Here is a 56,335-nt window from a genome sequence, read left to right as displayed (position 1 = left end):
ACGGGAGCACAGAAAAGGGGAGTGAGGACCGTCGACAGGACGGCCCTCACTCCGCTTCATGGCGCGTGGCACTCGGCTTCTACGCCGCGTATCGCTGAGCTCAGATCTTCACACCCACGCCGCGCAGGAACGCAGCCGGGTCGATGGCCGAGCCGTAGTTCGCGGTGTTGCGGATCTCGAAGTGCAGGTGCGGGCCGCTGGAGTTACCGGTGTTGCCGGAGCGGGCTATGTTCTGGCCGTTGGCGACCTTCTGCCCGGCCTTCACGTCGATCCGGGACAGGTGCGCGTACTGCGAGAACTTGCCGTCGGCGTGCTTGACCACGATGGCGTTGCCGTACGCGGGACCGTCACCGGCACCGTTACCGCCGGCCTTGACGACCGTGCCGGCGTGCGCGGCCTTGACCTGGGTACCGACCGGGACGGCGAAGTCCTGGCCGGAGTGCTTGCTGGCCCACATCGAGCCGCCCTTGCCGAAGGTGGAGGACAGCGTGTACTTCGCGACCGGCTGCGACCAGCCGTTGGCCTTCTTGGCGGCCGCCTGCTTGGCGTCGCTCTGGGCCTTCGCCTTCGCGGCGGCCTTCTTGCCCTGGGCCGCAGCCTGCGCCTCGATGGACGCGACCGTCGAGGCCTGACCGGCCTGCGGAGCGTCGCCCGCGGCGGCCACCGACACTCCGGCGCCCAGCAGCGTCGAAACGCCGAGCCCGGCGGCCAGTACGGCGGCACGGGTGCGGAGCACGGACGAGCCGGAACGGTGAGTGGTGGTGCGCAGCGACATCTCGGATGACCTCCGGGGTGGGGGAAAGACGGTGCCGTTCACGAACGCTCTTCGCCGTGGCGGCCTCACCTTGGTAACCCGCGCCCCCATCGCCCCACAAAACCCCCATCTACTACCTGTCTTCGTTTGATTGCCGGGTAAAAAAGACTTCTTGACGTTGAAACCAACCAGAACGTTGATTCCGAGCAAATCGGACGTATGGGGCGGTTTACTCCCTCGTCAGCGGCCTGCCATCGGGGCCGCACGCCTGGGAACCGAAGGGCTGAGGGCGTCGGGACCAAGGTCCCGGCCGTAGAGAGTCGACGGTCCCGAGCGCCATGTGGGAGCAATCCACTATTCCGCGTAGTAAGGGACAAAACGCCTGTGCGTCATGTCACCGGAGCGCAAGATCCAACCGTCCGCGGATGTGACCGGGGCTACGCTCCCGGACCATGGATCCCGCTGTCCTCGGCACCCGTCTGGCATCGAGCGCGATCGCCCCCGCGTTACGGAAGCTGCTCGTCCAGGAAGGCCCGGGGGCGGGCCTCACCAGCAAGCCGGTGCGGCTGTCCGGCCTGGTCTCGTTCCGCGGCGAGAAGCGCACCCTCACGGAGCGGGACGTACGACGGATCGCCGCCGGCCTGGTCGACGCGGCCCTCTCGGGGCCGGGCGAATCCCCGTTCCCGCCCGACGAGGAGACCGCGGTCACCGACGCCCTCGCCGCCCGCCTGCTCGCCCTCGGCGACCTGACCATGGACGACGTCCAGGCCGTGCGGCTCGGCCACGAGCGGCTGGCCCGCCGGCTGCGGGACGCCGCGCCCGCCGAGCCTCCCCTGTCGGCGGACGCGCAGTACTTCCTCGACTCCGCCACCGGCTGGGCCTGTCTGCACCTGCTGCAGTTCTTCACCCAGCGGTCGAGCTTTGTAGCCCGCACGCTGGTCCAGCAGAGCCGGGACCAGGCCGAACTGCTGGCCAGGGTCGACGAGTTGATCGCCCGCACACCACGCCCGGACGCACCCGACAGCGCCTTCGAGGCCCGCTACCGCACCCACCTCGCCCACCGCCACAGCCGTTTGACGATCTTCGGGCTCGATCTGCGGGACGCCCCGGACGCCTGGCCGCTCGACGTCGCGTATCTGAGCCTGGAGATCACCCGCGAGGACCCGCCCGACCCGTCCGTCCGTACCGCCGACAGGACCGGAAGCGCCACGACCACCGTGCGCGAACGGGCCGAGGACCTGTTCGCCGCCCACGAACGCATTCTGCTGCGCGGCGAGGCCGGCTCCGGCAAGACGACCCTGCTGCAGTGGCTCGCCACCACCACCGATGACCGCATCCCCTACGTACTGCCGCTGCGGACCCTGATCCGTGCCGACCGGCTGCCCGCTCCCGAGGCCTTCCTGCACTCCGCCGACTGTCCGCACACGCCGCCCGAGGGCTGGGCCGAGCGCGTGCTCGGCGCCGCCCGCGGCCTCGTCCTCGTCGACGGCCTCGACGAGGTCCCCTCCGCGGACCGCACCCGGGTACGCGACTGGCTGCTCGCCCTGGTCCGCGCCTTCCCCGGCAACCGCTGGCTGCTCACCGCCCGCCCCACCGCCGTACGCCCCGACTGGCTGGCCGACGACGGCTTCGCCGAGGTCGCGCTCGCGCGCATGGACCGCACGAGGGTCACCGCCTTCGTGCACCGCTGGCACGCGGCCGCCGGGGCGCCCGAGCACGAGGAGCCGCTGCTCGACGCCCTGCGCACCAAGCCCGACCTGTCCCGCCTGGCCACCAACCCGCTGATGTGCGGCCTCCTGTGCGCCCTGCACCGCGCCCGTCGCGGCTACCTCCCGCCCCGCCGCAAGGCCCTCTACGACGCCGCGCTCCAGATGATCCTCACCGAACGCGACCGGCAGCGCGGCATGGGCGGACTCGACGGCATCGAACTGGACACCGAGGACCAGATCGAGCTGCTGCAACGCCTCGCGTACGCGCTGATCCTGGCGGGCCGCTCGGAGATGGACGAGTCGACGGCGCTGGCCGTGCTCGAACGCGCCCTGCCGTCCGTGCCCGGCGCCGGCGGACAGGGCGACGCCCCGGCGATCCTGCGCCATCTGCTGCTCCGCAGCGGGGTGTTGCGCAGTCCGGGGCCACAGGTGGTCGACTTCGCGCACCGCACGTTCCTCGACCACCTCGGCGCACGCTGCGCGGTCGAGGAGGGGCACCTGGACGTGCTTCTGAGCCACGCAGAGGACACTCAGTGGGAGGACGCGATCCGGATGGCCGTCGCGCACGCCCGCCCGCGGGAGCGGACGTCGCTCCTCCGCGGTCTGCTGGCCCTCGACGGGCCCCGCTCGACCCTCCTCGCCCTGGCCTGCCTCCAGGACGCGTCCTCGGTCGACCAGGACGTCCTCGCGGAGGTGAAGGGCCGGGCGGCCCGGCTCGTACCGCCGAGCACGGTGGACGAGGCGAGAGAACTCGCGCTCGCGGGCCGGTTCGTACTGGAGCTCCTGCCCGGACCCGACGGGCTGAGCGACGAGCAGGCCTACGCCGTGGTGACAACGGCGTCACTCCTCGACGAGGACGGCTCCCTGCCGGTCCTGAAGCGTTTCCGCACCCACCCCGCGTCGGGCGTCCGCCGCCAACTGGTCGGCACCTGGTACCGGTTCGAGGCGGAGGAGTACGCACGGGAGGTGCTGGCGCAGCTTGCCTGGGACGGACTCGACCTCACGGTCTCGAACGTCGAGCAGCGCAGGGCGATGCGGCTGCTGCCCCCGATCAGGCGCCTCGACCTCAGCGGGGACCATTCGGTCGGCGAGATATTGGCGGCCGTTCCGGCGGACACCGCACAGCGCCTGACCCTGCGCCGGAACTCCCTCGTCGGCGACCTCGGGGAACTTCACCCGCTGCGGCCACTGGAGTTCCTGTCCCTGATGTACTGCCCGGCGATACGCGACCTCGCGCCGCTCGCCCACCTCGGTCTGCGACACCTGTCCGTCATCGAACTGCCCGGCCTCTCCGCGCTCCAGGGCCTGCGCGAGCTGACGGGACTCACCTCGCTGAGCGTCGTCCAAGCGGTCTCCGCGCCCCCGCTCGCCGACCTGCTGCCGGCTGACGCTCCGCTCGAGGAACTCATTGTGAACGGCGCCGCGATCGGCTCCGCCGGGCTGACGTTCCTGGACGCCTTTCCGCAATTGAAAGAGTTGATGCTGGTGGACGGGGCGACGGCCCTCGACCGGGACGACTGGGCCCGGATAGCGGAACTTCCGCAACTCACCAGACTCAGCCTGGACGGCGGTTTCCTGGCGGACGGCCCCGAACCCGGCACGGAATTTCCCGGCGTAGCCGAACTCGCGCTCAGCATGCCGCGGAGCAGCACGGATATCTCCCGTATCGCCTTCGCCTTCCCCTCGGTACGCACCGTCACCTGCTTACGAGAACGCACGGCCCCGTCCGGCGCGGAAGCCGAGTACCGCTCCTTCTTCCCGCACGCGGAAATCACGGTGCACCGCCAACAGTCCTGATCACGACACATCACCACGCGGAAACGGCGCAGCCGCGGCGCGGAAACGGCAGGAACGGCAGGAACGGCAAAAAAGGGGAGTGCCCCGGAACCGAGTTCCGGGGCACTCCCCTTTGCGATGACCGGCTACGCCGACCGAAGAACGACTACGCGTCCTTGGTCAGGTTCGGGCCCGAACCACCCGCGGCCGACTCGATCGGCGGGACGTCCGGCAGCGCCGACTTCTCCTCACCGCGGAAGGTGAAGGTCGCGTTCTCACCCTCGCCCTCCGTGTCGACGACCACGATGTGCCCGGGCCGCAGCTCGCCGAAGAGGATCTTCTCCGACAGGCTGTCCTCGACCTCGCGCTGGATCGTGCGACGCAGCGGCCGCGCACCCAGGACCGGGTCGTAACCCCGCTGGGCGAGCAGCTCCTTCGCGGCCTGGGAGAGCTCGATGCCCATGTCCCGGTCCTTCAGGCGCTCGTCCACCTTCTCGACCATCAGGTCGACGATCCGGAGGATGTCCTCGCGGCTGAGCTGCGGGAAGACGACGACGTCGTCCACACGGTTGAGGAACTCGGGACGGAAGTGCTGCTTGAGCTCGTCCGAGACCTTGTTCTTCATCCGCTCGTAGTTGGACTTGTTGTCGCCCTGGGCGGCGAAGCCCAGGTTGAAGCCCTTGGAGATGTCCCGGGTGCCGAGGTTGGTCGTCATGATGATGACCGTGTTCTTGAAGTCCACGACCCGGCCCTGGGAGTCGGTCAGGCGACCGTCCTCCAGGATCTGCAGCAGCGAGTTGAAGATGTCCGGGTGGGCCTTCTCGACCTCGTCGAAGAGGACCACGGAGAACGGCTTGCGCCGCACCTTCTCGGTGAGCTGACCGCCCTCCTCGTACCCGACGTAGCCGGGGGGCGAGCCGAAGAGCCGCGAGACGGTGTGCTTCTCGCTGAACTCCGACATGTCGAGGGAGATCATCGCCTCTTCGTCGCCGAACAGGAACTCCGCGAGGGCCTTGGACAGCTCCGTCTTACCGACACCGGACGGGCCGGCGAAGATGAACGAACCGCCGGGACGCTTGGGGTCCTTCAGACCCGCTCGCGTACGCCGGATCGCCCTGGAGAGCGCCTTGACGGCGTCCTTCTGGCCGATGACCCGCTTGTGGAGCTCGTCCTCCATGCGCAGCAGACGCGAGGACTCCTCCTCGGTCAGCTTGAAGACCGGGATGCCGGTGGCGGTGGCGAGGACCTCGGCGATCAGATCGCCGTCGACCTCGGCCACGACGTCCATGTCGCCGGCCTTCCACTCCTTCTCGCGCTTGGCCTTCGCGGCGAGGAGCTGCTTCTCCTTGTCGCGCAGGGACGCGGCCTTCTCGAAGTCCTGCGAGTCGATCGCGGACTCCTTGTCGCGGCGGACGCCGGCGATCTTCTCGTCGAACTCGCGGAGGTCCGGCGGCGCGGTCATCCGGCGGATACGCATCCGGGAACCGGCCTCGTCGATCAGGTCGATCGCCTTGTCCGGCAGGAAGCGGTCCGAGATGTACCGGTCGGCCAGGGTCGCGGCCGATACGAGCGCCTCGTCGGTGATCGAGACGCGGTGGTGCGCCTCGTACCGGTCGCGCAGGCCCTTGAGGATCTCGATGGTGTGCGGCAGCGACGGCTCCGCGACCTGGATCGGCTGGAAGCGGCGCTCGAGCGCCGCGTCCTTCTCCAGGTACTTGCGGTACTCGTCGAGCGTCGTGGCACCGATCGTCTGGAGCTCACCGCGGGCCAGCATCGGCTTGAGGATGCTGGCGGCGTCGATCGCGCCCTCGGCGGCGCCCGCACCCACCAGGGTGTGGAGCTCGTCGATGAACAGGATGATGTCGCCGCGGGTGCGGATCTCCTTGAGGACCTTCTTCAGGCGCTCCTCGAAGTCACCGCGGTAGCGGGAGCCGGCGACGAGCGCACCGAGGTCGAGGGTGTAGAGGTGCTTGTCCTTGAGGGTCTCGGGCACCTCGCCCTTGACGATGGCCTGGGCGAGGCCCTCGACGACGGCGGTCTTACCGACGCCGGGCTCACCGATCAGGACCGGGTTGTTCTTCGTACGGCGGGAGAGCACCTGCATGACCCGCTCGATCTCCTTCTCGCGCCCGATGACCGGGTCGAGCTTGGACTCACGAGCGGCCTGGGTGAGGTTCCGGCCGAACTGGTCCAGGACGAGGGAGGTCGAGGGCGTGCCCTCGGCCGGGCCACCCGCGGTGGCCGTCTCCTTGCCCTGGTAACCGGAGAGCAGCTGGATGACCTGCTGCCGCACCCGGTTGAGGTCTGCGCCCAGCTTGACCAGGACCTGGGCAGCGACGCCCTCGCCCTCACGGATCAGGCCGAGCAGGATGTGCTCCGTGCCGATGTAGTTGTGGCCCAGCTGAAGGGCCTCGCGGAGCGAAAGCTCCAGGACCTTCTTGGCACGGGGGGTGAAGGGGATGTGGCCGGACGGGGCCTGCTGGCCCTGACCGATGATCTCCTCCACCTGCTGGCGGACCGCCTCGAGCGAAATCCCGAGGCTCTCCAGGGCCTTAGCGGCGACACCCTCGCCCTCATGGATCAAGCCCAGGAGGATGTGCTCGGTGCCGATGTAGTTGTGGTTGAGCATCCGGGCTTCTTCCTGAGCCAGGACGACAACCCGCCGCGCGCGGTCGGTGAACCTCTCGAACATCGTTAATCGCTCCTCAGAGCGGTCAGGCAGTAAAGGGGTCGGTCCCCTCCCTGTCCTTCCGCAGCTTAGTCCCGCAAGCGGGGACCGCTCATTCCAACTGCCGACACTCGGACTCCATCTCGGAGGTTCTGCTGACCCCGAACGCCGACAACTGCTCCAACCCGATGGTGCGAGACGATGTTCCCGCAGGCCAGGCAGATACCCTCACCACGAGTACGCCGATGGCGAACGTGAGACGGCCAAACCTGCGTGTCGCCCCTTCCCACTAGGAATGTCTTACCCGTAAGGACTGACACTCCATGCGGCGCGCACCGGTTCCCTCCGCTACGGGCGAACACCTTTGCGCCGCCGAAGACGGGATTCCGCTTCCGCGACCTCCACATAGCGCCACGTCACGCGCACCCTGCGTAACCATCGGGACATTCCGAAGTTGCTCCGGACATGGCCGCCATCATTCCACTCCCCCGCAATCCGCTGCAGGCTCCGCGTCCGGATCCACTGCCGCAGGACTCGTCGGCGGACACGCTCGGAGGCGATCCGGTGGCCCGCTGGTACGCGCACGCGCTCGGCTGGGCAACGACATCGGCGGTGTGCGGGCCGCCTGCAGGGCCGTCGGTGCCGCGTCAGGGGTGTGCGGATCAGACGCCGCAGACACGTGAGCGATGGCCGCAGCTGCTCACCGGGCTGCGCTTCGACGTGCTCGAACTGCCCGCGGAGGCCGGCTGCGCCGTGCTGCGCAGGCTCCCGGACCGGGCGCCGACGGGCCCGGTGTCCGTCGGGGGCGGCACGATGCGGCTGTTCGTCGCCGCGGGGAGCGCGGAGGAGCTGCCCGGCCTGCTCGACTGGCTGGAATGGGGGCGCCTGCCCGCGGATCTGACGGCCGCCGGTGCCGGCGGGTCCATCCCCGCACCGCTGCCCCCGGGGTGGTCAGGCCCCCGGGGCGGCGCCGTCTGGCTGCGGCCCCCCGAGCCGGGCCGCGATACGGAACCGACGCTGCCGGCCCTCGCCGGCCTCGGCTCGCGACGGGCGGTACCCGGCGACGATCACACCGAGGGGCCCGATCTCGTACGACTCGTGGACTTGGCGGCGACCGAGTGTCACCGGCTCCGGCTGCACCGCGGAAGCGGTCAGCCGTTGGCCTTCTCGTACGCCTCGCGGATCGAGGCGGGGACGCGGCCGCGGTCGTTGACCTCGTAGCCGTTGTCCTTCGCCCAGGCGCGGATCTGCGCCGTGTTCTCACTGGAGCCCGCAGAGGCGGCGCGCGCCTTGCCGCGACCACCCGAGGCGCGGCCGCCGGTACGCCGGCCACCCTTCACATAGGCGTCGAGCAGCCCGCGGAGCTTGTCCGCATTCGCCGTGGTGAGGTCAATCTCGTAAGTCTTGCCGTCCAGCGCGAACGTCACGGTCTCGTCCGCGTCGCCGCCGTCGAGGTCGTCGACAAGAAGGACCTGAACCTTCTGTGCCACCGGATTTCCTTTCATCGATAACTTCGGGCCCCGGTGCCGACGGCGCGCACGCCGATGATTCACCGGCCCCGGTTATATGGAGTACGTCGGAAAGCAAACCGCTTTTCCCTGGAAAACACAAACCCCTGTCGAGAGGATCAGGTCGCAACGCCCCTTGAAACACACGCGATTCGGACATAGCCACCCCATGCGTGAGGGCTTGTAATACACCCGGTGATCACAGGTGCAGAAGCATCCGGCTGTTGCCCAAGGTGTTCGGTTTCACTCGTTCGAGACCGAGGAACTCCGCAACGCCTTCGTCATAGGAACGAAGGAGCTCGCTGTAGACCTCGGATCCGACCGGTGTCTCACCGATCTCGACGAAGCCGTGCTTCGCGAAGAAGTCCACTTCGAAGGTGAGACAGAAAACTCTGCGTACGCCGAGCCAGCGTGCGGTCTGCAGCAACTTCCCCAGGAGTTGATGGCCCACTCCGCCGCCCTTCAGGCCCTCATCCACGGCAAGAGTCCGCACTTCAGCAAGGTCTTCCCAGATCACATGGAGTGCACCGCATCCGACGACCTGTGCGTTGTCGTCGCGTTCGGCCACCCAGAACTCCTGGATGTCCTCGTAAAGCGTGACGGTTGCTTTGTCGAGCAGGATGCCGCGGCGAACGTAGGAGTCGAGGAGTCCGCGTACTGCTGCCACATCACTGGTCCGCGCCCTGCGGACGGTGAGGGCTTTTGCCGGTACATCGGGATACGTGGGGAGCTCTGCGGCCATGACCGGACGCTATCGCCCCGAGTCGGACCGGGGCGCCGCGGGGCTGTCGGGTGCTTCCGGGTTCCCCGGCGCCGATGCGTTGTCCGAGGAGTTGTCCCGCGGCGGGGAGTTGTCGGATGCGGCGGAGTTGTCGTCCGCGGGATCGACATCGATGCTTACGATCCGGCCGGCGTCCCTGAGTGCCGCGCGCTGCTCCGGCGACATCATCCCGAAGAAGGCGACGAGTGCGGCCGCCGGGTTGTCGCTGCGCGACCACGCCTCATTCATCAGGGCCGCCGCATAGGCGGCTCGGGTGGAGACGGCCTCATATCGATAGGCCCGGCCCTCGGCCTCTCTGCGGACCCAGCCCTTCTGATGGAGATTGTCCAGGACGGTCATCACCGTCGTGTAAGCGATGGAGCGTTCCTGCTGGAGGTCTTCAAGGACTTCCCGCACGGTGACCGGGCGGTTCCACTCCCACACCCGCGTCATCACCGCGTCTTCGAGTTCTCCCAAGGGGCGAGGCACACCTGAACCCTAGAGCGTGCGGCCGTTCACGGCCTGCCGGACATGGCATCGGCGCAAGGGCGATATCCACGGAAAGATCCGCGGTCGACCGCACGCAAAAAAGGCGCAGGGATCACGGTGCGAGGCTTCGCACCGGGAGAGTCCTTGCGCCCCGTTCCGGCTTGCGCCGGGGTCAGTTGTCGCTGCCGCCCGGCGCCTGGCGGGCTGCCTCCGCGCGCGCGACGGCGGCGTCCACCGCGGCGTCCTCCTTGGCCTTGTTGTCGCCGCCCTGGGACTTGACGATCGTCACGATCAGGGCGATGAAGAACACGGCCATCACAACGGGCGGCACGAGCGCGGAGACGTAGTCCATGCCTCAAGCGTAGCTACGGCCCGCCCGCGGGATCGCCCGGGGCGGGCCGTAGCCGCTCGGTTCTCAGACCGCGGCGAGCTTCTGCGGCGGCTCGGGCGGAGCCGGACGCCGCTTGGGCGGGAACACCTCGGCCGGTGTCGGCACCGGACGGGGCGGCGGGGCCGGGCGCTTGTCCGGGGCCGGACGCTCGGGACCGTCCGCGGCGAGGCCCCCGGGCAGGGCGAGCAGCCGTGCGCGGGGTACGGGGACGGGCCGGCCTGCGAGTCTCGCCCGTACGGTGTCCTCCGCCAGGCGCTGGCAGCGCTCAAGGAGCGCCGCGGCGGCCGGGTTCCCGCGCAGGGCCCGCAGGGCGGCGAGGTCGTCCGGGCCGGGCGCGTAGCCGGCCGCGAGGGCTTCGGTGAGGAGCTCCAGATAGCCGGAGGCCGTACCGGGCAGAGCGGCCCGGTAGCGGGCGAGGTCGGCGAAGAGGAAGGCGCGGAGCCGGGCGCCCTCGCTGACCGCTTCGTCGAGCGAGTCGGCGAGCCGGAGACAGTCCTTGGCGGCGCTCTCGTCGAAGGCGCCTGCGGGGTCGGGATGGAGGGCGAGGGCGAGAACGCGGCGGAGCACACGCAGCTCGTCCGCGCTGAACGCCATGCCGCCTCGTGATCCGTATGGCGTGGGCATGGGCCGACGATACGGTCTAATCAGACAAAATCCGCTTAACTCTCTTTTGCGGCGCGCCCGTACCGCCTCGCCGTACGGAGCGGGCTCAGTCCCCGAGGCGGCGGCCGCGGTTGCGGTCGCGGAGCTTGCGGACCAGGACGCCGGTGCCGAAGAGGGCGCCGAGCAGCAGGACCGTCACGAACGCCGAGCCCGCCTGGCTTCCCTCGGCCGCGCTGCGCACCCCTTCGCCGGCGTACGTCGTCCACGTCATGTGGCTGCCTTCCTCGTGGTGTCGGTGCGTATCGGCACTATCGGCACTATCGGCATCGTCAGGTCCGCGCGATGTTGCGCTCGTAGACCAGTCGCAGGCCGATCAGGGTGAGCCACGGCTCGTGCTCGTCGATGGCCGACGACTCACCGAGCACCATGGGCGCGAGGCCTCCGGTGGCGATCACGGTGACGTCCTCGGGGTCGTCGGCGAGCTCCTTGGACATCCGGCCGACGACACCGTCCACCTGGCCGGCGAAGCCGTAGAGGATGCCGGACTGCATGGCCTCGACGGTGTTCTTGCCGATCACGCTGCGCGGGCGGGCGAGCTCGATCTTGCGCAGCTGCGCACCGCGCACGCCGAGGGCGTCGACCGAGATCTCGATGCCGGGGGCGATGGCGCCGCCCGCGTACTCGCCGCGCGCGCTGACCGCGTCGAAGGTCGTCGCGGTGCCGAAGTCGACCACGATCGCGGGGCCGCCGTAGAGCTCGACGGCCGCGACCGCGTTGATGATGCGGTCGGCTCCGACCTCCTTGGGGTTGTCCATCAGGATCGGGACGCCGGTCTTGATGCCCGGTTCGACGAGTACGGCCGGGACGTCGCCGTAGTAGCGGCGGGTGACCTCGCGCAGTTCGTGCAGGACGGAGGGCACCGTGGCGCAGATCGCGATGCCGTGGATGCCGTCGCCGAGTTCCGAGCCGAGCAGCGGGTGGGTGCCCATCAGGCCGTTGAGGAGAACGGCCAGTTCGTCGGCGGTGCGGCGGGCGTCCGTGGAGATGCGCCAGTGCTCGACGATCTCCTCGCCGTCGAACAGGCCGAGCACGGTGTGGGTGTTGCCCACGTCGATGGTCAGCAGCACGCGGTCACACCGTCCCGTCGGCGGCGGAACCGTCCGCGGCGGCCGGCGCCTCGCGCAGGTCGAGGCCGATGTCCAGGATCGGGGAGGAGTGCGTGAGACCGCCCACGGCCAGGTAGTCGACGCCGGTGCGGGCATACGCCCGGGCGTTCTGCACGGTGAGGCGGCCGGAGGACTCGAGCAGGGCCCGGCCCGCCGTGAGGGCCACCGCCTCCTCGGTCTCCTCCGGGGTGAAGTTGTCCAGGAGGATCAGGTCGGCGCCCGCGTCGACGACCTCGCGGAGCTGGTGCAGGGTGTCGACCTCGACCTCGATGGGCAGTTCCGGGAACCGCTCGCGTACGGCCTGGAAGGCCTCGGCGACGCCGCCTGCCGCCACCACGTGGTTGTCCTTGACCAGGGCCGCGTCCGAGAGGGCCATGCGGTGGTTGACACCGCCGCCGCAGCGCACCGCGAACTTCTCCAGGGCGCGCAGGCCCGGAGTGGTCTTGCGGGTGTCGCGGACCTCGGCCTTCGTGCCCTCCAGTGCGTCCGCCCACGCGCGCGTGGCCGTCGCGATGCCGGAGAGGCGGCACAGCAGGTTCAGGGCGCTGCGCTCGCCGGTGAGCAGGTCGCGGGTACGGGTCGTGACGGACAGCAGGGGCTGTCCTGCCGCCACCCGGTCGCCGTCCTCGACGTGCCGCTCGACCTCGAACTCTTCCTCGCAGACCACGGACAGGACCGCCTCGGCGACCCGCAGGCCGGCCACCACGCCCGCCTCCCGGGCGGTGAAGTCGCCGGTGGCGACGGCGGCCTCGGGGATCGTCGCCACGGACGTCACGTCCACGCCGCCGTCGAGGTCCTCCGCGATCGCCATGTGCGCGATGTCCTCGACGAGTACGGGATCCAGGCCCGCATCGGCGATCAGCTGGGCGAGGGCGGGGTCGAGGCCGCACACCATGGCGTCGTCCGCCGGGGAGTCGCCGGCGCAGCCGCAGGCGTCGCCACAGCCCTCCTCGTCGACGAGGGGAAGGTCGGGGGTGCTGCTCACTTCGGTCACTGCTCCTGAGGACGGGGGACGGCTCCCGGGCCGGCGACGGTCGGGGGGAAGTCTGCGGATTCGGTGGCGTGGACGGCGAGCGTGCGGTCCGGGTTGAGGCGGACGACCAGGTGACGGCGCCACCCGGCGTCGTCCCGGTCGGGATGGTCCTCGCGCCAGTGGCAGCCGCGGGTCTCCTCGCGGCGCAGGGCGGCGGCGACGAATACCCGCGCGACGCACAGCAGGTTGGTGGCTTCCCAGGTGTCGGTGCCCGGCTCGGCCGTCTTGCCGTTCTCCGCGAGTGCGGTACGGGCCTCCGCGTGGATCTGCTCGAGGGCGCCCGCGGCCCGCGCGAGGGACTGCTTGCTGCGCAGCACCCCGGCGCCCTCGGTCATCACCCGCTGCAGCGCGAAACGGGCCTCGGGGGGCAGCAGCGGGTGCGCGGGCGGCGGCTGTCCTGCTGCGGTGGGGTCCCGTTCCGCCTCGGCGTCGGCCTCCACGCGCGCGTGGAGGGACGGTACGGGGGCGGTGTCGGGTGCCGGGTGCGCGGTGATGTCGGCGGCGATGCGCTCCGCGTAGACCAGGCCCTCCAGAAGGGAGTTGGAGGCAAGGCGGTTCGCGCCGTGGACGCCGGTGCAGGCGGTCTCGCCGCAGGCGTACAGGCCGGGCACGGTGGTGCGGCCCCGCAGGTCCGTGCGGACGCCGCCGGAGGCGTAGTGGGCCGCAGGGGCGACCGGGATCGGTGCGGTCACCGGGTCGATGCCGTGCGCGCGGCAGGCGGCGAGGATCGTCGGGAAGCGGGTGGCCCACATATCGGCGCCGAAGTGCCGGGCGTCCAGGTACATGTGCTCGGCGCCCTGCTCCAGCATGCGCCGCGTGATGGCCTTCGCCACCACGTCGCGGGGTGCGAGCTCGGCCAGTTCGTGCTGCCCGGTCATGAACCGCACGCCGTCGGCGTCGACCAGGTGGGCGCCCTCGCCGCGGACCGCCTCGGACACCAGCGGCTGCTGGCCCTCGGCGTCCGGGCCGAGGAACAGGACCGTCGGGTGGAACTGGACGAACTCCAGGTCGGAGAGCTCCGCACCGGCCCGCAGCGCGAGCGCGACGCCGTCCCCGGTGGACACAGGCGGGTTGGTGGTCGCCGAGAAGACCTGGCCCATGCCGCCGGTGGCGAGCACCACCGCGCGCGCGTGCACGGCGCCGACGCCGTCGTGCTGCCCCTCGCCCAGGACGTGCAGGGTGACGCCGGCGGTGCGGCCCTCGTCGTCGGTGAGGAGGTCGAGCACCAGGGCGTTCTCGATGGTGCGGATGCCGCTCGCGCGTACCGCCTCGACGAGGGCACGGGAGATCTCGGCTCCGGTCGCGTCACCGCCCGCGTGCGCGATACGGCGACGGTGGTGGCCGCCCTCCCGGGTCAGGGCGATGGCGCCGGAGTCCGGTGCGGTGTCGAAGTGGGCGCCGGTGTCGATCAGTCGGCGCACCGCGTCCGGGCCTTCGGTGACCAGGATGCGTACGGCCTCCTCGTCGCACAGGCCGGCGCCCGCGACGAGGGTGTCGTCGAGGTGCTGCTCCGGGGTGTCGCCGTCTCCGAGCGCGGCCGCGATCCCGCCCTGGGCCCAGCGCGTGGAACCGTCGTCGAGGCGGGCCTTGGTGACCACGACCGGGCTCAGGCCGGCGGCCGCGCAGCGCAGGGCGCAGGTCAGACCGGCCACTCCGGAGCCGACGACCACCACGTCGGCGTCGCTCGCCCAGCCGGGGGCGGGCGCGTGCAGGCGTATGCCGGTGGCGCCCCTCGCGTTGGTGGTCATCGGGCGGCTCCGAACGGTCCGAAGGTGAGCGGCAGGTTGTCGATCAGGCGGGTGCTGCCGACGCGGGCGGCGACCGCGAGGACGGCCTCGCCCGTGTAGTCGTTCGCCACCTCGGTGAAGTCCGACGGGTCGACCAGGGCCAAGTAGTCCAGGCTCAGCGGTGGTTGGGCGTGGTCCGCCTCGTCGAGCACGGCGCGCGCCGCGGCTCTGACGGCGGCGGGGCCGCCGCCCGCGGACTGCGCCACGGCATTCAGATCGGCGGCCGCGCGGGCCTCGCCGAGTGCCGTCAGGGCGTCGGCACGCGCGCGTGGTGCCGGCGCGGCCTGGGCGCGCGCGTGCAGGGCGGTCTGGGCGGTGAGCCGGTCTCGGCCCGCGTACAGGGCGCGGGACAGGGCAAGGGCGGTGTGCCGCTCGCCGAGGGAGAGATAGCGGTTACGACTGGACAGGGCCAGGCCGTCGGTGTCGCGGACCGTCGGCACCGCGCGGACGTCGACCGGGAAGTTGAGGTCGCGGACCATGCGGCGGATGAGCGCCAGCTGCTGCGCGTCCTTCTGGCCGTAGAGCGCGATGTCGGGGTCCGTGAGGTGCAGCAGCTTGGCCACGACGGTGAGCATGCCGTCGAAGTGGCCCGGGCGTACGGCCCCTTCGAGGCGCTCGCCCATGGGGCCCGCGGAGATCCGCACCTGGGGATCGCCGCCCGGGTAGACCTCGTCCGCGTCCGGAGCGAACACGACGTCGGCTCCGGCCTGTCCGGCGACCCGTACGTCGGAGTCCAGGGTGCGCGGGTAGCGGTCGAGGTCCTCGCCGGCGCCGAACTGCAGAGGATTGACGAAGACGGTGACCACGACCTGGTCGGCGACCTCCCGGGCGGCCCGGATCAGGCCCGCGTGGCCGTCGTGGAGGGCGCCCATGGTCATCACGACCGCGCGGCGGCCGGTGCCGGGGCGGCCCAGTGCGCGCAGCTCGGCGGCGGTGTGCAGCAGCACGGTCATCGGGGGTCGCCTCCGGCGCTGCCGGTGGTGCCGGAGCCGGCGGCTCCATCGGCACCGTGCGCCAGTACGCCGAGCAGGTCCTCGGCGAGCTCCGGCTTCAACAGGCCGTACGCCAGGGCGCGGTCGGCGGTGGCACGGGCCATGGCGAGGTAGCCGGGGACGGTGCCGGGTGCGTGGGTGCGGAGCTCGGCGACGTGCGCCGCGACCGTACCGGCGTCACCGCGCGCGACGGGGCCGGTCAGTGCGCCGTCTCCGGACCGCAGGGCGTTGTCCAGGGCTGCGCCGAGCAGCGGGCCGAGCATCCGGTCGGGCGCCTCGACGCCGGCCGCGCGGAGCAGGTCCATGGCCTCGGCGACCAGGGTGACCAGGTGGTTCGCGCCGAGCGCGAGGGCCGCGTGATACAGCGGCCTGGCATGTTCCTCGATCCACTCCGGTTCGCCGCCCATCTCGATCACGAGGGCCTGGGCCGCGAGCCGCAGCTCGTCGGGAGCGGTCACGCCGAACGAACAGCCGGCCAGCCGCTGCACGTCCACGGAGGTGCCGGTGAACGTCATCGCGGGGTGCAGCGCGAGCGGCAGACCGCCGGCCCGCAGCACCGGCTCGAGGACGCCGACCCCGTGGCGTCCCGAGGTGTGCACGACCAGCTGGCCGGGCCGTACCGCGCCGGTCTCCGCGAGGCCTTCGACGAGGCCCGGCAGAGCGTCGTCGGGGACGGTCAGCAGGACGAGGTCCGCGCGCGCGAGCACCTCGGCGGGTGACACCAGGGGGACGTCAGGCAGCAGGGTCGCGGCCCGTCGCACCGAGGTCTCCGAGACTCCGGAGGCGGCGACCGGCCGGTGCCCGGCGAGCTTGAGCGCGGCGGCGAGCGCGGGGCCGACACGGCCCGCGCCGACGACGCCGACGGTGAGCCTGGCCGGGCGGTCTCTCGGGTCGGGCTGTTGTGGTTGGTTCACGCGACGACGGCCTTCCGTTCCAGTCCGCATGGGGTACCGGACGTTTCTCGTCATGCTAACGCGAGCCCTCGGGCGGGTACCGGGCCTTCCACAGGCCGTTGCCGGGTGGCCGAAGTTGTCCACAGGCTGTGGGTCATCGTACGCGCGTACGACGCGGCCTGTGGACGGTTACCTCCACGCGGGAGGCGGCTCGACGGACAGTGCGGACAAGCCGGGCGGAAGGGCGCGTGCGGCGCCGGCCACGCGCGCGTGATCGCCGATGCGCTGCCGCAGGACCGCGCGGAGGACGGGCTTCACGGGCGCGTGTAGCCCGAGCCGGTCCGTTCGGGCCGCTCAAGCACGGCCGGAGCGGGCTTCATGCGCGCGTGTAGCCCGAGGCTTGGAGCACGCGGTGTGCGATGCCGCGTCGGTTCCCGGTTCTCACGCGTCGGTTCCCGGTGCTCACGCGTCAGTTCCCGGTTCTCACGAGTCAGTTCCCGGTGCTTACGGGGCATCCGGTGGCCGAGTGGAACGCAACGGCGGACGACGTCCACGCCTCGGTCGTGGACGTCGTCCGCCGGATGCCCCGCAGGGCTCGCGCGAGAGGACCGGTACACGGCCCCCGGACACGGGAGCTCACGCGACGCGACGGCGGAGCAGCCGGGCGAGCAGTCCCGGGCGATGCGCCGGCCTGGCCGCCCTGCGCGCGTCCCGCAGTTCCGCGATGACGCGCCAGTCGTCCCGGCCCGGAGCCGGCGGGATGGCCTCGCCGCGCTGCACGGCGCGGTAGACGTCGAGTGCGTGGGTCGAAGTGATGCTCATGGTGATGCCTCCGGTGCTGGTCACGAGCGGTGAACGGCCTCCGGGGACCGTCGGCCCCCGGACATCACCGACACTGCGCCCGCCCGTCCCGTCCGGTCACGTCGATTGACCGGAGCCGTCAATCGACGAGGCGTTGTCGTACCCACACGGCACCATGGGGGTGTGAGCGTGAGCATCGACATCAGCGGACTGCGGACCGAGCGGATCACCTGCGCGGTCTCACCCCTGGCCGAGCTGGGCATGGCCCTGCACGCGCTGGGCGAACCGGGCCATCACCCGTCCCTGCGCGGCTGGTCGGCCGGCGTCTCGTCGTGCCTCGACCCGTGCCTCGCGGACCGCATCTCCGAGGCGGACTTCCTGTGGCGTACGACGTTCTCCGACGTCTTCCTGCCGTTCGCCGGGCTGCCCGGCCGGGAGGCCGCGCCCGGCGGGACGCTCGCCGAGGAACTCGACCAGTTGGACAAGCTCACCGACCGCCAGTTCGTGGACGCCGCCCTGGAGTTCACCTGCGGCTACCCGGACTCGCATCCCGGCCCCGACGTGCTGAGCGACCCCGCGGCCCGGCGTCGCGCCCTGGACCTGGCGGCCGCCCGCGGACCCCACCAGGTCGCCTTCACGCACCGCCTGCTCGACGAACCGCCCGCCGTACGCGGCTGGCTGCGGCGGCTCCTCGAGGAGTGCGACGAGGCGTTCTTCGCGGACGTCTGGGCCCGGCTGCGTCCCGAGCTGGCGGCGGACGTCCGCCACAAGAAGGAGTTGCTCAAGCACCGCGGACTGGCCGACGCCCTGGCCTCGGTGTCCCGCGCGGTCGACCTCGACGAGCAGGGCACCCGGATCACCGTCGACAAGTTCGCCGACGGACACACGACGACGGGCTCCGGCGGCCTCGCCATGGTGCCGACCAGCCTCGGCCGCCCGCACCTGATGGTGCTGCACCGCTACGGCTGGCAGCCCGTGCTGCACTACCCGGTCGCCGCGGAAGCCCTCACCACGCGCGCGTCGGTCGATCAGCTGACCCGGCGCATGGAGGCGCTCGCCCACCCCGTACGCATCCGGCTCTGCCGCTACCTGGCCCGCGGCGCGTACACGACGGGCGAGCTGGCCGACTCGCACGGCATGACGGCGCCGGAGATATCCAGGCACCTGACGGTGCTCAAGAAGGCCGGTCTACTGACCACGCAACGGCGCGGGCGGTACGTGCTGCACCAGCTCGACCTGACGACGGTGGCCAGGCTCGGCGGCGACTTCATCGAGAACGTCCTGCGGTGAGCGAGGCGGAACCCGTCGCATCCGCCATCCCGCGCGCGGGACAGCACCCCGGAAAACGCCCCGGACAGCGCCAGGGAGCGCGTCAGCCGGCTCCGCCGCCCGCCCGCACGAGCCCCGTCTCGTAGGCCAGCACCACCACCTGCACCCGGTCGCGCAGGCCGAGCTTGGTGAGGATCCGCCCCACGTGGGTCTTGACCGTGGCCTCGGAGAGCACCAGACGGGCAGCGATCTCGCCGTTCGAGAGGCCCTGGGCGACCAGGACCATGACCTCGCGCTCGCGGTCGGTGAGCCGCTCCAGCTCCTTGTGCTGCGGCCCCGCCCCGGTGTGCGGCAGCATCGGCGAGAAGCGGTCGAGCAGCCGGCGCGTGGTGGACGGTGCGACGACCGCGTCACCGCTGTGCACGGCGCGGATGGCGGCGAGCAGCTCACCGGGCGGCACGTCCTTGAGCATGAAGCCCGAGGCACCGGCCTTGAGCCCGGAGAAGGCGTACTCGTCGAGGTCGAAGGTGGTCAGGATGAGCACCTTCGGGCCGTGCTTCTCCGCATCGGTGCGGCCGGCCGCCGCCGCGGCCTTGGCGGGCGCGCAGATCCGGGTCGTCGCCTCGACGCCGTCGAGGCGCGGCATCCGGACGTCCATCAGGACCACGTCCACCGCCGTGGAACGCAGAACCTCCAGCGCCTCAGCACCGTCGCCCGCCTCGGCGACCACCTCCATGTCCGGCTGCGCGGCGAGCACCATACGGAAACCGGTGCGCAGCAGCACCTGGTCGTCGACGAGCATCACGCGGATCGGCTGGCTGTCCAAGGCGGGTCCCTCCAGGGGGTCGTCGGCGGGGCGCCGGCGACGGCTACGGTCAGTGGGCGGGCTTGAGGGGCAGCAGGGCACTGATCCGGAACCCACCGCCGGGCCGCGGCCCCGCGTCCAGGGTCCCGCCGACCATACCGACGCGCTCCCGCATGCCGATCAGCCCGTGGCCGCTGCCGTCCGCGCCGCCGTCCTCGTACATCTCGTGCGGCGCGCCCTTGCCGTCGTCCTCGATCAGCAGGCCGAGACCGTCGTCGAAGTAGACGATGCGGACGCTGGCACCGGCGTTGTCGCCGCCGTGCTTGCGGGTGTTGGTGAGCGCCTCCTGCACGATGCGGTACGCGGTGAGCTCCACGCCGCTCGGCAAGGGCCGCGGGGTGCCCTCGATCTTGAAGTCGACGGTCAGACCCGACTCGCGGCACTGCTCGACGAGCTCGTCGATCTGCTCGACGTCGGGCTGTGGCACGTACTCGCCGGTCTCGCGCTGCTCACCGGTACGCAGCACGCCGAGCAGCCGGCGCATCTCCGCGAGGGCCTGGCGGCCGGTGCCCGAGATGGTCTCCAGGGCCTTGCGCGCTTGGTCGGGGGCGGCATCCATGACGTACGCCGCCCCGTCCGCCTGGACCACCATCACCGAGACGTTGTGCGCGACGACGTCGTGCAGCTCGCGGGCGATCCGGGCGCGCTCGGCGGCGACAGCGACCTTGGACTGCGCCTCGCGCTCCTTCTCCAGACGGTTGGCCCGCTCCTCGAGCTGCGCGAAGTAGGCCCGCCGGGTGCGTATCGAGTCGCCGAGCACCCAGGCGAGCACGAAAGGCACCATCAGGAAGGCGGTGAACAGGACGTTCCCGGCGGCGCTGACGTTTTCCTCGGGCCAGCGCAGCTGGGCGACGGGCGCCGCGAGCAGTCCGCCCACGAGCCCGAACCGGCGTGACCACGGGGCCCCTTCGGCCGCCGTCGAATAGATGATCACGAGCATGGCGAAGTTGGCCGGCAGCACCTGGACATCGGTGACCACCTGGATCACACCGGTCGCCGCGGCGAGGAGCAGCATCCGCTCCGGAAGCCTGCGCCGGAGCGCCACCACCAGGGACAGCAGAAGCGTGACCGCGACGGCCACGGCCTCCGGGCCCCTGCCGGGGCTCTCACCGTTCACATCCACGTTGGACGCGACGCTGACCACACTCACCAGCAACAGGACGACAGCCCAGAAACTGTCGACACCTGTCGGATGTCTGCGGAGGAAGTCGTAGAAGCGCTGCACGTAACCCAGCGTAGGTACGGCACGCACGGGCCGGGGTCAACCGCAGGGCCGATCCCTGCGTCCTCCTCGTACTCCCCAAGGTGGAGGCTCCCGGTCCAGTAGCGCGACCTAACCTCGTTGTCGTGACCACGGATGAGGCGAGCGGCGGGCAGGACAACGGGCCGGGCGACCGGGCGGACGACGGCGTGAGTGCCCGTCCGCACAGCGGGTCGACCGGCTGGCGGGAGGCCGCCGAGGCGGCGCTGTACGGGCCGGGCGGCTTCTACCTGCGGGCGGAGGGACCGGGCCGGCACTTCCGCACCTCGGTGCACGCCTCACCGCTGTTCGCGGCCGCTGTCGCCCGGCTGCTCCACCGGGTCGACGAGGCGCTCGGGCACCCGGACGAACTGGCTTTTGTGGATCTGGGCGCAGGCCACGGCGAGTTGACCGCAGGCGTGCTCGCCGCACTGCCGGCACCGGTGGCGTCCCGCACGCGCGCGTGGGCGGTGGAACGCGCGGCCCGCCCGGCCGGTCTGGACGACCCCCGCATCGAGTGGACCGCCACGCCTCCCGAGGACGTCACCGGCCTGCTCTTCGCCAACGAATGGCTCGACAACGTGCCCCTGGACATCGTCGAGAACGACCGCGACGGCCACCCGCGCCTCGTCCACGTCACCCCCGACGGCACCGAGTCCCTCTCCGGCCCACCCCCCGCCGCCGACGCCCGCTGGCTGGAACGCTGGTGGCCGCCGGCCGACGAGCCCGGTCTGCGCGCCGAGTCGGGCCGTACCCGCGACGAGGCCTGGGCCGCCGCGGTGGGCACGCTCGCGGCCGGCCTCGCGGTCGCCGTGGACTACAGCCACGCGCGCGTGGACCGTCCCGCCTTCGGAACCCTGACCGGCTTCCGCGACGGCCGCGAGTGCCGGCCCGTACCCGACGGCTCCTGCGACCTCACCGCGCACGTGGCCCTCGACGCGTGCGCGGCAGCCGGTGCGCTCACCGCCGGCGGCGCGGAGCCGGTCCTGACCACCCAGCGGGCCGCACTCGCCGCCCTCGGCATCTCGGGCGTCCGTCCACCGCTGTCCCTCGCGTCCACCGATCCGACGGCCTACGTGCGGGCCCTCGCGTCCGCGGGCGAGGCGGCCGAACTCACCGCCCTCGGCGGCCTCGGCGACTTCGGGTGGCTGGCGCAGCCCGTCGGCGTGGCGACCGGGCTGCTGCGAGGCCTACTTGTCGATGTCCCCGACGACGAAGAACAGTGACCCCAGGATCGCCACCATGTCCGAGACCAGCGTCCCGGGCAGCAGCTCCGCCAGCGCCTGGATGTTGTTGTACGAGGCGGACCGCAGCTTGAGCCGGTACGGGGTCTTCTCGCCCTTGGACACCAGGTAGTAGCCGTTGATCCCGAGCGGGTTCTCGGTCCAGGCGTAGGTGTGGCCCTCGGGGGCCTTGAGGACCTTCGGCAGTCGCTGGTTGACCGGGCCAGGCGGCAGGTCGGCGAGGCGGTCGAGGCAGGCGTCGGCGAGGTCGAGCGCGTTGTGGCTCTGCTCGAGCAGGCACTCGAAGCGAGCCAGGCAGTCGCCCTCCTGCCGGGTGACCACCTTGAGCACGGACTGCAGCTCCCCGTAAGCCAGGTACGGCTCGTCGCGCCTGAGGTCGAAGTCGACACCGGAGGCGCGGGCGATCGGGCCGCTCACCCCGTAGGAGTGCGCGGCCTCCGGGGTCAGTGCGCCCACTCCCCTGGTGCGGCCGCGGAAGATCTCGTTGCCGAGCACCAGACGGTCGTAGACGTCCATCCGCGAGCGGACCGAGGCAACCGCCTGGCGGGCCCGCGACGTCCACCCGAGCGGAAGGTCCTCCTTGAGGCCGCCGACCCGGTTGAACATGAAGTGCATCCGGCCGCCGGAGACCTCCTCGAGGGCCGCCTGGAGCTCCTCGCGTTCCCGGAAGGCGTGGAACATCGGGGTGATTCCGCCCAGTTCGAGCGGGTACGAGCCGAGGAACATCAAGTGATTGAGTACGCGGTTGAGCTCGGCGAGCAGGGTGCGCAGCCAGACGGCCCGCTCCGGGACCTCCATCCCGAGCATCCGCTCGACGGCGAGGACCACGCCGAGTTCGTTGGAGAACGCGGACAGCCAGTCGTGGCGGTTCGCGAGCATGATGATCTGCCGGTAGTCGCGCGCCTCGAAGAGCTTCTCCGCCCCTCGGTGCATATAGCCGATGACCGGCTCCGCCTGCAGGATCCGCTCACCGTCGAGGACGAGGCGCAGTCGCAGCACGCCATGGGTGGACGGATGCTGGGGGCCGATGTTCAGCACCATGTCGGTGCTCTCCGCGGCGCCGCCGATCCCGACCATGGTCTCCGTCTTGGGACTCATGGCGAACAGTCTCTCGTACATAGGGTGGACACATGGATACGGGGATGACGGACGCCGCTGACGGACAGGACGAGCCGGTCGGGCGGGACGAGCCGGTCGAGCCGGTCCGGCAGGACGAGCCGGTGGAGTCCGTCCGGCAGGACGAGCCGGTCTGGACAGGGTTGCCGCACGCGATGCTGCGGATGCGTCGGCTGCTGCTCGCGCTGTGGATGGTGCCGCTCGCGGTGGCGACGGGCGTGCTGCTCGGGATCTTCGCCGGGCCCCCGTGGGCGACGTTCGCCCTGGTCCCGATCGGGTTCCTGGCCTGGGGCTGGCCGCTGCTCGGACGGAACTGGCGCTCCTGGCGGTACGCCGAGCGGGCGGACGATCTGCTCATCCAGCGCGGCGTTCTGTGGCACGAGCAGACCGTGGTGCCGTACGGGCGGATGCAGCTGGTGGAGGTCGAATCGGGGCCGTTCCAGCGGAAGTTCGGACTGGCGAGCCTGCAGTTGCACACGGCCGCGGCGGCGACCGACGCGACGATCCCGGGACTCGAGCCGGCCGAGGCGGAACGTCTGCGGGACCGGCTCACGGAGCTGGGCGAGGCCCGTTCGGCGGGGCTGTGACCAGCGAGAAGGGGGCCGCGGAGAGCACGGGCGGCGGTGCGGCCGAGGAAGACGCCCCCGGCCGCCCCAGCGGCACGGAACGCCGCCTGCACCCCGTCACACCACTGCGCCGCGCCTGGGCTCCGGTCGCCGTGCTCGTCGGCTGGGCGGTGCACGACTTCGACCAGGCACAGCGCCGGCTCTCCGACCTCACCGGCACGCACCTGCTGATCGGCCTGGGCGTCCTCCTGCCGGCCGCGGCCCTGTACGGCTTCCTCAGCTGGTGGTTCATGCATTTCTCGGTCACCGACACCGAGCTGCGCATCCGGACCGGCCTGGTCTTCCGGCGTACCGCCCACATCCGGCTCGACCGGCTGCAGGCCGTCGACATCAACCAGCCCCTGCTCGCCCGCTTCCTCGGCGTGAGCAAGCTCAAGATGGACGTCATCGGCACCGACTCCAAGGACGAGTTGGCCTTCCTCTCGGACACGGACGCACGGGCCCTGCGCGCCGAACTGCTCGCCCGGGCCGCCGGTTTCGCCCCCGAGACGGCCAACGATGTCGGCGAGGCCCCGTCCGAACAGCTGCTGCACGTCCCCCCGCGGACCCTGTTCATCGCACTGCTGCTCTCCGGCTCCAGCTGGCTGCTCCTGCTCGGAGCGCTCGCCGGACCGCCCTTCCTGTGGTTCACCACGCACAGCATCGGCCTGCTCATCGGCACCGGCATCCCCCTGCTCGGCGCCGCCTTCGCCAGCACGGTGGGCCGTTACGTGAAGGAGTACGACTGGACCGTGGGCGATTCGCCGGACGGCCTGCGGATCGACCACGGGCTGCTCGACAAGGCCCACGAGACGGTGCCGCCCGGCCGCGTACAGGCCGTGCGGATCGTCGAGCCGCCCCTGTGGCGGCGGCGCGGCTGGGTCCGCGTCGAACTGGACGTGGCGGGCTCCGCCAACGACCTGCTCGTGCCGGTCGCCCCCCGCGAGATCGCCCAGGAGCTGATCGCCCGGATCCTGCCCGGGGTGACCGTGCCGACGGAGCTCTCCGCGCCGCCGGCCCGCGCCGCCTGGTGCGTGCCGGTGTGGTGGCGAGGGCACGGACTCGCCGTGACGGACACGGTGTTCGCGTCCCGGCACGGACGGCTCACGCGCACCCTGGCCCTGGTGCCGCACGCGAAGGTGCAGAGTGTGCGACTGCTCCAGGGGCCGTGGATGCGCCGCAAGGGCGTGGCGGACATCCACGTGGAGACCGGGGCCAATACGAGTGTCGCGGCGCGGATGCGGGACGAGGAGGAGGCGGCGAAGCTGCTGCACTCCCAGGCGGACCGCTCCCGCACGGGCCGCCGCACGGCGCGGCCGGACCGGTGGATGGCTTGAGCCGCGGCCCAGAAGTCCCGCACGGCGCACGGCCTGCGGGGACACCACCCAGGTGTGCCCCGAATGCACTGACCCGAAGGCTCTGCCGCGCCAACTGACCGCCATACACGAATCGTCCGGCCCACAGGGACCGGACGATTCGGATGGATCTCGGACGACGGGAACGCCGTCCGGTGGCACGCCTCCCTCAGGAGATCGCCGACCGCAGCTCCGCCACATCGAGCTGTTCGGTCTCGTCGTGCGCCGTGAGGTCGATGACCTGGCCCACCGCTCGCTCCCCGTCACCCGGAGCACGGAACTCCGCCTCGGACTCGGCCTTGTGGATCGCCAGCGCCTCGGCGCCGACCACGTCCGCCAGATCCTCGTTCTGCACGTCGTCGGCAGCCACGCGGGGCTCCTCCGCCGCGTCCGACCCGTCCGTTCCGTCGGCCGGGTCCGCCTTCGTACCGAAGAAGTCGAAGCCGCCCATCGCCCTCACGCGTCGGGGGCGGTGCGGGACGACGGCCGCGGCGGCGGACACCGCGCTCTGCTGCCCGGAGAGAGCGCGCTGCTCCGTGGCCGGCGTCTCGGTCTCGGCGGTGGAGCGCTCGTGGGAGGCGGCGCCGGTGACGGGCTCCCCCGGCGAAGGCTCGGCCGGGGCCGCGTCGCCGCCGGAGGCCGCGGCGGCCGAACCCGTCCGGCGCGCCGATCCGTTCGCCTGGTCCGCGCCGTTGCGCGTGAGGTTGTCGAGGGCCACTCCGGCCCGCAGGTACAGCGACGGGCTGAGGCCGCCGGTCGTGGTGCCGCGCGGGCCGCCCTTGTCCGGGCCACTGCCGGCGGGCGGCAGCGCCTTCGCCGGTGCGGCCGCCTCTATCGCGAGCCGCCTGCGGCCCTCGAGTGCGCTCGCCCGCTCGGTCTCCGCCGTCGCGTACCGACGCAGCAGTGCCGCGTGCTCGCCGCGCAGTGCCGCGAGTTCGCCCCGCTTGGAACGGAGCTTGTTCTCGAGGCGGGTACGCAGCTCGCGCGACTCCTCGACGTCCGACTCCAGTTCGGCCACCAGTTCCTCGTGACGCCACTCGTCGCCGGCCCGCGCGCGCGTCAGCTCGGCCACCCGCTTGCCCGCCGTACGGTCCCAGCGGCGCATCACCACGGCGGCGACCACCGCGGCCGCGGCTGCGCCCGCGGCGAGCGAACGCAGCACCACGGGTTCCGCGAACAGCCAGGCGCCGGACGCGCACAGAACGGACACGCCCGCGATCGTCGAGGGAGGCAGCAGCCTGTGCAGGGGTGGGGAATGGCGGTGACGTCCTCGTGGCATGGCCAGAAACTTACCGCGCGTACGCGGCCTGTGAAGCCCCGCCCGCCAATCTGTTCCCTTGCGGTTACGTAAAGAGGCGCGTGTTTCCGGTACTTACCGGTCGACTTCCGGTACTCGCCCGCCGACCGGCCTCAGCACGCACCGCGCGACTCGCCCTCACCGGTCGGCCGGCCCCCCGTTGCCGGCCGACCGCTCACGCGACCGGCAGGTGCCGCTACTTGCCGGTCAGGCCCTTGGACTCGAGGTACTCCTTGGCCGCGTCGGCCTCCTTCACGCGCTCCGCGTCCACCTTCCGGTTCAGCTGGACCAGGTCGTCCGTGGTGAGCGTTTCGGTCAGTTTTCCGAGAGCGGCGGCAATCTCCTTGTCGCCCGCGTCCTTGGCGTTGACCACCGGCAGGATGTTGTCCGCGTTCTGCAGCTTCTTGTCGTCGTCGAGCAGGACGAGGTCGAAGTTCTCCAGAGTCGCGTCCGTGGTGGTGGTCAGCACCAGTTGATCGGTGCCGTCCTTGACCGCCTGCTTCGCCTGCGGAGTTCCGACGCCCTTCGGGTCGATTCCGGTGACGTCGATTCCGTACGTCTTCTTCAGACCGGGGGCGCAGAACGGGCGGACCTCGCATTCGTCACCGGCCGCGACCTTGACCTTCAGATCCGTCTTACCGAGATCCGAGAGGGTTTTGAGGTCGTTCTTCTCGGCGTATTTCTTGGTGACCGCGAAGGCGTTCTGATCGACGGCCTTGCCCGGGGGGAGCACCTTCAGCCCGAGCGGTTCGGCGAGCTTCTCCAGAGCGGCCACGGTGTCGTCGACATCGCTGGAGGCGACCGGCTTCGCGTCGGGTCCGTTCTTCTCCGTATTGAGGAACTCGGCGAGCGTCGCCGCGTATTCCGGTACGACGTCGATCTGGCCCTTCTCCAGGGAGGGTTCGTAGAGTTCGCGGTTCTCGACGGTCTTGATGGACGTCTTGTAACCGGCGTCCGCGAGTATCTGGCTGTAGAGCTCGGCCATCACCTTGGACTCGGTGAATCCGGCGGAACCGACGACGATCGTGCCCTTGCCCGAACCGCCGCCCTTGCCGGAACCCTTCTCGCCCGAGTCGTCGCCCTCCAGGCTGTCACCGCCGCAGGCGGCGAGGCCTGCCGTCAGGGCGAGTACGGCGACCGCTGCCGAGGCCGCGCGGGTACCGCGCCGGTACTTGTACATCAGGAACCACCGTTCAAAGAGAGAGATTGAGTGCGGCGGCGCATCGGGTCGAACAGCCGCCCGCCCGCCACCAGTACGGCCTCGACGAGCAGTGCGAGCACCGCGACCAGGAACGCACCGGCCACCACCTGCGGGGTGTTGCGCAGGTTGAACCCGGCCGTGATGATCCGGCCGAGGCCGCCCTCACCCGCCATCGCGGCCAGCGTCGCCGTGGCGACCACCTGCACGGCCGCCGAGCGCAGCCCGGTCATGATCAGCGGGTAGGCCAGCGGGAGTTCGACCCGTACGAAGAGCTGCCGGCCGCTCATGCCCATGCCGCGCGCCGCCTCCACCACCGAACGGTCGACCTCGCGCATGCCGAGGTAGGCGTTGGTCAGCAGTGGCGGTACCGCGAAAAGCACCAGGGCGATCAGGGTGGGCGCGTCCCCGTACGTGCCGAGCGGCGTGAGCGACAGCAGGACGAGCACCGCGAGGGTCGGGACGGCCCGGCCCACGTTCGAGATGTTGACGGCGAGTGCGCCGCCCTTGCCGATGTGCCCCAGGTACAGGGCGATCGGGAGCGCGATGAGGCAGGCGATGACCAGGCAGGTGGCGCTGAAGTAGAGATGCTCGCCCAGGCGGTTCCACACGCCGCCCTCGCCCTGCCAGTGGTCACTGGAACCGAGCCAGTCGATCGCGCCCGATATCGCGTTCATGCTGCTTGTGCCACCTTCTCCACCGGGGTGCGGCGAGGGCGGCCGCGCCGTATTCGGGTCCAGGGCGTGAGCCACCGCTGCAGGCCGAGGAGCAGCAGGTCGGCCACCACCGCGAGCAGTACGCAGAGCACGGACGCGGTGAGCACCTGCGCCTTGAAGTCGGTCCGCAGACCGGACATGATCAGGCCGCCCAGACCGCCGTAGTCCACGATGGCGCCGACCGTGGTCATGGCCACCGTCGACACTGTGGCGATCCGGACTCCGGCCATCAACGCGGGCAGCGCGAGCGGCAGTTCGACCTCCCACAGCAGGCGCCCCGGCCCGTAGCCCAGACCGCGCGCCGCCTCTCGGGCGTCTTCGGGCACGGCCTCCAGGCCCGCCAGGATGTTCCGCACCAGGACGGTGAGCGAGTACAGCACGAGGCCGGTGACGACGAGGGCGGCCGAGAGACCGAACACGGGCAGCAGCAGCGAGAACATCGCGAGCGACGGCACCGAGTAGAGCGCGGTCGTCAGTCCGAGGACCGGGCCGGCGAAACGGCGTCCGGCGCGTGCGAGCAGCGCGAGCGGAAGCGCCACCGCGAGGCCGATGAGGACGGAGACGACCGTGATCCCGATGTGCTCGACCGTGGCGTCGATCAACTCCTGGCTGCGAGAGCTGACGTACTCGCCGCACACCCAGTCGTTCGCCACCAGACAGCTCTGTCCGGCCATTCCCCCCACCTCCCCGAACTGGTGTCCTCGATACGTCTGGTGACCCTAAACCCGACCACCGACAATCGCCGAGCCTCGTCCACAGCCGTTGTATTGCAGCAACATTGCTGTCACACAACACCCACCACAATGGGGAGCCATGATCCGGTTCGAGCACGTCACCAAGCGCTATGCCGACGGCACCTCAGCCGTCGACGACCTGTCCTTCGAGGTCGCCGAGGGTGAGTTGGTCACGCTCGTCGGCCCGTCCGGCTGCGGGAAAACCACCACCATGAAGATGGTGAACCGGCTCATAGAACCGACGTCGGGCCACATCTTCCTCGAGGACGAGGACATAGCCGACATCGACGCCGTCGAGCTCAGGCGCCGTATCGGCTACGTCATCCAGCAGGTCGGCCTCTTCCCGCACAAGACGGTCCTGGAGAACACCGCGACCGTCCCCCACCTGCTCGGCTGGAAGCGTTCCAAGGGCCGCGACCGCGCCGCCGAACTCCTGGACCTGGTGGGTCTCGACCCGTCCGTGTACGGCGACCGCTACCCCGACCAGCTCTCCGGCGGCCAGCGCCAGCGCGTGGGCGTGGCCCGCGCTCTCGCCGCGGACCCGCCGGTGCTGCTCATGGACGAACCGTTCGGCGCGGTCGACCCGGTGGTCCGCGAGCACCTGCAGAACGAATTCCTCAGACTTCAGGCCTCCGTACGCAAGACCGTCCTGTTCGTCACGCACGACATCGAGGAGGCCGTCCGCCTCGGCGACCGCATCGCCGTCTACGGACAGGGCCGCATCGAGCAGTACGACGCCCCCGCCGCCGTCCTCGGCACCCCCGCCACCGATTACGTCGCCGATTTCGTCGGCGCCGACCGCGGCCTCAAGCGGCTCTCGGTCACCCCGATCGAGCCCGGTGACCTCGAACAGCCGCCGGTGGTACGCCTCGACGACTCGCTCGAACGCGCCGCACAGCAACTGCGCACGGACGACGCGCGCTGGGCCGTGGTCCTGGACGCCGACGACCAGTTGCACGGCTGGCTGTCCGCCGATCAGATCACGGCGGACGTACGGGGCGCCGGAAAGTCCCGCACGGTCCGCGAGCACGCCCGCCGGATGGAGGCCTGGCTTCCGGTCGGCGCCTCGCTCAAGCAGGCGTTCGCCACGATGCTGCAGCACGACGCGGGCTGGATCGCCGTGATCGACGAGGAGTCGGTGGGCCACTTCCTGGGCGTGCTCACCCCGGCGACGCTGCACGAGGCGCTGCGCCGGTCGACTGCGGCGGACGCGCGTGACGTCCCGCGCGCGGAGGTGGAACTCGAGACGGTCAGGGGCAGTTGATCCGGCGCTCACCGCAGCACGCGCCGCCACGCGCGCCGGACCGCACACCTCAGCGCAGCCGCCCGCTCAACCACTCCAGGGCGGCGGGAATCTCGCGCCGCCAGGTGTTGAAGTTGTGCCCGCCGCTGCCCAGCGTGATCGAGGAGACCCGCGCGGGCGCCCGCACCTTGCCGATGAAGCGCTGGGTGGCGCGGTAGTTGCCCTCCCCGTGCCTGCTGCTGGCGACCAGCAGCGAGACGGGCGGCGGGGGCTCGTGGTCGAGGAACCAGAGCAGGTCCGCGCGCTGCTCCAGGCGCCGGTCACCGTGGAAGAGGTCCCCGGTGGTCGGATCCGACGGCGCCCGGTACTCGGCGGAGAGCCCGGCTCCGGCGCCGAACCGGGCGGGATGGTGCAGGGCGAACTTCAGCGCGCAGTAACCGCCGGTGGAGTTCCCGATCACGCCCCACTGCCCGCGACCGGTGCCGACCCGATAGTGCCCGGCCACCGCCTCCGGCACGTCCGAGGAGAGAAACGTCTCGCTCCGCGGCCCGCCGGGCACATCGACGCACTCGGTGTCCCGGGGCGGCGCGACCGTGGGCCGCATCATCACCAGGAGCATCGGCTGCATCCGCCCCTTGCGCACGAGCGAGTGCGCCGTCTGCGGGTACTGCAGCCCCTTGAAGAGCGCCCGCGCCGTACCCGGATAGCCGGTCAGCACCATCGCGGCCCGGAAGGTCCGCTGCTTTCCGCCCGGACGGAAGTACTCCGGCGGTACGTAGACGTACGCGGGCGCCGCGAGCCCCGAGCGGCGGCCCTCGATCCGGACCCGCTGAATCTGGCCACCCTGCGAAGGACGTGCCCCGCCCGGCACGTTCACGGTGCGGGTGCCGGTGACCTCGAGCGGCGCGCCACCGCGGTCGTGGTCGACGACGACGCCGGGCTCGCGTTCCTGTCCGAAGAGGTCGGCCCAGGAGGCGTAGAAGCCGAAGGAGCGGTTCGCGGCCAGACCCAGCGAGGCGAAGATCGTCACCTGGGTGAGGAGCAGCAGCCCGATCCGCGCGAGCACCACCCGCACCGACCGCCCGGCCAGCCGCGGCCAGAACCAGACCGTGCCGGCGAACAGGAGCACCGCAAGGACGACGGCGAGCACCAGGACCCTGCCGCTGGTGAGCGTCATCCGGTGCCCCCTCTTCTCGTGTCCGCGGTGCGGCGACATCCGCCCGTACAGACAGGCCTGACCGTTCCCGGCCCATCGCGAACCCGAATGCACCCCGTCGGGCGCACCCCGTCCCTCGTCCCACGCGCGGGAGACCGCCCCGCGCACCTGTCCGGTAACTGCCGTGCGCCCTCCCGCCGACGACAGCAGTGCGAGGACAGGACCTACGCTTGTCGCATGAGTACGCTGCCTGGCCGCGGCCACGTCGAGGGCCTTCCGCACTGGGACCGCTGCGCCGTGATGGGCGTGGTCAATGTGACCCCCGACTCGTTCTCCGACGGCGGCCGGTGGTTCGACACCACGGCGGCCGTCAAGCACGGCCTCGACCTGGCCACCGCGGGCGCCGACCTGGTCGACGTCGGCGGCGAGTCCACCCGGCCCGGCGCTCCGCGGGTCGACGAGGACGAGGAACTTCGCAGGGTCGTCCCGGTGGTGCGCGGACTGGTCTCGGAGGGCGCCACGGTCTCGGTGGACACCATGCGCTCCTCCGTCGCGGAACAGTCCCTCGCGGCCGGTGCGACCCTCGTCAACGACGTGAGCGGCGGACTCGCCGACCCGGCCATGATCCCCGTCGTCGCCGCCGCGGACGCCCCCTTCGTGGTCATGCACTGGCGCGGCTTCAGCGAGCACATGAACAGCCGCGCGGTCTACGACGACGTGGTCGGCGAGGTACTTGCCGAGCTCCACGCGCGCGTGGAGGCCGTCGTCGCCGGCGGAGTGGCCCCCGAACGGATCGTGCTCGACCCCGGCCTCGGCTTCGCCAAGAACGCACCGCACGACCTGGCCCTCCTGGCCGGCCTGCGCCGGCTGCGCGAACTCGGCCGCCCCGTCCTGGTCGCCGCCTCCCGCAAGCGTTTCCTCGGCCACATCCTGGCCGGGCCCGAGGGCGCGCCCCCGCCCGCACGCGAACGGGACGCCGCCACCGCCGCCGTCTCCGCCATCGCCGCCCGCGAAGGAGCCTGGGCCGTCCGCGTGCACGAGGTGCGCGCCACGGCCGACGCCGTCCGCGTCGCCCGCGCCGTCGAAGGAGCCCTGTGACGTCCCCTGCGGACACCGAGGCGGTCGAGTCCGCCAACACCGCCTACTACGAGGCCGTGGAGCGCGGCGACTTCGACGAACTGGCGGACCGGTGGCTGTCCGGGGACGAGGGCGAAGGCATCTCGTGCGTGCACCCCGGCTGGCCGCTGCTGACCGGTCGCGGCGAGGTCCTCAGGTCGTACGCCCTGATCATGGCGAACACCGAGTACATCCAGTTCTTCCTCACCGACGTACACGTCTGCGTGCACGGCGACACCGCCCTGGTGACCTGCACCGAGAACATCCTCAGCGGCGGTCCCGCAGAGGACGGCGCCGAACTCGGGCCGCTGGTCGGCCAGCTCGTCGTCGCGACGAATGTGTTCCGTCGCACGGAGGACGGCTGGCAGCTCTGGTCGCACCACGCCTCACCCGTGCTCGCCGAGTCGGTGGACGATGCGCCGGACGGCGACGGGGACGACGAGACCGACGGGCCCACCGGCACGGCCTGAGCGCCGTTCCATGCTGCCGCCCGCCCGGGTGGGCGGACCTCCCGAGGTGGTTGGGAGCCGGAGCTCATGGGTAGGGGCGGCTACCAGTTGCGGCCCGTACTGTCCATAGCCCCCATGGGCAGGCGCTGTCGGAGTGCGCAGGTAGATTCGACGTCGGCCGGTGCGCCGACCGCACCCGGCAGTGCCGGCCCAACCGACGATTTCAGGAGTGATTCGCGTGGATCGTGTCGCGCTGCGCGGCCTCAGGGCCCGCGGGCACCACGGTGTCTTCCCCCGTGAGCGTGAAGAGGGTCAGACGTTCATCGTGGACCTGGTTCTCGGCCTGGACACCAGGGCGGCCGCGGCCGACGACGACCTGGCGAAGACGGTGCACTACGGCGTGGTCGCGGAGGAGGTCGTCGCGGTCGTCCAGGGCGACCCGGTCGACCTGATCGAGACGCTCGCGGAGCGCATCGCCGAGCTGTGCCTGAAGCACGACGGGGTGCAGGAGGTCGAGGTCGTCGTGCACAAGCCCGACGCCCCGATCACCGTGCCCTTCGACGACGTGACCATCACCATCATCCGGAGCCGAGTATGAAGCCCCCAAGCCACCCGGCGACCAGCCCCGACGGCGCGGCCACGGACCGCCCCGACTTCGGTGATCCGACCGTCCAGCCCGTGCCCGCCTCCGTGGTCGAGCAGGTCGACGCGGCCGACGCGACGCTGAACAACCCCAAGAACGCGGTGATCGCCCTCGGCAGCAATCTGGGCAACCGTCTGGAGACCCTGCAGGGCGCGGTCGACGCCCTCGAGGACACCCCCGGCCTGCGGGTCAAAGCGGTCTCCCCGGTGTACGAGACGGAGCCCTGGGGCGTCGAGCCGGGCACCCAGCCCTCGTACTTCAACGCGGTGGCGATCGTCCGCACCACCCTGCCGCCTTCCTCCCTGCTCGAGCGGGCCCACGCGGTCGAGGAGGCCTTCCACCGGGTCCGGGACGAGCACTGGGGCCCGCGCACGATCGACGTCGACATCGTGTCGTACCAGGACGTCCTCTCCGAGGACCCGGACCTGACGCTGCCGCACCCGCGAGCCCACCAGCGCGCCTTCGTCCTGGCGCCGTGGCACGACATGGACCCCGAGGCGCAGCTGCCCGGCCGGGGGCCGGTCGCCGCGCTGCTCGCGTCCGTCGCCCGCGAAGGTGTGGCACCGCGCGTGGACCTGGAACTCCGGTTGCCCGAGTAGTCGTTAGGGTCTACTGGGCAGCCGCCGTGGCACCCGGGACACCGAGAAGTACGGCGGCCGCACGACGAGACCGGACGACGGGCCGGAAGGCACCACCGGCGGGCGGCCGGAGGACCACCGGCAGGACGAAGGGGCGGCCGTGAAGCTGCTGCGCATCAGGACGCTCATCGGTCTGTTCCTGGCGGCCGGGGTGATCTCCTGGGCCGGCGCGAGGCTCTGGGACTCCCTCGGCGAGCTGCCGAGCATCCCCTTCGCCGCGCCGATCGTGCTCGCCGCGATCGCCGCGGTGCTGCTCGCCACGGCCCTGTCGTTCCGCTCCCGCCTGCGCGCCCAGCGCGAACGCCGGCCCGGAGCCAAGGGCGTGGAGCCGCTGATGGCGGCCCGCGCCCTGGTCTTCGGCCAGGCGAGCGCCCTGGTGGCGTCCCTGGTGTGCGGTGTGTACGGCGGCGTCGGAGTGTTCCTGCTCTCCCGGCTCGAGGTGCCCGCGCGCCGCGACCAGGCGATCTACGCGGGCTTCTCGGTACTCGCCGGAGTGGCCGTCGTCGTCGTGGCCCTGTTCCTCGAGCGGATCTGCAAGCTGCCCGAGGACGACGACACGGGCGAGGGCACGGCGACGGCCTGACCGGGCCCGCCGATCCCCCTCAAGCCGCCGCTGCGGCCGTCGTCACCACGTCACTTGGCCAGGATCAGGCTCATCGCCTCGGAGCGCGTCGTGGCGTCCCTCAGCTGCCCGCGCACCGCCGAGGTGGTCGTCTTCGCACCCGGCTTGCGGATGCCGCGTACCGACATGCACATGTGCTCGGCCTCGATCACCACGATCGCGCCGCGGGCCTCGAGGATCCGCATCAGTGAGTCGGCGACCTGCGTGGTGAGCCGCTCCTGCACCTGGGGGCGCCGGGCGAACACCTCGACGAGGCGGGCCAGCTTCGACAGGCCGGTGATCTTGCCGTTCTCGGCCGGGATGTAGCCGACGTGCGCGACCCCGTGGAACGGCAGCAGGTGGTGCTCGCAGAAGCTCACCAGCTCGATGTCCTTGACCAGGACCATCTCGTCGTGGCCGAGATCGAAGGTCGTCGTCAGGACGTCCTCCGGCTCCTGCCAGAGACCGGCGAGCAGCTCCCGGTACGCGCGGGCCACCCGGGCCGGGGTCTCGCGCAGGCCCTCACGGTCGGGGTCCTCACCGATCGCGGCCAGCAGCTCTCGCACCGCGCCCTCGGCCCGCTTCTCGTCGAACTCGCCTATCCGGGCGTCAGCGTCCAGCGTCACCGGGTCGGTCATCAGTGCCTCGTTCCTGTCCTCTGGCCTGCGGGCATACGAAAATGCCGCGCCCCCCCAGGCTAGAACCAGGGGGGCGCGGCATCCATTCCGGGCCCGGTGGGACCGCAGGGCGGTCCCGGTCGGGTGTCAGCTCTCCGGACGCTCCTCGGGCACCGGGTCGACCGCCGGCTTGGTGAGGTCGGTCGCCGCACCGGCATCGGTCGCGCCTGCCGTCACCGCGGGTGCGGCGCCGTTCGTCCCGTTGGTGAGGGAGAGTTCGCGCGGCGAGAGCACCGGCGGACGGGTCGACGGCGTACGCCGGTTGGAACCCGTCCACGCGGGGCGGGCCGGGCGCTTCACGATCTGCGCGAAGACCTCGGCGATCTGCTCCTTGCCGAGGGTCTCCTTCTCCAGGAGCTGGAGTACCAGGTTGTCCAGGACGTCCCGGTTCTCGACCAGGATCTCCCAGGCCTCGTTGTGCGCGGTCTCGATGAGCTTCTTGACCTCTTCGTCGACCAGGGCCGCGACCTCTTCCGAGTAGTCGCGCGGGTGGCCCATCTCGCGCCCCATGAACGGCTCGGAGTTGTCCCCGCCGAACTTGATCGCGCCGAGTCGCTCGGTCATGCCGTACTGCGTGACCATGGATCGGGCCGTCGCCGTCGCCTTCTCGATGTCGTTGGCCGCGCCGGTGGTCGGGTCGTGGAAGACCAGTTCCTCCGCCGCTCGCCCGCCCAGCATGTAGGCGAGCTGGTCCAACATCTCGTTCCGCGTGGTCGAGTACTTGTCCTCGTCGGGCAGGACCATCGTGTAACCGAGGGCTCTGCCGCGGGACAGGATCGTGATCTTGTGGACCGGATCGGAGTTCGGTGAAGCCGCCGCGACCAGGGCGTGTCCGCCCTCGTGATACGCGGTGATCTTCTTCTCCTTGTCCGACATGATCCGGGTCCGCTTCTGCGGTCCCGCCACGACCCGGTCGATCGCCTCGTCCAGGAAGTGATTGTCGATCAACTTGGCGTCGCCGCGGGCCGTCAGCAGCGCGGCCTCGTTCAGCACGTTCGACAGATCGGCGCCGGTGAAGCCGGGGGTGCGGCGGGCGACGGCCGAGAGGTCGACGTCGGGAGCGACCGGCTTGCCCTTCTGGTGGACCTTGAGGATCTCCAGACGGCCCTGCATGTCCGGGCGGTCGACCGCGATCTGACGGTCGAAACGGCCGGGGCGCAGCAGCGCCGGGTCGAGGATGTCCGGCCGGTTGGTGGCGGCGATCAGGATGACGCCGCCCTTCACGTCGAAGCCGTCCATCTCGACGAGCAGCTGATTGAGCGTCTGCTCACGCTCGTCGTGACCGCCGCCCATGCCCGCACCACGGTGCCGGCCGACGGCGTCGATCTCGTCGACGAAGACGATCGCCGGGGCGTTCGCCTTGGCCTGCTCGAAGAGGTCTCGGACTCGGGAGGCACCGACACCGACGAACATCTCGACGAAGTCGGAACCCGAGATCGAGTAGAACGGGACGCCCGCCTCGCCCGCGACGGCGCGCGCGAGCAGCGTCTTGCCCGTACCGGGCGGGCCGTACAGCAGTACGCCCTTGGGGATCTTGGCGCCGACGGCCTGGAACTTCGCCGGCTCCTGCAGGAACTCCTTGATCTCGTGGAGCTCCTCGACCGCTTCGTCACTGCCCGCGACGTCCGAGAACGTCGTCTTCGGAGTGTCCTTGGTGATCAGCTTGGCCTTGGACTTCCCGAACTGCATGACACGGGAGCCGCCGCCCTGCATCTGATTCATCAGGAACAGGAACACGACGATGATCAGGACGAACGGCAGCAGCGTCAGCAGGATCCCGACGAACGGGTTCTGCTTCGACGGCGAGACCGTGTAGCCCTCTTCGATGTCGCCGCTCTGGTAGTTCGCCTGCAGCGTCTGGGCCACGGCGGTGCCCTGGTCGCCGATGTAGCTGGCCTGAATCTTGGTGCCGCCGCCGTACTTGTCCTTGTCGGCGCCGTCCTTCAACTCGACCTTGATGGTGTTCTCGTCACCAGTGGTCAGCTTGGCCGTCTTCGCCTGCTTGTCGTTGATGGCCCTGACGACCTCGGCGGTGTCCACCGTCTTGTAGCCGCCGGACGAACCGACGACCTGCATCAACACGACCACGGCGAGGACGGCCAGCACGATCCACATGACCGGCCCACGGAAGTATCGCTTCACGTCCATCCATACGGAGCGGAATCGCCCCGTCCCTCCTGCCATAGTGAGTTTGATAAAGACTGTTCTTCGGACGGTACCCCAGCATTGTCACCCGCGACCGCAGGGGACGGCTGACAAACCTGGCTTCCCATGCTCCAACGGCGGGAACGGCACCAGGGTTCCCGGGGGCCACCCGGCGCCCCCGAGGGGCCTGTTCGGGAATCAGCCGCCGTACACGTGCGGAGCGAGCGTGCCGACGAACGGAAGGTTCCGGTACTTCTCCGCGTAGTCCAGGCCGTAGCCCACGACGAACTCGTTGGGGATGTCGAAGCCGATCCACTTCACGTCGATGTCGACCTTCGCGGCGTCCGGCTTGCGCAGCAGCGTGCACACCTCGAGCGAAGCCGGCTCGCGGGAGCCGAGGTTCGACAGCAGCCACGACAGCGTCAGGCCGGAGTCGATGATGTCCTCGACGATCAGGACGTGCCGTCCCTTGATGTCGGTGTCGAGGTCCTTGAGGATCCGCACCACACCGGACGACTGCGTGCCCGCGCCGTACGAGGACACGGCCATCCAGTCCATCGTGACCGGGGTGGACAGTGCGCGGGCCAGGTCCGCCATGACCATCACGGCACCCTTGAGGACACCGACCAGGAGCACGTCCTTGCCCGCGTACTCCGCGTCGATCTTCGCGGCCAGTTCGGCCAGCTTCGCGTCGATCTCTTCCTTGGTGAGGAGTACCGATTCGAGCTCGGTGCCCATGTCTTTCGCGTCCACCCGCACATCACTTTCGCATCGCCGGTCAGCCTTGCCGGATGACCAGTCTGCCACCCTGCCGCTGGGCCTCCACCCGGCCGGGGAGGTTGATGGCGCCCTGCCCGCGCCAGCCGGTGATCAGGCGGTCCATCTCCTCGATGTGCCGGGCGAAGAGCGAACCGGCGGGCGCACCGGCCTCGATCGCGGCACGGCGCAGGATCCGGCGGCGTACCGCGGAGGGCAGGGCGTAGAGCGCGGCGCATTCGAGGCGGCCCGCCTCGTCGCGCACCGAGGCCTCGGCGCGGGCGGCCCAGTCGTCGAGGGCGTCCGCGTCGTCGCGGGAGAGCTGCGCCGTACGGGCGAGGGCCTCGACGACGCCCTTGCCGAGCGCCTTCTCGAGGGCGGGCAGGCCCTCGTGGCGCAGCCGGGAGCGGGTGTACGCGGGGTCGGCGTTGTGCGGGTCGTCCCAGACGGGCAGCGACTGGACCAGGCAGGCCTTGCGGGCGGTCTGCCGGTCGAGGTGCAGGAACGGACGGCGATAGCGGCCGGCGGCGCCGCGGCCCGGGGAGACAGCGGCCATGCCGGAGAGCGAGCGGATGCCGGAGCCGCGGGCGAGGCCGAGCAGAACGGTTTCGGCCTGGTCGTCGCGGGTGTGGCCGAGCAGCACTGCGGCGGCGCCGTGGCGCTCGGCGACGGCGTCGAGCGCGGCGTAGCGCGCATCGCGGGCTGCGGCCTCGGGGCCGCCGTCACGGCCGACGGCGACGGCGACGGAATCGACGGGATCGAGACGGAGGGCGGTCAGACGTGCGACGACATCGGCCGCGCGGGCGTCGGAGCCGGGCTGCAGTCCGTGGTCGACGGTGACGCCGCCGGCCCGGATGCCGAGCTTGGGGGCCTCGAAGGCGAGGGCGGAGGCGAGTGCCATGGAGTCGGCACCGCCGGAGCAGGCCACGAGCACGAGCGGCGGGCGGACCGCCTCGCGGGTGGCGGGCACGGTGGGGGTGGGGACGCTCGACGGTGCGGGAGCGCCGTTCGCGGAAACGGTTTGCGCCGCGCACCCGCGCGCCGCCTGGTCGGACAGTACGTCGTGGAGTACGCGGCGGACCGCCAGGCGTATCGCCGCGACCGCAGGATGGGGACCCATGGTCCGGTTCCCTTCGTGAAGTTCGGGAGGGTGCTTCGGTTCAGTCACTCGGGGGTCCGAAACGCCAGGGACCTTCGAGATCGGTCACACAGAGTGCGTCGATGGTGACAGAAGCGAGCCGTTCCCCGAGCATCGCACGCCTACCGAGAGCCCACGGTCCCTCGGACGGGTGATTGGCGGGTCTTCATTCTGCCGTCGCAGGCGGGCCTTCTAGGACTCTGCCTTACGGTGCACCCTCGCGATCCAGTCCGACGGTTCGGCGATCTCGGCCTTGGTGGGCAGCGTGTTCGGCGAGGTCCAGACGCGGTTGAAGCCGTCCATGCCGACCTCCTCGACGACCGCCCGTACGAACCGCTCTCCGTCGCGGTACTGGCGGAGCTTGGCGTCCATGCCGAGCAGCTTGCGCAGGGCCAGGTCCAGGCGGGACGCGCCCTTCGCCCTGCGTTCCTTGAACTTCTCCCGGATCTCCGCGACGGAGGGCACCACGGCCGGACCGACGCCGTCCATCACGAAGTCCGCGTGCCCCTCGAGCAGGGACATCACGGCGGTGAGGCGGCCGAGCGTCTCGCGCTGCTCGGGGGTCTGCACCAGTTCGACCAGGGAGCGGCCGCCGTCGTCACCGTCGGCCTCGTCCGTGCGGTTGCCGGTGAAGGCACCGGCGGCCTCGCGCAGGCGCTCCAGGACGGTCATCGGATCGACCTCGGTCTCGCCGAGGAACGTCTGGATCTCGCCCTCGAGGTGATCGCGCAGCCACGGCACCCCGGTGAACTGGGTGCGGTGCGCCTCCTCGTGCAGGCAGACCCAGAGGCGGAAGTCGTGCGGGTCCACGTCGAGTTCGCGCTCCACGTGGACGATGTTCGGCGCGACGAGGAGGAGCCGGCCGCCGCCCGCCGCAGCCGGCAGCTCGCGGCTCGGCGGGGCGAACGTCTCGTACTGGCCGAGGACGCGCGAGGAGAGGAACGACAGGAGCATGCCGACCTCGACGCCGGTGACCTTGCCGCCCACCGCCCCCAGGACCGCACCGCCGGGGCCGCTCGGGCGGCGCTCGCTCATCTTGTCCAGGAGCGGCCTGAGGACCGCGCGGAAGCCCGCGACGTTCGCCCGCACCCAGCCGGGGCGGTCCACCACGAGGACGGGGGTGTCGTGCATCTCGTCCGTCGCCATCCTGGTGAACGAACGGACGTGCTCCTCCGAGGACTTGGCGTGCGCGCGCAACTCGGCGACGACAGCCCGCGCCTCCTCGCGGCCGATCTCGGGACCCGGCCTCGCGAGCCGGGTCGCGGTCGCCACCGCGAGATTCCAGTCGACCATCTCCGCACCACCGATGCTCGTCATGCGTCAACCGTACGTGCTCCGCCCGCAGGACGGAGGTCCTTGGAACGGCGGAACGGGACGGAGCGGGCGGATCCGGTGGGCGGCAGGCGTGTGCGGCTCTCAGCGGCAGCCGCAGTTGGCGATGGCGGAGGCGAGGCGGTCGAGGGCGTCCTGGGCGGCCTGCGGGGCGACGGTCTTGGACGCCGTGAAGGCGAAGACCAGGAGACGGCCGTCGGCGTCGACGACGGAGCCGGCGAGCGTGTTGATACCGGTCAGGGTGCCCGTCTTGGCGCGGACCAGGCCGGTGCCCGGGGCCGCGCCCTCACTGTCGTAGCGGCCGGCCAGGGTGCCCGTGAAGCCGGCGACCGGGAGGCCGGTCAGGACGGGGCGCAGTTCGGGGCGCTTCGGGTCGGCTGCCGCGGAGAGCAGGCCGGTGAGGAGCTGGGCGGTGATCCGGTCGTCGCGGTCGAGGCCGCTGCCGTCGGCGAAACGGGTTCCGGAGACCGGGAGTCCGAGCTTGTCGAGGCGGGCCTTGACCGCCTTCTCGGCGCCGTCGAAGGAGGCCGGTTCGCCTGCGTCGAGCGCGACCTGGCGGGCCAGGGCCTCGCCGATGTCGTTGTCGCTGTTGGTCAGCATGCGCTCGACGAGGGCGGACAACGGCGCCGAGGAGGTCCCGGCCAGCGGTTTCGCCTTCTTCGGGGCCTTGTCCTCGCGCGGTGCGCCGTCGATCTTCACGCCCCGGTCCGCGAGCAGGTCCGCGAAGGTGCGGGCCGCGTCGCCCGCCGGGTTGCCGCTGCGCGGGGCCGGGCCCTTGGCGGAGTCGTCGAGGCGGCCCTCGTCGGCCATCAGGGCGGTGACGGGGGCCAGGTTGTCGTTGGGGCCGAGGGGGTGCTTGGCGGTACCGGAATAGAGGGAGGTGTCGTAGGCGAGCTTGATGCCGCCGGACGACTTGTCCTTGCCGGCGTCGTTCTTGCCGTTCTTGCCGTCCTTGGCGTCCTTGGCGTCCTTCTTGCCTGCCGGCTTGTCGTCGGAGGCCGGGGCGTCGGAGCCGCTGGAGCGTTTCTTCAGGGCGGCTGCCGTCCGGTCGGCCAGTTCGCGCAGGCTCGCGGCGCCGTCGGCGTTCTTGTGGGCGGTCAGTGTCGGGTCGCCGGCGCCGACCAGGGTCAGTTCGCCGGAACCGTCCTCGGCCACCACCCGGGTGGTCAGGCGGTGGTCGGGGCCGAGGGCCGCGAGGGCGGCGGTCGCGGTGGCGATCTTCGTGGTGGAGGCGGGGACGACGGCCGTGTCCGCCTTGGACCGGTACACCGTGTCGCCGGTGGCGGCGTCGACCACGGAAGCCGTGCGCTCCGGCCCGAGCGCGGAGTCCTTCAGGAGCGGTTCCAGTACGTCGGCGAGGGCGACCGCGGTCGGTGCGGGGACCGAACCGCCCGATCCGTCGCCTCCCTCGGAGGCACCGAGCGCCGCGAGCACACTCGGCGCGCTCGGCACGGGCGCCGGCCCCGTACGGCCGTGATCTGCGCCACCCACGCCCTCCTGGGTGACCGCCCTGTCCCGCTCGGCCGTACGCTGGCCTGAGTCCCAGGGACCGGCCGCGGTCGCCACGGCAGCGGCCAGTGCCAGGCCCGCGGTGGCCGCTCCCGCCGTGAGCTTCAGCGTCGAGAGCGTACTGGGCGTCGTGGACTTCGGAAGTTGCCGAAGCCACTGCGCCGGCCCTCCGGCCTTGGACTCGGGCACCTCGGACCAGCCCCTTTCGCGATCACACTCCTGCGTGAGGGACACTTAATCACTCGTTGTATGTGCTGATCATGGAGGAGCCACCGGTGGAGTTCGACGTCACGATCGAGATTCCGAAGGGTTCGCGGAACAAGTACGAGGTGGACCACGAGACCGGTCGGATCCGTCTGGACCGCCGGCTGTTCACGTCGACCAGTTACCCGGCCGACTACGGCTTCGTCGAGAACACCCTCGGCGAGGACGGCGACCCGCTGGACGCGCTGGTCATCCTGGACGAGCCGACCTTCCCCGGCTGTCTCATCACCTGCCGCGCGATCGGCATGTTCCGGATGACCGACGAGGCGGGCGGCGACGACAAGCTGCTGTGCGTGCCGGCGTCCGACCCCCGAGTGGAGCACCTGCGGGACATCCACCACGTCTCCGAGTTCGACCGCCTGGAGATCCAGCACTTCTTCGAGGTCTACAAGGACCTGGAGCCCGGCAAGTCCGTGGAGGGTGCCGACTGGGTCGGCCGCACGGAGGCCGAGGCCGAGATCGAGAAGTCGTACAAGCGCCAGGAGGCGAAGGGGCACTGAGCCTCCGGGAGGCGTGCAGAGCCTCCCGACTGTCCTAGCCGGACGGGCCGCGCGATCCAACGGAGGATCGGGCGGCCCGTTCGTGTGTACGTGCGCATACTGGGCGTGAGCCCTGTGACCAGAGCAGGAAGGAGGAGCTGACAGCCGTGGCCGAGGCCGAGGAGGACGACCGCAAACCGCAGTCGGACGAAGCGCGAAGCGCGTTCGCTCCGGTCGGCGGAGTCGAGGCACCGGGCGTTTCCGAGGACGAGCATCCGACCTCGGAGTTCACCGTCCCGCAGGGGCTGCGGATCCAGCCGGCGCCCGTGGACGAGCAGGAGTCGTCGGCGTTCACTCCCCCGGAAACGTACGACGCGGCCCGGGTGGCCGTGACGTTCACGCCGCCCGAGGGTGTTCCGATCGTCCGGCTGACGAAGGACGTGCCCTGGCAGGACCGGATGCGCACCATGCTGCGTACCCCGGTGGCCGACCGTCCCGCACCCGAGGCGACGCAGCGGCCGGAGGAAGAGGGGCCGGCAGTGCCGCGCGTCCTCGACCTGACGCTGCGTATCGGCGAACTGCTGCTCGCGGGCGGTGAGGGCGCCGAGGACGTGGAGGCGGCGATGTTCGCGGTCTGCCGCAGTTACGGGCTCGACCGGTGCGAACCGACAGTCACGTTCACGCTGATCTCGATCTCGTACCAGCCGTCCCTGGTCGACGATCCGGTGACGGCCTCGCGGACCGTGCGGCGGCGCGGCACCGACTACACCCGGCTCGGGGCCGTGTTCCGGCTCGTGCACGACATCAGCGACGAGAGCGTCGACGTCACCCTCGAGGAGGCCTACCGGCGCCTCGCCGCGATCCGCAGGAACCGCCACCCGTACCCCGGTTGGGCCCTGACCGCCGCGGCGGGACTGCTCTCCGGCTCGGCCTCCGTCCTGGTCGGCGGTAATACGGCGGTGTTCTTCGCGGCGGCCATCGGCGCGATGCTCGGCGACCGCTTCGCCTGGCTGCTCGCCGGGCGCGGAATGCCGGAGTTCTACCAGTTCGTGGTGGCCGCGATGCCGCCTGCCGCGGTGGGTGTGGCGATGAGCCTGTGGGAGCTGCCGGGGGTACGGGCCTCCGCGGTGATCACCGGTGGGCTCTTCGCGCTGATCCCGGGGCGGGCCCTGGTCGCGGGTGTGCAGGACGGGCTGACCGGCTACTACATCACCGCCGCGGCGCGGCTTCTCGAGGTCGCGTACCTGGTCGTCGGCATCGTCTGCGGCGTCCTGATGGTGCTGTACCTCGGGGTGATCCTGGACGCCGGGCTCAATCCGGAGACCACCGTCCAAGGCCCGAACCGGCCGGTGATCCAGATCCTGGTCGCGATGTCGCTGAGTCTGGCCTTCGCCATCCTGCTCCAGCAGGAGCGTTCGACCGTGCTTCTGGTGACCCTCAACGGAGGGGTGGCCTGGGTGATCTTCGGTGCGATCGCCCATGCGGGCCGGTATTCGCCGGTGGCGGCCACCGCGCTCGCGGCTGGTCTGGTGGGGCTGTTCGGGCAGCTGCTCTCGCGCTATCGGTTCGCCTCGGCGCTGCCGTTCGTGACGGCAGCGATCGGGCCGCTGCTGCCGGGTAGTGCCACGTACTTCGGGCTGCTCGAGATCGCCAGGAACGATCTGAACGCAGGCCTGGCCTCGCTCTCCAAGGCGGCGGCGCTGGCGCTCGCCATCGCGATCGGCGTGAACCTGGGCAGCGAGATGGCCCGGCTCTTCATCAAGGTGCCGGGCCAGGAGGATCCGACCGGACGCCGCGCGGCCAAGCGGACCCGCGGCTTCTGACGGACTGCGGAGCCCCGCCCCTCACGGCGGGCGGGGCTCCGGCGGTCAGCGCTTGGCGTGGCGGCCGCGCGGGGCCGCGGACGGGCCCTCGCCGCCGTCACCCTGGGCCGCGGCGGCCTTCTTCGACTTGCTGCGCGCGCGGAGGAACTCGATGGCGATCGGCAGCACCGACAGCAGCACGATGGCGACGAGGATGGCCTCGATGTTCTTGTGCACGAACTCGACCTTGCCGAGCGCGGCGCCGAGCAGCGTGACGCCGGCGCCCCACAGCACACCGCCGATGACGTTGAACGTGATGAACGAGCGGTAGTTCATCCGGCTCACACCGGCGATGATCGGCGTGAAGGTCCGCACGATGGGCACGAAGCGCGCCAGCACCAGCGATTTCGGACCGTGCTTCTCGAAGAATTCGTGCGCCTTCTCGACGTTCTCCTGCTTGAAGAGGCGGGAGTCGGGGCGGGTGAAGAGGGCGGGGCCCACCTTGCGGCCGAAGAGATACCCCACCTGGTCACCGGCGATCGCGGCGAGGACGACAAGGAGGCACACCAGCCAGAGCGGCTGGTCGAGGGTCCCCGCGGTGACCAGCAGACCGGTGGTGAAGAGCAGCGAGTCGCCCGGCAGGAAGAAGCCGATCAGCAGCCCCGACTCGGCGAAGACGATGACCAGCACGCCGATGAGGCCGAACGTCGGGATCAGATAGTCCGGATCGAGCCAGCTTGGTCCGAGCGCAAGCGTCATCACGGGTCCGGGCTCCTGGAGTGTCGTGTGCGGAAACGGCCGTGTGGCCGCCCCAAAAGTATCAACGCAGCAATACTGCACCCAGTTCCACCCGGGCCGACCCCCCTAGGGGCGGCCGGGCTCTGCCCGCGCCGCCGCCAGGACCGCCGTGCCCGGACTCCGGGTGCGGTGGGCGCAGACCGGGAGAAAGCTGGTCGGGGACAACGACCAGGCTGCGCGGGAGGCAGAGATGGGCATCGAGGACTTCGGCGGCGGACAGACGCCGCAGTCGGACGTACTGGTGGTGACCACCAACGACGTACCGGGATACCAGGTGGAGCGGATCATCGGTGAGGTCTTCGGCCTGACCGTGCGCTCGCGCCATCTCGGCAGCCAGATCGGCGCGGGCCTCAAGTCGATGGTCGGCGGCGAACTGAAGGGCCTCACCAAGACCCTGGTGGAGACCCGTAACCAGGCGATGGAACGCCTCGTCGAGCAGGCACGCGCGCGTGGCGCGAACGCGGTCCTGATGATGCGCTTCGACGTCACCGAGGCGGCCGACGTCGGCACGGAGGTCTGCGCGTACGGGACGGCCGCGGTCATCGCCCGGGCCTGAGGAGGCGGTGTCCACGCGCGCGTGGAGGGCGATCGTACGAGACGTACGACCACCCTCCACGCGCGCGTGAAGGGTGGTCGTACGCGATCGGTTCAGGCACGACGGGCCGCGTTGGCGAGGATGGCCTCGCTCACGTAGGCCGCGAGCCCCGGGGCCACGTTCTCGTAAGCGGCGGTGAAGCGGGGGTCGTCGACGTACATCCCGGCGAGACCTCGGTGGATCTCGTAGGTGCAGTCGTAGTAGTACCGACGGATGTGCTGCCGGTGTGCCTCGGCCAGGTCCGTCGCGGCCTCGGAGTCCGACGCGGATCCGGCGGACAGGGACTCGGCGAAGCGGCGGTTGAGGTCGTCGGCCTCGGCCTGGATGCGCTGCCAGTCCTCCTTGCTGTACGAGCCGGTCCTTCGCTGGGACTCGCGGTAGGCGTCGGTGCCGCCCCAGCGCTCCTCGGCCTCCTCGGCATAGCCGTCGGCGTCGAATGCGCCGCCGAACACCTCGAACTTCTCCTCGGGCGTGAGGTTGATGCCCATCTTCCGTGCCTCCATCGCGGTCTCGACGGCCTCGGCCATCTGCTGGAGCTTCCGGATCCGTCCGGTGAGCACCTCGTGCCGGCGCCGCAGGTGGTCCCGTAGGTCCACCTCCGGGTCGTCGAGGAGCGCGGCGACCTCGCCCAGCGAGAAGCCGAGCTCTCGATAGAAGAGGATCTGCTGGAGCCGGTCGAGGTCCCTGTCGTCGTAGCGGCGGTGGCCGGCGCCGCTGCGCCCGCTCGGGTTGAGCAGGCCGATCTCGTCGTAGTGGTGCAGTGTGCGCACCATGACGCCCGCGACATCCGCGACCCGTCCGACCGTGTAGCTCACCGTCCGCTCCCTTTCGTCCGGCCGTGGTCCGTCCGGCCTTTTGCCGGTACGCAGCAGACTGGCCCCTCACGTCGCGTGAGGTGCAAGCCGGTCACCGACGCCCGGTCCTCCCACCCCGCCGTGCCCGGTTCGGATCGGCCGTCGTGCCCGTACGGCCGCACGCGCGCGGGCGGCCGGAGCGAGGGTGCACCGGCCGCCCGCCCGACGTCACTTGCTCAGTCCCCGGAAGCGTCGTACGGCCAGGGGGAAGAAGACCGCGACGATCGCCACGGGCCACACCACCGCGAGCAGCATGGCGTGTTCCGACGCCCAGGAGGTCCCGGCGCCTCCGCCGCCGTTCCCGAACAGGTCGCGGACCGCCGTGGCCGTGGCCGACATCGGGTTCCACTCGACCGTCGCACCGAGCCAGCCGGGCATGGACTCGGGGGTGGCGAAGGCGTTGGACAGGAAGCCGATCGGCCAGACGAGGATCTGCACCGCGGCGACCAGCTCCGGCCGGCCCGCGACCATCGCCAGATGGATGCCGAGCCAGAGCATCGCGAACCGCAGCAGCAGAAGCAGCCCGATCGCCCCGAGGAACGCGCCGAACGAGCCGTGCCAGCGCCAGCCGACCGCGAGGCCCACTCCCACGAGCACCAGGAGCGACACCGCGGACTGCAGCATGTCGGCGGCCGAACGTCCGACGAGCACCGCGCCGTCGGCCATCGGCATCGCGCGGAAGCGGTCGACCACGCCCTTGTTGAGGTCCTGGGTGACCGCGACCATCGTGGCGTCCAGGCCGAAGGCCATGGTCAGGGCGAACATGCCCGGCACCAGGTATTCGCGGTAGTCGCCCGCGACCCCCACGCCACCGCCGATCAGGTAGCCGAACATCAGCAGCAGCATCACCGGGAACACGAGCCCGACGACGAGCTGTACGGGCTGCCGCGCCCAGTGCGCGAGTTCGCGTCGCGTCATGGTCCAGGAATCGGTGATCGCCCAGCCTGCCGTACTCATGCGGACACCTCCTGTGCCGTCTTCACCGCTGCCTCGCCCGCGCCCCGAGGCGGACCGGACGGCCCGCCCGTGAGGTGCAGGAAGACCTCGTCGAGGGTCGGCCGCCGCACGGCCACGTCCTCCGCGTCGATACCGGCCTCCTCCAGGGCACGCACGACCGAGAACAGCGCAGCCATCCGGTCCACGACCGGGGCGCCGACCATGCGCCGGTCCGGGTCGGTGGTGACGTCCGCGGTGCCGACCCGGTGGCCGATCAGCGCGGCGGCCTCAGAGAGCCGGCCGGCGTCGTGCAGGACGACGTCGATCCGGTCGCCGCCCGTCCGGGACTTGAGTTCGTCCGCGGTGCCGACGGCGATCGCCCGCCCCTTGTCGATCACCGAGATGCGGTCGGCCAGTTGGTCCGCCTCCTCCAGGTACTGGGTGGTGAGCAGCACCGTGGTGCCGCCGCCGACCAGCGAACGGACCGCGCTCCACACCTCGGTACGGCCGCGCGGGTCGAGCCCGGTGGTGGGTTCGTCGAGGAACAGCACCTCCGGGTCGGTGATGAGGGACGCGGCCAGGTCGAGCCGGCGCCGCATACCCCCGCTGTACTGCTTCACGGCCTTGCGGCCGGTGTCGGCGAGGTCGAACCGCTCCAGGAGCACGTCGGCCCGCTCCCGCGCCCGGCGTGCGCCGAGGTGGTAGAGCCGCCCGAACATGTCCAGGTTCTGCCGGCCGCTGAGCTCCTCGTCCAGCGCCGCGTGCTGGCCGAGGAGTCCGATCCGGGAGCGCACCTCGCGCTGCCGGGTCAGTGCGTCGAGGCCCGCCACCTCGACGCGTCCTTCGTCCGGGTCAAGGAGCGTGGCCATGACGCGTACGGCCGTGGTCTTGCCCGCGCCGTTGGGGCCGAGCACGCCGTGCACCGTGCCTCGGCCGACGGTCAGGTCGAGCCCGTCGAGAGCCCATTTCTCCCCGTACTTCTTACGCAGTCCTTCGACGACGATCACCGCTCCTCCTTCCGTAGTCAAACTTGACCACTGAGGGAAGGTAGCGCCTTGCGAGCGATTGGTCAAACTTGATTAATGAAGTCGCCGGGCGGCCGCGGCTCCCCCGGAGAAGGTCAGCCGGCGTCCTCGGGGTGCTTCTCCCCGGTCGCGTACGGGTTCTCCTCGCCGTCCTTGAGCACGCCCACGAACGGTTCGCCCTCACCGGCGAACACGTAGGCGCCGCCCTCGATCCGCTCGATCAGGCCGAGGGTCCACTTGCGCCCCGCGGCGGCGGTGTGCAGCCAGAGGTTCATGATCTCGCCGATGTGCCCGAACTCCTCGGGGTTGCTTCCCTCCGGCGTGTACTCCTCGCGGATGCCGCGCCGCCACTCCTCGATGCGCTCGATCCGGGTCCGCAGCAGCCGGACCGCCTCGTCCCGCGGCAGATCCACGATGAATCCGACGGCGGCCGACTGCACGTCCATCTTCTGGTCGTAGGAGGTCAGGTACTCGCGCAGCATCGCGAAGAACTCCTCGGTGCCGAGCTCCGTCATCTCGTACTCGGTGCGGGGCGGGCCGCCGACCGTGGACGGCGCGACCTCGTGGGCCTTCAACAGGCCTTGCTTCGCCATCTGCTTGAGCGCGTGGTAGATCGAACCCGGCTTCCCGTTCGACCACTCGTGCGCACCCCAGAACTCGAGGTCGTTACGCACCTGGTAGCCGTGCGCCCGGCCGTGCTGGCGGACGGCGCCGAGGACGAGGAGCCGGATCGCAGACATCTCCCGAACCTTTCTATTCAAGTTTGACGTCCCTACCCGGCCAGCGTATCGGCCTCCGCGACCAGCTCGAAGGCGGTCCTGCCGTCGAGGCTCTCGCGGATGATGTCCGCGTGGCCCGCGTGCCGGTCCATCTCGCTGATCAGCCGGAGCAGCAGCCAGCGCAGCGAGACGTCCTCCTTCGGGAACCACGGCTGGTCCGGGAGCGCGAACGTGTCATCGAGGCTGGGTGCGGACCGGATGAAGTCCTCCAGGTCCTTCGACACCCGCTCCCAGTAGGCGAGTTGACCGGCGATGGTCTCGTCGCCGACGAGCCGGAAGCACTCGTGCCAGTTCGTCTCGTCACGGGCGACGGCCGCGTCCTCGCCCTTGGCGCGCGCCGTCCAGCCCTGCTCCACCTCGACCACGTGCTTGAGCAGTCCGGACAGCGAGAGCTCGCTGGCGCTCGGCGTGCTCGCCGCCTGCTCCTCGCTGAGTCCGAGCAGCGAACGGCGGATGCCGCCGCGGGCCTCTTCCAGGAAACCGAGCAGGGCGCCGCGCTCGTCGCCGTGAGCCTCCGCGGATACGTGAGCAACCATGACTGGACCGCCTTCCGACCCGAAGCCGGCCTCTTGCCGACTTCCTGGGATCGAATCTACGGACACTTGCGGTCAGCTTCTGTCCGCAAGTGGCTGGGGTCCGCGAAAAGTCGTTCCGCGCACAGAAGACCTGCTCACAGCACCGGAGAACCGTCGGTCTCAGAGCGGGAAGCCGGCCCTGCCGTGCTGCACCGAGATCCACTTCTGGGTGGTGAAGGCGTCCACCGCGGAGTCGCCGTTGAGCCGGCCGAGCCCCGAATTCCGCTCCCCGCCGAACGCCACCGACGGATCGTCCTGCACCGTCGAGTCGTTGACGTGGAACATGCCGGTCTCCACCCGCCGTGCGAAGCGCACACCGCGCTCCACATCGGCCGTGTGCACGGCCCCGCCGAGCCCGTAGAGGGTGTCGTTCGCCAGGCGTACGGCCTGCTCCTCGTCCTCGAACGGGATGAGCAGCGCGACCGGGCCGAAGATCTCCTGGCGCAGGACCGGCGAGTCGACCGGCAGCCCGGTGAGCACCGTCGGCTCGACCAGGTTGCCCACGGTGCGACCCTGCACCAGGGCCGTCGCCCCCTCGGCGAGCGCCAGGTCGACGGCGGCACCGACGGCCTCCGCCTGCGAGGCGTTGATGACCGGGCCGATCTGGACGCCCGGATCGCGCGGATCGCCGGTCCTCAGCGCCCTGACCCTGGCGAGGAACTTCTCCGTGAACTCGACCTCGACGGAGCGGTCGATCAGGATGCGGTTGGCGGCCATGCAGACCTGCCCCTGGTTCACGAAGCGGCTGAAGACCGCCGCGTCCACGGCGTAGTCCACGTCCGCGTCGTCGAGCACCACCAGGGCGCTGTTGCCGCCGAGTTGGAGTACGGAGCGCTTGAAGTGGCTGGCCGTGACCGCCGCCACGTGCCGGCCCACGCGGTCCGAGCCGCAGAACGAGATGACCTTCGGCACCGGGTGCTCGAGCAGGGCGTCGCCGATCTCGGCGATGTCCGTGACCACCACGTTCAGGAGGCCCTTGGGCAGGCCCGCGGCCTCGAAGATCCGGGCGACCAGGCCGCCGCCGACCACCGGGGTGTTCTGGTTGGGCTTCACCACGACACCGTTGCCGAGGGCGAGGGCGGGGGCGACGGACTTGAGGGTGATCAGGAGCGGGAAGTTGAACGGGCCGACCACACCGACCACACCGACCGGCAGCCGCACCAGGCGGTTCTCCCGGCCCGGGGTCGGCGACGGCACGATGCGCCCCTCGGGGCGCAGTGCCAACTGCACTGCCTCGCGCAGGAATTCCTTCGCCAGGTGTACTTCGAGTGCCGCCTTCAGGCGGGTGCCGCCGACCTCCTCGATGATCGCATCGACGATGTCGTCCTCGTACTCCTCGGTGACCTTCAGGGCGCGCTCGATGATGTCGCGGCGAGTGAAGGGGCTCTCGGCGGCCCAGGCGCGCTGGGCCCGCTCGGCCGCCCGGTAGGCCTCGTCGATCTCGTAGCGCGTGGCCACCGTGATCGCGGCGAGCTTCTCACCGTTGTACGGATTGAAGTCGATGATGTCCCACGAGCCGTTGCCGGAGCGCCAATTGCCGTCGATGTACTGGTGCGCCAGGTCGGTGAAGAAGGACATGCGACCCCTTACCCGGGCGCCGGTGCGCCGTCGATACCCCTGCTGCTTCCCTGAGTTGCTGCTGGGCTGCGTCTGCTCTGCGTCTGATGTCACGTCATCGTACTGGCGTTTCAGGAGAGTTGGAGTAGACCACGAAGAAGATCTCGGGTTTCCGACGGTGACGGGCAGTCCTCGACGAGGCGCTCCATGGCCTTTTCGTAATGGGCCACTTCCTCTCCCTTGTCGAGGTAGAGGGCGCTGGTGAGCTGCTCCAGGTACACGACGTCCGAGAGGTCGGACTCGGGGAAGCGCAGCATGGCGAAGGAACCGGACTCGCCGGAGTGGCCGCCGAAGCTGAACGGCATCACCTGCAGGGTCACATTGGGCCGCTCGGAGATCTCGATCAGATGCTCCAACTGCCCCCGCATGACGTCCCGGTCGCCGTACGGGCGGCGCAGCGCGGCCTCGTCGAGCACGCAGTGCAGGCGCGGGGCCCGCTCGGAGACGAGGATCTTCTGGCGCTCGAGACGCAGGGCGACGCGACGGTCGATCTCGGCCTCGGTCAGTTCGCCGCCGCCGCGCGTGACCACGGCGTGCGCGTACGCCTCGGTCTGCAGGAGTCCGTGCACGAACTGGACCTCGTAGACCCGCAACAGCGTTGCGGCGCCCTCGAGTCCGACGTACGTCTGGAACCAGCCGGGCAGGACGTCGGAGTAACTGTGCCACCAGCCCGCGACGTTGGCTTCCTTGGCGAGGCCGAGCAGCGGGCCGCGCTCGGCCTCGGCGGAGACTCCGTACAACGTCAGCAAGTCCTCGACGTCCCTCGCCTTGAAGCTCACCCGGCCCAACTCCATGCGGCTGATCTTGGATTCCGAAGCGCGGATCGAGTAACCGGCCTGTTCACGGGTTATGCCGCGCGACTCCCGCAGGCGGCGCAGCTGCGAGCCGAGCAGGATCCGTCGCACCACCGACCCGCCTCCGGCCTCGACGGCGCCGGCCCCGGGCGCTCCCCACGACTCCCCTGCAGTCACTGCGTCAACCCTTCCCCATCACTCAGGACCCGGATTCTGCCATTAAACGCTCCAGCCCGTACACGTTCGATTACGGAAACAGGTCCCTCACAGAACGGCTACGAAAGAAGTCACAAGAAGAAATGACCAAGAAACGGTACGGGATCCCCCAACTCCGGCGCGTGCACGTGCATCTGCCCTTGCATCCGCCCTACGCATTCGGAACGATGGGCCGCGCGCACCACCGCAACATCGCTACGGCCGCGAAACCGGGGAGTGCCTCGCATGGGGACGAACGGATCAACCATGCTCGAGCCGTTAAGGCAGGGGCTTCCCCCCATCGACCCCTCGGCCGTGTCGAGTGCAGCGGTCTGCTCGCTGCCTGCGCGGTACGACGCAGTGGGCGGGGCACGCCGCTTCACCCGACGGACCCTCACCGACTGGCAGTTGGACGAACGCTTCGACGACGTCGCCCTGGTCGTGTCCGAACTCGTCACCAACGCCCTGCGGCACGCACTCCCCGCCGACACCCCGCGCGACGACGAGCCTCCCGTACGTCTGCACCTCATGCACTGGGCCTCGCGCCTGGTGTGCGCCGTGCGCGACCCCAGCCGCCAGTCGCCCGCCACTCCCGATGACGAGGAACTGGCCGATTTCTCCGCCGAGTCGGGGCGTGGACTCTTCCTCGTCGACTCGTTCAGCGACAGCTGGGGCTGGCATCCGCTGGCCGGACGACTGAGCGGGAAGGTCGTCTGGGCGCTGTTCAGGCTGACCGAGGACGCGTGACGCGGTCCGCGTCGTGGCACGCCCCCGTGTCTTCGGCCGGGACTCCGGCGCCGGTCAGGCGCCCGCTATGAGGTGGTCGAACTCCCCGTCCTTCATGCCGAGGAGCATGGCCTCGATCTCGGCCCGGGTGTAGACCAGAGCCGGCCCCTCGGGGAAGCGCGAGTTGCGCACGGCGACGTCGCCGCCGGGAAGCCGGGCGAATTCCACACAGGAACCCTGTGAGTTGCTGTGCCTGCTCTTCTGCCAGACGGCACCTTGGAGCTCTGTGGCCGCCATGCCGTTGTACGCGTGGTGCACAGGTCGCTCCCCGTGGACTGTCCCCGTGGGACTGTGACTGATGATGCAACATTGAAGCAGCGGTCAACTGCCTTGGATCATAGCTATGTTCACATGCCGATGCATGGGCAAATGCACGTGCACGCGCGGTGTTTGCCTGGTTACAGCCCCTGTCGGCCACTGACCGACCCCTTGCCCGGCTCCGCACGCGGCCCTCACCGGACCCTCACAAGCACGCTTCGACGGCGGCCACTTTGGTAGCTTGTCCCGGCTTCAAATCGAGGCCTATGAACATCCATTGGGGGACCTTCCAGTGCTGAAGCACGTACGCATCTGCGCCGCCGCGGCGGCCGTCGCCGCCGTTCTCGCCGTGAGCGGATGCAGCACCGACAGCGGGGACGACGGCAACAAGGACGAGACGCCGTCGGCGAGCGACAACGGCGAGGGCACGTCGGGTGGTTCGGGTGAGTCCGAGGCTCCGGGCGACGGTGCGACGGGCAGCATCGAGGGCAACTGGGCCACGGTGGCGAGCGGCAAGCCGGTCGCTCTCGTCGTGCAGGGCACGCGGGTGGCGATCGCCGGCGAGCACGTGTGCAGCGGGACCGCGTCCGAGGAGGGCGGCTCGCAGACGCTCAAGCTGTCGTGCAAGGACGGCAACACCGACCGTACTCAGGGTGTCGTCACCTCCGTCGACGACAAGACGCTGAAGGTGAAGTGGGAGGGCGCCGGCGAGGAGGCCTTCAGCAAGGCCGACGGCAAGGAGCTTCCGGACGGTCTGCCTACGGAGGGGCTGCCCAAGTCCTGATCGAGGTGGGGCGGTTGGCCGATACGCCGGCCTCCGCCCGATGCGTCGAGGAGGTCAGCGGGGCGTGGTTCCGTCAGGGGGCTGCGTCCCGTTCTGCTTGCCGCCGCGCTGGGTCCCGTTCTCCTTGCCGCTCTGCGCGTCCTTGCCGGGCTGCTGCGACCCGTCGCTGTCGCGCGGCTTCGTCTCGTTGCGTGAAGTGACCTTGTTCCTGGCCGAGTTGTCCGTCCCCTGGACGGACATGGGGACGTCGGTGGTGCCCATCGCCTCCGAGAGTTCCTCGAAGGCCTCCATCAGCAGGTCCGCGCCCTGCCGGACGACTCGGTCCGGGACTCCTTCGCCCGTCCATGCCTCCAGGGCCGCGCGGATCGGCTCCCAGTCGGGGACCTGACGCTCGCGTACCGCTCGCGCCGCGTCCTTCGTCCCCTCCTCGATCGCGTCCGCGAGCCGTGCCGCGGACGGCACGGGCGTGGTGCCGTGCTCCGGCAGATGGGCCTCCATCAGCATCGCCGCGCGGGCGATCCGGGCGAGCGCATGTTCGGCGTCGTCGGCCGCGGAGCGCGAGAGGCCGCGGTGGCGCACCGGTTCGCTCTGCGCCCGCGCCACGGCGTCCTGCCAGGCCAGCCTGGCGGTACGGGCGTCGAGGAGGGTGTCCCGCACCGCACTGTTGGGGTGGTCCACGGGCTCCGCGTAGTGACGGACCACGGCCGCGGCGTACCGGCCGTCCGCGGCCAGCCAGTCGGCGAGGCGGTTGCGCAGCCGAGGCGTCTCCCAGGCCGGGTAGAGGGCGTAGCCGAGCATCGCGAGCACGCCGCCGACCAGGGTGAGGAGCACGCGCTCCGGCACGGTCTGGGACAGGGCCTCGCCACCCATGCCGAGCAGGAAGACGACGTAGGCGGAGATGGTCACCTGGGAGACCGCGTATCCGGTACGCATCAGGAGGTACGTCAGGCCCGCGCAGGCGATCGCGAGCACGCCGGCGAGTGGGGCGTCCGGGTCGACCAGCTGGACCACGCCGGTGGCCAGACCCACGCCTAGCAGGGTGCCGCCGAAGCGCGCGACGGCGCGGCCGTACGTCTGGGAGAAGTCCGGGCGCATCACCATCACGGATGTCAGCGGGGCCCAGTAGCCGTGTCCCAGCGGCAGCGCGTTGCCGATCAGGTAGCCGGTGACTCCGACGGCCGTGACCCGGATCGCGTGGCGTCTGATCGGGCCTTTCCGTCGCACCTGGTCGCGCATGGCGCGCAGGGCGACCGGGATCAGCTCGAGGAGGGAAGGGCGGACGAGGGGGACGGGCGGTGGTTCGGGGGTGTCCGCGTCGGGGTCGGATTCTGGTTCGGGTTCGTTTTGGGCGCTGGGCAGCCCGGGGTCGGCCGCGGAACCGTCGAGGGGTGCTGATGCGGCGCCGGGGTCGGACTCCGGGGC

Annotated in this window: 55 protein-coding genes; 17 read left to right on the top strand and 38 right to left on the bottom strand. The window is 70.9% G+C overall.

Annotated elements, in window-relative coordinates:
• Positions 1-100 precede the first annotated feature (100 nt).
• Positions 101-775: a M23 family metallopeptidase gene (locus tag DSC45_RS25570; protein WP_119294275.1), complete on the bottom strand. Its 675-nt coding sequence runs from the start codon at positions 773-775 to the stop codon at positions 101-103.
• A 431-nt stretch (positions 776-1,206) separates the two neighbouring features.
• On the opposite strand from DSC45_RS25570, the gene DSC45_RS36845 reads away from it, so the two are divergent.
• Positions 1,207-4,260 carry an NACHT domain-containing protein gene (locus tag DSC45_RS36845; protein ID WP_119294274.1) on the top strand — a complete coding sequence of 1,018 codons (3,054 nt, stop codon included), beginning with the start codon at positions 1,207-1,209 and terminating at the stop codon, positions 4,258-4,260.
• A gap of 145 nt (positions 4,261-4,405) precedes the next feature.
• On the opposite strand, the gene DSC45_RS25560 is transcribed toward DSC45_RS36845, so the two are convergent.
• Positions 4,406-6,931, bottom strand: a complete 2,526-nt coding sequence (locus DSC45_RS25560; protein ID WP_119294273.1) for an ATP-dependent Clp protease ATP-binding subunit — start codon at positions 6,929-6,931, stop codon at positions 4,406-4,408.
• A gap of 441 nt (positions 6,932-7,372) precedes the next feature.
• Between DSC45_RS25560 and DSC45_RS25550 the strand changes: the two genes are divergently transcribed.
• Positions 7,373-8,128 carry an SCO3374 family protein gene (locus DSC45_RS25550; RefSeq protein WP_119294272.1) on the top strand — a complete coding sequence of 252 codons (756 nt, stop codon included), beginning with the start codon at positions 7,373-7,375 and terminating at the stop codon, positions 8,126-8,128.
• On the opposite strand, the gene DSC45_RS25545 is transcribed toward DSC45_RS25550, so the two are convergent.
• The 12 genes from DSC45_RS25545 to DSC45_RS25495 form a co-directional block, all read right to left on the bottom strand.
• Positions 8,059-8,397: a histone-like nucleoid-structuring protein Lsr2 gene (locus DSC45_RS25545; protein WP_119294271.1), complete on the bottom strand. Its 339-nt coding sequence runs from the start codon at positions 8,395-8,397 to the stop codon at positions 8,059-8,061. The genes DSC45_RS25550 and DSC45_RS25545 overlap by 70 nt on opposite strands.
• A gap of 217 nt (positions 8,398-8,614) precedes the next feature.
• On the bottom strand, positions 8,615-9,157 hold the full coding sequence (locus DSC45_RS25540; protein WP_119294270.1) for an amino-acid N-acetyltransferase: 543 nt from the start codon (positions 9,155-9,157) through the stop codon (positions 8,615-8,617).
• Positions 9,158-9,166: 9 nt separating this feature from the next.
• Positions 9,167-9,664, bottom strand: a complete 498-nt coding sequence (locus DSC45_RS25535; protein ID WP_119294269.1) for a BlaI/MecI/CopY family transcriptional regulator — start codon at positions 9,662-9,664, stop codon at positions 9,167-9,169.
• Between the two features lie 172 nt (positions 9,665-9,836).
• The gene (locus tag DSC45_RS25530) at positions 9,837-10,016 is read right to left on the bottom strand and encodes a hypothetical protein (protein WP_119294268.1); all 180 of its coding nucleotides are present in this window, start codon (positions 10,014-10,016) and stop codon (positions 9,837-9,839) included.
• A gap of 63 nt (positions 10,017-10,079) precedes the next feature.
• Entirely contained in the window at positions 10,080-10,649 is a 570-nt protein-coding gene (locus tag DSC45_RS25525) for a hypothetical protein (RefSeq protein ID WP_119294267.1), read from the bottom strand.
• Between the two features lie 115 nt (positions 10,650-10,764).
• Entirely contained in the window at positions 10,765-10,929 is a 165-nt protein-coding gene (locus DSC45_RS35880; protein WP_162929349.1) for a hypothetical protein, read from the bottom strand.
• Between the two features lie 58 nt (positions 10,930-10,987).
• The gene (locus DSC45_RS25520) at positions 10,988-11,785 is read right to left on the bottom strand and encodes a type III pantothenate kinase (protein ID WP_119294266.1); all 798 of its coding nucleotides are present in this window, start codon (positions 11,783-11,785) and stop codon (positions 10,988-10,990) included.
• A gap of 4 nt (positions 11,786-11,789) precedes the next feature.
• On the bottom strand, positions 11,790-12,818 hold the full coding sequence (gene nadC, locus DSC45_RS25515; protein ID WP_205571427.1) for a carboxylating nicotinate-nucleotide diphosphorylase: 1,029 nt from the start codon (positions 12,816-12,818) through the stop codon (positions 11,790-11,792).
• Positions 12,815-14,605, bottom strand: a complete 1,791-nt coding sequence (locus tag DSC45_RS25510; RefSeq protein WP_119294265.1) for an L-aspartate oxidase — start codon at positions 14,603-14,605, stop codon at positions 12,815-12,817. The genes nadC and DSC45_RS25510 overlap by 4 nt, the downstream gene beginning before the upstream one ends.
• Positions 14,602-15,597: a pantoate--beta-alanine ligase gene (gene panC / locus DSC45_RS25505; RefSeq protein ID WP_119294264.1), complete on the bottom strand. Its 996-nt coding sequence runs from the start codon at positions 15,595-15,597 to the stop codon at positions 14,602-14,604. The genes DSC45_RS25510 and panC overlap by 4 nt, the downstream gene beginning before the upstream one ends.
• The gene (locus DSC45_RS25500; protein ID WP_119294263.1) at positions 15,594-16,550 is read right to left on the bottom strand and encodes a Rossmann-like and DUF2520 domain-containing protein; all 957 of its coding nucleotides are present in this window, start codon (positions 16,548-16,550) and stop codon (positions 15,594-15,596) included. The genes panC and DSC45_RS25500 overlap by 4 nt, the downstream gene beginning before the upstream one ends.
• A 615-nt stretch (positions 16,551-17,165) precedes the next feature.
• Complete coding sequence (locus DSC45_RS25495) at positions 17,166-17,351, bottom strand: hypothetical protein (RefSeq protein ID WP_119294322.1); 186 nt, start codon at positions 17,349-17,351, stop codon at positions 17,166-17,168.
• Between the two features lie 162 nt (positions 17,352-17,513).
• Between DSC45_RS25495 and DSC45_RS25490 the strand changes: the two genes are divergently transcribed.
• Positions 17,514-18,620: a DUF5937 family protein gene (locus tag DSC45_RS25490; protein WP_119294262.1), complete on the top strand. Its 1,107-nt coding sequence runs from the start codon at positions 17,514-17,516 to the stop codon at positions 18,618-18,620.
• An 82-nt stretch (positions 18,621-18,702) separates the two neighbouring features.
• Here the strand turns inward: DSC45_RS25490 and DSC45_RS25485 are convergent, their stop codons facing one another.
• Together DSC45_RS25485 and DSC45_RS25480 are read right to left on the bottom strand one after the other, a co-directional pair.
• Entirely contained in the window at positions 18,703-19,401 is a 699-nt protein-coding gene (locus DSC45_RS25485; protein ID WP_119294321.1) for a response regulator transcription factor, read from the bottom strand.
• A gap of 73 nt (positions 19,402-19,474) precedes the next feature.
• Complete coding sequence (locus tag DSC45_RS25480; RefSeq protein WP_119294261.1) at positions 19,475-20,689, bottom strand: sensor histidine kinase; 1,215 nt, start codon at positions 20,687-20,689, stop codon at positions 19,475-19,477.
• Positions 20,690-20,874: 185 nt separating this feature from the next.
• Here DSC45_RS25480 and DSC45_RS25475 point away from each other — a divergent pair, with 185 nt between their 5' ends.
• Positions 20,875-21,930 carry an SAM-dependent methyltransferase gene (locus DSC45_RS25475; protein ID WP_119294320.1) on the top strand — a complete coding sequence of 352 codons (1,056 nt, stop codon included), beginning with the start codon at positions 20,875-20,877 and terminating at the stop codon, positions 21,928-21,930.
• Here the strand turns inward: DSC45_RS25475 and DSC45_RS25470 are convergent.
• Complete coding sequence (locus DSC45_RS25470) at positions 21,895-23,046, bottom strand: NADH-quinone oxidoreductase subunit D (protein ID WP_119294319.1); 1,152 nt, start codon at positions 23,044-23,046, stop codon at positions 21,895-21,897. The two genes, DSC45_RS25475 and DSC45_RS25470, sit on opposite strands and share 36 nt — an antisense overlap.
• A gap of 44 nt (positions 23,047-23,090) precedes the next feature.
• Between DSC45_RS25470 and DSC45_RS25465 the strand changes: the two genes are divergently transcribed.
• Complete coding sequence (locus DSC45_RS25465; RefSeq protein WP_119294260.1) at positions 23,091-23,651, top strand: PH domain-containing protein; 561 nt, start codon at positions 23,091-23,093, stop codon at positions 23,649-23,651.
• An 86-nt stretch (positions 23,652-23,737) separates the two neighbouring features.
• Positions 23,738-25,006 carry a PH domain-containing protein gene (locus DSC45_RS25460; RefSeq protein ID WP_240434848.1) on the top strand — a complete coding sequence of 423 codons (1,269 nt, stop codon included), beginning with the start codon at positions 23,738-23,740 and terminating at the stop codon, positions 25,004-25,006.
• A 187-nt stretch (positions 25,007-25,193) separates the two neighbouring features.
• Here DSC45_RS25460 and DSC45_RS25455 read toward each other — a convergent pair whose 3' ends face one another.
• The 4 genes from DSC45_RS25455 to DSC45_RS25440 form a co-directional block, all read right to left on the bottom strand.
• Positions 25,194-26,303 carry a hypothetical protein gene (locus DSC45_RS25455; protein WP_119294258.1) on the bottom strand — a complete coding sequence of 370 codons (1,110 nt, stop codon included), beginning with the start codon at positions 26,301-26,303 and terminating at the stop codon, positions 25,194-25,196.
• 214 nt (positions 26,304-26,517) lie between these two features.
• A complete protein-coding gene (locus DSC45_RS25450) occupies positions 26,518-27,501 on the bottom strand; it encodes an ABC transporter substrate-binding protein (RefSeq protein ID WP_119294257.1) in 984 nt (327 codons plus the stop codon).
• Positions 27,501-28,196 carry an ABC transporter permease gene (locus DSC45_RS25445; protein WP_119294256.1) on the bottom strand — a complete coding sequence of 232 codons (696 nt, stop codon included), beginning with the start codon at positions 28,194-28,196 and terminating at the stop codon, positions 27,501-27,503. The genes DSC45_RS25450 and DSC45_RS25445 overlap by 1 nt, the downstream gene beginning before the upstream one ends.
• Positions 28,193-28,909, bottom strand: coding sequence for an ABC transporter permease (locus DSC45_RS25440; protein WP_119294255.1), 717 nt, complete (start codon positions 28,907-28,909; stop codon positions 28,193-28,195). The genes DSC45_RS25445 and DSC45_RS25440 overlap by 4 nt, the downstream gene beginning before the upstream one ends.
• 139 nt (positions 28,910-29,048) lie before the next feature.
• On the opposite strand from DSC45_RS25440, the gene DSC45_RS25435 reads away from it, so the two are divergent.
• On the top strand, positions 29,049-30,233 hold the full coding sequence (locus tag DSC45_RS25435) for an ABC transporter ATP-binding protein (RefSeq protein ID WP_119294254.1): 1,185 nt from the start codon (positions 29,049-29,051) through the stop codon (positions 30,231-30,233).
• A 49-nt stretch (positions 30,234-30,282) separates the two neighbouring features.
• Here DSC45_RS25435 and DSC45_RS25430 read toward each other — a convergent pair whose 3' ends face one another.
• Complete coding sequence (locus tag DSC45_RS25430) at positions 30,283-31,389, bottom strand: alpha/beta hydrolase (protein ID WP_119294253.1); 1,107 nt, start codon at positions 31,387-31,389, stop codon at positions 30,283-30,285.
• Positions 31,390-31,605: 216 nt separating this feature from the next.
• Between DSC45_RS25430 and folP the strand changes: the two genes are divergently transcribed.
• The 5 genes from folP (at position 31,606) to DSC45_RS25405 (ending at position 34,797) form a co-directional block, all read left to right on the top strand.
• A complete protein-coding gene (folP, locus tag DSC45_RS25425) occupies positions 31,606-32,466 on the top strand; it encodes a dihydropteroate synthase (protein ID WP_119294252.1) in 861 nt (286 codons plus the stop codon).
• Positions 32,463-32,954 carry a nuclear transport factor 2 family protein gene (locus DSC45_RS25420; RefSeq protein WP_119294251.1) on the top strand — a complete coding sequence of 164 codons (492 nt, stop codon included), beginning with the start codon at positions 32,463-32,465 and terminating at the stop codon, positions 32,952-32,954. The genes folP and DSC45_RS25420 overlap by 4 nt, the downstream gene beginning before the upstream one ends.
• A 217-nt stretch (positions 32,955-33,171) precedes the next feature.
• On the top strand, positions 33,172-33,531 hold the full coding sequence (gene folB / locus DSC45_RS25415; RefSeq protein WP_119294250.1) for a dihydroneopterin aldolase: 360 nt from the start codon (positions 33,172-33,174) through the stop codon (positions 33,529-33,531).
• Positions 33,417-34,175, top strand: a complete 759-nt coding sequence (gene folK / locus DSC45_RS25410; RefSeq protein ID WP_240434840.1) for a 2-amino-4-hydroxy-6-hydroxymethyldihydropteridine diphosphokinase — start codon at positions 33,417-33,419, stop codon at positions 34,173-34,175. Before folB ends, folK begins: the two co-directional genes overlap by 115 nt.
• A gap of 139 nt (positions 34,176-34,314) precedes the next feature.
• Positions 34,315-34,797 (top strand): DUF3180 domain-containing protein, encoded by a 483-nt coding sequence (locus tag DSC45_RS25405; protein ID WP_119294248.1) that lies wholly within the window; start codon positions 34,315-34,317, stop codon positions 34,795-34,797.
• 50 nt (positions 34,798-34,847) lie between these two features.
• Here DSC45_RS25405 and folE read toward each other — a convergent pair whose 3' ends face one another.
• The 6 genes from folE to dacB all read right to left on the bottom strand — a co-directional run bounded on the left by folE (position 34,848) and on the right by dacB (position 42,480).
• A complete protein-coding gene (gene folE, locus DSC45_RS25400) occupies positions 34,848-35,453 on the bottom strand; it encodes a GTP cyclohydrolase I FolE (RefSeq protein WP_119294247.1) in 606 nt (201 codons plus the stop codon).
• A gap of 126 nt (positions 35,454-35,579) precedes the next feature.
• Positions 35,580-37,640, bottom strand: a complete 2,061-nt coding sequence (ftsH, locus tag DSC45_RS25395) for an ATP-dependent zinc metalloprotease FtsH (RefSeq protein WP_119294246.1) — start codon at positions 37,638-37,640, stop codon at positions 35,580-35,582.
• Positions 37,641-37,835: 195 nt separating this feature from the next.
• A complete protein-coding gene (gene hpt / locus DSC45_RS25390; protein WP_119294245.1) occupies positions 37,836-38,375 on the bottom strand; it encodes a hypoxanthine phosphoribosyltransferase in 540 nt (179 codons plus the stop codon).
• A gap of 40 nt (positions 38,376-38,415) precedes the next feature.
• Positions 38,416-39,513 (bottom strand): tRNA lysidine(34) synthetase TilS, encoded by a 1,098-nt coding sequence (tilS, locus tag DSC45_RS25385; protein WP_119294244.1) that lies wholly within the window; start codon positions 39,511-39,513, stop codon positions 38,416-38,418.
• Positions 39,514-39,723: 210 nt separating this feature from the next.
• Positions 39,724-40,848, bottom strand: coding sequence for a zinc-dependent metalloprotease (locus tag DSC45_RS25380; RefSeq protein WP_119294243.1), 1,125 nt, complete (start codon positions 40,846-40,848; stop codon positions 39,724-39,726).
• 99 nt (positions 40,849-40,947) lie between these two features.
• Complete coding sequence (dacB, locus tag DSC45_RS25375) at positions 40,948-42,480, bottom strand: D-alanyl-D-alanine carboxypeptidase/D-alanyl-D-alanine endopeptidase (protein ID WP_240434847.1); 1,533 nt, start codon at positions 42,478-42,480, stop codon at positions 40,948-40,950.
• A 167-nt stretch (positions 42,481-42,647) separates the two neighbouring features.
• On the opposite strand from dacB, the gene DSC45_RS25370 reads away from it, so the two are divergent.
• Both DSC45_RS25370 and DSC45_RS25365 read left to right on the top strand, forming a co-directional pair.
• Positions 42,648-43,136 carry an inorganic diphosphatase gene (locus tag DSC45_RS25370; RefSeq protein WP_119294318.1) on the top strand — a complete coding sequence of 163 codons (489 nt, stop codon included), beginning with the start codon at positions 42,648-42,650 and terminating at the stop codon, positions 43,134-43,136.
• Positions 43,137-43,282: 146 nt separating this feature from the next.
• Positions 43,283-44,938, top strand: coding sequence for a threonine/serine exporter family protein (locus DSC45_RS25365; RefSeq protein ID WP_119294241.1), 1,656 nt, complete (start codon positions 43,283-43,285; stop codon positions 44,936-44,938).
• 45 nt (positions 44,939-44,983) lie between these two features.
• Here DSC45_RS25365 and DSC45_RS25360 read toward each other — a convergent pair whose 3' ends face one another.
• Positions 44,984-45,679, bottom strand: a complete 696-nt coding sequence (locus DSC45_RS25360; protein ID WP_119294240.1) for a DedA family protein — start codon at positions 45,677-45,679, stop codon at positions 44,984-44,986.
• Positions 45,680-45,905: 226 nt separating this feature from the next.
• On the opposite strand from DSC45_RS25360, the gene DSC45_RS25355 reads away from it, so the two are divergent.
• The gene (locus tag DSC45_RS25355) at positions 45,906-46,271 is read left to right on the top strand and encodes a YbjQ family protein (protein WP_119294239.1); all 366 of its coding nucleotides are present in this window, start codon (positions 45,906-45,908) and stop codon (positions 46,269-46,271) included.
• A 92-nt stretch (positions 46,272-46,363) separates the two neighbouring features.
• Here the strand turns inward: DSC45_RS25355 and DSC45_RS25350 are convergent, their stop codons facing one another.
• The 7 genes from DSC45_RS25350 to DSC45_RS25320 form a co-directional block, all read right to left on the bottom strand.
• Entirely contained in the window at positions 46,364-47,125 is a 762-nt protein-coding gene (locus DSC45_RS25350; protein WP_119294238.1) for a MerR family transcriptional regulator, read from the bottom strand.
• A gap of 207 nt (positions 47,126-47,332) precedes the next feature.
• Positions 47,333-48,121: an ABC transporter permease gene (locus DSC45_RS25345; RefSeq protein WP_119294237.1), complete on the bottom strand. Its 789-nt coding sequence runs from the start codon at positions 48,119-48,121 to the stop codon at positions 47,333-47,335.
• A complete protein-coding gene (locus DSC45_RS25340) occupies positions 48,118-49,107 on the bottom strand; it encodes an ATP-binding cassette domain-containing protein (RefSeq protein WP_119294236.1) in 990 nt (329 codons plus the stop codon). Before DSC45_RS25340 ends, DSC45_RS25345 begins: the two co-directional genes overlap by 4 nt.
• A gap of 113 nt (positions 49,108-49,220) precedes the next feature.
• Positions 49,221-49,865, bottom strand: coding sequence for a PadR family transcriptional regulator (locus DSC45_RS25335; RefSeq protein WP_119294235.1), 645 nt, complete (start codon positions 49,863-49,865; stop codon positions 49,221-49,223).
• Between the two features lie 32 nt (positions 49,866-49,897).
• Positions 49,898-50,440 (bottom strand): DinB family protein, encoded by a 543-nt coding sequence (locus tag DSC45_RS25330; RefSeq protein ID WP_119294234.1) that lies wholly within the window; start codon positions 50,438-50,440, stop codon positions 49,898-49,900.
• 159 nt (positions 50,441-50,599) lie between these two features.
• The gene (locus DSC45_RS25325) at positions 50,600-52,057 is read right to left on the bottom strand and encodes an aldehyde dehydrogenase family protein (protein ID WP_119294233.1); all 1,458 of its coding nucleotides are present in this window, start codon (positions 52,055-52,057) and stop codon (positions 50,600-50,602) included.
• Between the two features lie 110 nt (positions 52,058-52,167).
• Positions 52,168-53,067: a helix-turn-helix domain-containing protein gene (locus DSC45_RS25320; protein ID WP_119294232.1), complete on the bottom strand. Its 900-nt coding sequence runs from the start codon at positions 53,065-53,067 to the stop codon at positions 52,168-52,170.
• Between the two features lie 264 nt (positions 53,068-53,331).
• Here DSC45_RS25320 and DSC45_RS25315 point away from each other — a divergent pair, with 264 nt between their 5' ends.
• Entirely contained in the window at positions 53,332-53,832 is a 501-nt protein-coding gene (locus tag DSC45_RS25315; protein ID WP_205571426.1) for an ATP-binding protein, read from the top strand.
• Positions 53,833-53,886: 54 nt separating this feature from the next.
• On the opposite strand, the gene DSC45_RS25310 is transcribed toward DSC45_RS25315, so the two are convergent.
• The gene (locus DSC45_RS25310; protein ID WP_205571425.1) at positions 53,887-54,129 is read right to left on the bottom strand and encodes a DUF397 domain-containing protein; all 243 of its coding nucleotides are present in this window, start codon (positions 54,127-54,129) and stop codon (positions 53,887-53,889) included.
• Positions 54,130-54,421: 292 nt separating this feature from the next.
• Here DSC45_RS25310 and DSC45_RS25305 point away from each other — a divergent pair, with 292 nt between their 5' ends.
• Positions 54,422-54,913 carry a hypothetical protein gene (locus tag DSC45_RS25305; protein WP_240434839.1) on the top strand — a complete coding sequence of 164 codons (492 nt, stop codon included), beginning with the start codon at positions 54,422-54,424 and terminating at the stop codon, positions 54,911-54,913.
• Between the two features lie 54 nt (positions 54,914-54,967).
• Here the strand turns inward: DSC45_RS25305 and DSC45_RS25300 are convergent.
• Positions 54,968-56,335 (bottom strand): FUSC family protein (locus DSC45_RS25300; RefSeq protein WP_205571424.1); only part of this gene is annotated, 1,368 nt, incomplete at its 5' end.

Source organism: Streptomyces sp. YIM 130001 (assembly GCF_003574445.1).
GTDB lineage: Bacteria > Actinomycetota > Actinomycetes > Streptomycetales > Streptomycetaceae > Streptomyces.
Note: the sequence above shows the minus strand (reverse complement) of the source record. Positions and strands in the feature narration are given on the sequence as shown.

Coding starts and splice junctions, on each gene's coding strand:
- DSC45_RS25570 (WP_119294275.1), bottom strand. CDS start 775: ATGTCGCTGCGCACCACCACTCACCGTTCCGGCTCGTCCGTGCTCCGC.
- DSC45_RS36845 (WP_119294274.1), top strand. CDS start 1,207: ATGGATCCCGCTGTCCTCGGCACCCGTCTGGCATCGAGCGCGATCGCC.
- DSC45_RS25560 (WP_119294273.1), bottom strand. CDS start 6,931: ATGTTCGAGAGGTTCACCGACCGCGCGCGGCGGGTTGTCGTCCTGGCT.
- DSC45_RS25550 (WP_119294272.1), top strand. CDS start 7,373: ATGGCCGCCATCATTCCACTCCCCCGCAATCCGCTGCAGGCTCCGCGT.
- DSC45_RS25540 (WP_119294270.1), bottom strand. CDS start 9,157: ATGGCCGCAGAGCTCCCCACGTATCCCGATGTACCGGCAAAAGCCCTC.
- DSC45_RS25530 (WP_119294268.1), bottom strand. CDS start 10,016: ATGGACTACGTCTCCGCGCTCGTGCCGCCCGTTGTGATGGCCGTGTTC.
- DSC45_RS25525 (WP_119294267.1), bottom strand. CDS start 10,649: ATGGCGTTCAGCGCGGACGAGCTGCGTGTGCTCCGCCGCGTTCTCGCC.
- DSC45_RS35880 (WP_162929349.1), bottom strand. CDS start 10,929: ATGACGTGGACGACGTACGCCGGCGAAGGGGTGCGCAGCGCGGCCGAG.
- DSC45_RS25510 (WP_119294265.1), bottom strand. CDS start 14,605: ATGACCACCAACGCGAGGGGCGCCACCGGCATACGCCTGCACGCGCCC.
- panC (WP_119294264.1), bottom strand. CDS start 15,597: ATGACCGTGCTGCTGCACACCGCCGCCGAGCTGCGCGCACTGGGCCGC.
- DSC45_RS25495 (WP_119294322.1), bottom strand. CDS start 17,351: ATGAGCATCACTTCGACCCACGCACTCGACGTCTACCGCGCCGTGCAG.
- DSC45_RS25485 (WP_119294321.1), bottom strand. CDS start 19,401: ATGCTCGTCGACGACCAGGTGCTGCTGCGCACCGGTTTCCGTATGGTG.
- DSC45_RS25470 (WP_119294319.1), bottom strand. CDS start 23,046: ATGAGTCCCAAGACGGAGACCATGGTCGGGATCGGCGGCGCCGCGGAG.
- DSC45_RS25465 (WP_119294260.1), top strand. CDS start 23,091: ATGACGGACGCCGCTGACGGACAGGACGAGCCGGTCGGGCGGGACGAG.
- DSC45_RS25455 (WP_119294258.1), bottom strand. CDS start 26,303: ATGCCACGAGGACGTCACCGCCATTCCCCACCCCTGCACAGGCTGCTG.
- DSC45_RS25450 (WP_119294257.1), bottom strand. CDS start 27,501: ATGTACAAGTACCGGCGCGGTACCCGCGCGGCCTCGGCAGCGGTCGCC.
- DSC45_RS25445 (WP_119294256.1), bottom strand. CDS start 28,196: ATGAACGCGATATCGGGCGCGATCGACTGGCTCGGTTCCAGTGACCAC.
- DSC45_RS25440 (WP_119294255.1), bottom strand. CDS start 28,909: ATGGCCGGACAGAGCTGTCTGGTGGCGAACGACTGGGTGTGCGGCGAG.
- DSC45_RS25435 (WP_119294254.1), top strand. CDS start 29,049: ATGATCCGGTTCGAGCACGTCACCAAGCGCTATGCCGACGGCACCTCA.
- DSC45_RS25430 (WP_119294253.1), bottom strand. CDS start 31,389: ATGACGCTCACCAGCGGCAGGGTCCTGGTGCTCGCCGTCGTCCTTGCG.
- folP (WP_119294252.1), top strand. CDS start 31,606: ATGAGTACGCTGCCTGGCCGCGGCCACGTCGAGGGCCTTCCGCACTGG.
- folE (WP_119294247.1), bottom strand. CDS start 35,453: ATGACCGACCCGGTGACGCTGGACGCTGACGCCCGGATAGGCGAGTTC.
- ftsH (WP_119294246.1), bottom strand. CDS start 37,640: ATGGACGTGAAGCGATACTTCCGTGGGCCGGTCATGTGGATCGTGCTG.
- hpt (WP_119294245.1), bottom strand. CDS start 38,375: ATGGGCACCGAGCTCGAATCGGTACTCCTCACCAAGGAAGAGATCGAC.
- tilS (WP_119294244.1), bottom strand. CDS start 39,513: ATGGGTCCCCATCCTGCGGTCGCGGCGATACGCCTGGCGGTCCGCCGC.
- DSC45_RS25380 (WP_119294243.1), bottom strand. CDS start 40,848: ATGACGAGCATCGGTGGTGCGGAGATGGTCGACTGGAATCTCGCGGTG.
- DSC45_RS25355 (WP_119294239.1), top strand. CDS start 45,906: ATGGGCATCGAGGACTTCGGCGGCGGACAGACGCCGCAGTCGGACGTA.
- DSC45_RS25345 (WP_119294237.1), bottom strand. CDS start 48,121: ATGAGTACGGCAGGCTGGGCGATCACCGATTCCTGGACCATGACGCGA.
- DSC45_RS25335 (WP_119294235.1), bottom strand. CDS start 49,865: ATGTCTGCGATCCGGCTCCTCGTCCTCGGCGCCGTCCGCCAGCACGGC.
- DSC45_RS25330 (WP_119294234.1), bottom strand. CDS start 50,440: ATGGTTGCTCACGTATCCGCGGAGGCTCACGGCGACGAGCGCGGCGCC.
- DSC45_RS25325 (WP_119294233.1), bottom strand. CDS start 52,057: ATGTCCTTCTTCACCGACCTGGCGCACCAGTACATCGACGGCAATTGG.
- DSC45_RS25315 (WP_205571426.1), top strand. CDS start 53,332: ATGGGGACGAACGGATCAACCATGCTCGAGCCGTTAAGGCAGGGGCTT.